The 57,671-nt window shown below is 71.8% G+C and carries 50 protein-coding genes and 2 pseudogenes (2 of these 52 running past the window's edge); 25 read left to right on the top strand and 27 right to left on the bottom strand.

Annotation, left to right across the window (positions count from 1 at the left end):
• Positions 1 to 1,113, bottom strand: partial view of a glycoside hydrolase family 6 protein gene (locus tag AB0B85_RS00840; protein ID WP_357402075.1) — the 5' portion only. Its footprint begins 240 nt before the window's first position; the window shows 1,113 of its 1,353 coding nt (coding positions 1-1,113); the start codon lies at positions 1,111 to 1,113; its stop codon lies off the left edge, out of view.
• A gap of 478 nt (positions 1,114 to 1,591) precedes the next feature.
• On the opposite strand from AB0B85_RS00840, the gene AB0B85_RS00845 reads away from it, so the two are divergent.
• The 7 genes from AB0B85_RS00845 to AB0B85_RS00875 all read left to right on the top strand — a co-directional run bounded on the left by AB0B85_RS00845 (position 1,592) and on the right by AB0B85_RS00875 (position 9,899).
• Complete coding sequence (locus AB0B85_RS00845) at positions 1,592 to 2,656, top strand: ABC transporter substrate-binding protein (protein WP_357402077.1); 1,065 nt, start codon at positions 1,592 to 1,594, stop codon at positions 2,654 to 2,656.
• On the top strand, positions 2,653 to 3,486 hold the full coding sequence (locus tag AB0B85_RS00850) for an ABC transporter permease (protein ID WP_357402079.1): 834 nt from the start codon (positions 2,653 to 2,655) through the stop codon (positions 3,484 to 3,486). The genes AB0B85_RS00845 and AB0B85_RS00850 overlap by 4 nt, the downstream gene beginning before the upstream one ends.
• Positions 3,462 to 4,199 carry an ABC transporter ATP-binding protein gene (locus AB0B85_RS00855; RefSeq protein WP_357402081.1) on the top strand — a complete coding sequence of 246 codons (738 nt, stop codon included), beginning with the start codon at positions 3,462 to 3,464 and terminating at the stop codon, positions 4,197 to 4,199. The genes AB0B85_RS00850 and AB0B85_RS00855 overlap by 25 nt, the downstream gene beginning before the upstream one ends.
• 2 nt (positions 4,200 to 4,201) lie before the next feature.
• The gene (locus AB0B85_RS00860; RefSeq protein WP_357402083.1) at positions 4,202 to 5,533 is read left to right on the top strand and encodes an LLM class flavin-dependent oxidoreductase; all 1,332 of its coding nucleotides are present in this window, start codon (positions 4,202 to 4,204) and stop codon (positions 5,531 to 5,533) included.
• A 20-nt stretch (positions 5,534 to 5,553) separates the two neighbouring features.
• Positions 5,554 to 6,618 carry an aldo/keto reductase gene (locus tag AB0B85_RS00865; protein ID WP_357402085.1) on the top strand — a complete coding sequence of 355 codons (1,065 nt, stop codon included), beginning with the start codon at positions 5,554 to 5,556 and terminating at the stop codon, positions 6,616 to 6,618.
• On the top strand, positions 6,615 to 7,805 hold the full coding sequence (locus tag AB0B85_RS00870; protein ID WP_357402087.1) for an LLM class flavin-dependent oxidoreductase: 1,191 nt from the start codon (positions 6,615 to 6,617) through the stop codon (positions 7,803 to 7,805). The genes AB0B85_RS00865 and AB0B85_RS00870 overlap by 4 nt, the downstream gene beginning before the upstream one ends.
• A gap of 72 nt (positions 7,806 to 7,877) precedes the next feature.
• The gene (locus AB0B85_RS00875; protein ID WP_357402089.1) at positions 7,878 to 9,899 is read left to right on the top strand and encodes a hypothetical protein; all 2,022 of its coding nucleotides are present in this window, start codon (positions 7,878 to 7,880) and stop codon (positions 9,897 to 9,899) included.
• Positions 9,900 to 10,074: 175 nt separating this feature from the next.
• Here the strand turns inward: AB0B85_RS00875 and AB0B85_RS00880 are convergent, their stop codons facing one another.
• Entirely contained in the window at positions 10,075 to 10,509 is a 435-nt protein-coding gene (locus AB0B85_RS00880) for a glutaredoxin domain-containing protein (protein ID WP_357402091.1), read from the bottom strand.
• A 124-nt stretch (positions 10,510 to 10,633) separates the two neighbouring features.
• Positions 10,634 to 11,929: a GAF domain-containing protein gene (locus tag AB0B85_RS00885; RefSeq protein ID WP_357402093.1), complete on the bottom strand. Its 1,296-nt coding sequence runs from the start codon at positions 11,927 to 11,929 to the stop codon at positions 10,634 to 10,636.
• A gap of 337 nt (positions 11,930 to 12,266) precedes the next feature.
• Between AB0B85_RS00885 and AB0B85_RS00890 the strand changes: the two genes are divergently transcribed.
• The 3 genes from AB0B85_RS00890 to AB0B85_RS00900 all read left to right on the top strand — a co-directional run bounded on the left by AB0B85_RS00890 (position 12,267) and on the right by AB0B85_RS00900 (position 14,995).
• Entirely contained in the window at positions 12,267 to 13,487 is a 1,221-nt protein-coding gene (locus AB0B85_RS00890; protein ID WP_357402095.1) for a hypothetical protein, read from the top strand.
• 200 nt (positions 13,488 to 13,687) lie between these two features.
• Positions 13,688 to 14,293, top strand: a complete 606-nt coding sequence (locus AB0B85_RS00895) for a response regulator transcription factor (RefSeq protein ID WP_357402097.1) — start codon at positions 13,688 to 13,690, stop codon at positions 14,291 to 14,293.
• Positions 14,294 to 14,395: 102 nt separating this feature from the next.
• Positions 14,396 to 14,995 carry a response regulator transcription factor gene (locus tag AB0B85_RS00900; protein WP_357402099.1) on the top strand — a complete coding sequence of 200 codons (600 nt, stop codon included), beginning with the start codon at positions 14,396 to 14,398 and terminating at the stop codon, positions 14,993 to 14,995.
• A 27-nt stretch (positions 14,996 to 15,022) separates the two neighbouring features.
• Here the strand turns inward: AB0B85_RS00900 and AB0B85_RS00905 are convergent, their stop codons facing one another.
• From AB0B85_RS00905 to lanKC, 4 genes are all read right to left on the bottom strand, one after another.
• Entirely contained in the window at positions 15,023 to 16,801 is a 1,779-nt protein-coding gene (locus AB0B85_RS00905; RefSeq protein ID WP_357402101.1) for an ABC transporter ATP-binding protein, read from the bottom strand.
• Positions 16,798 to 18,522 (bottom strand): ABC transporter ATP-binding protein, encoded by a 1,725-nt coding sequence (locus AB0B85_RS00910; RefSeq protein ID WP_357402103.1) that lies wholly within the window; start codon positions 18,520 to 18,522, stop codon positions 16,798 to 16,800. Before AB0B85_RS00910 ends, AB0B85_RS00905 begins: the two co-directional genes overlap by 4 nt.
• A 75-nt stretch (positions 18,523 to 18,597) precedes the next feature.
• On the bottom strand, positions 18,598 to 18,687 hold the full coding sequence (locus AB0B85_RS00915; RefSeq protein WP_247670285.1) for a SapB/AmfS family lanthipeptide: 90 nt from the start codon (positions 18,685 to 18,687) through the stop codon (positions 18,598 to 18,600).
• Entirely contained in the window at positions 18,656 to 21,322 is a 2,667-nt protein-coding gene (gene lanKC / locus AB0B85_RS00920; RefSeq protein ID WP_357402105.1) for a class III lanthionine synthetase LanKC, read from the bottom strand. Before lanKC ends, AB0B85_RS00915 begins: the two co-directional genes overlap by 32 nt.
• A 1,389-nt stretch (positions 21,323 to 22,711) precedes the next feature.
• On the opposite strand from lanKC, the pseudogene AB0B85_RS00925 reads away from it, so the two are divergent.
• Positions 22,712 to 22,996 (top strand): annotated as a pseudogene (locus AB0B85_RS00925) (cellulose-binding protein); the annotation flags it as partial.
• Between the two features lie 42 nt (positions 22,997 to 23,038).
• Positions 23,039 to 23,461, top strand: a pseudogene (locus AB0B85_RS00930) (RICIN domain-containing protein); the annotation flags it as partial.
• Positions 23,462 to 23,548: 87 nt separating this feature from the next.
• Here the strand turns inward: AB0B85_RS00930 and AB0B85_RS00935 are convergent.
• The 8 genes from AB0B85_RS00935 to AB0B85_RS00970 all read right to left on the bottom strand — a co-directional run bounded on the left by AB0B85_RS00935 (position 23,549) and on the right by AB0B85_RS00970 (position 33,620).
• Complete coding sequence (locus tag AB0B85_RS00935; RefSeq protein WP_357402107.1) at positions 23,549 to 25,003, bottom strand: alkaline phosphatase PhoX; 1,455 nt, start codon at positions 25,001 to 25,003, stop codon at positions 23,549 to 23,551.
• A 132-nt stretch (positions 25,004 to 25,135) separates the two neighbouring features.
• Complete coding sequence (locus AB0B85_RS00940) at positions 25,136 to 26,254, bottom strand: Gfo/Idh/MocA family oxidoreductase (RefSeq protein WP_357402109.1); 1,119 nt, start codon at positions 26,252 to 26,254, stop codon at positions 25,136 to 25,138.
• The gene (locus tag AB0B85_RS00945; protein WP_357402112.1) at positions 26,233 to 26,934 is read right to left on the bottom strand and encodes a ThuA domain-containing protein; all 702 of its coding nucleotides are present in this window, start codon (positions 26,932 to 26,934) and stop codon (positions 26,233 to 26,235) included. Before AB0B85_RS00945 ends, AB0B85_RS00940 begins: the two co-directional genes overlap by 22 nt.
• A 265-nt stretch (positions 26,935 to 27,199) precedes the next feature.
• Entirely contained in the window at positions 27,200 to 28,687 is a 1,488-nt protein-coding gene (locus AB0B85_RS00950) for an RICIN domain-containing protein (RefSeq protein WP_357402114.1), read from the bottom strand.
• Between the two features lie 53 nt (positions 28,688 to 28,740).
• Positions 28,741 to 30,180: a glycoside hydrolase family 43 protein gene (locus AB0B85_RS00955; protein ID WP_357402116.1), complete on the bottom strand. Its 1,440-nt coding sequence runs from the start codon at positions 30,178 to 30,180 to the stop codon at positions 28,741 to 28,743.
• A gap of 36 nt (positions 30,181 to 30,216) precedes the next feature.
• Positions 30,217 to 31,593, bottom strand: coding sequence for a family 43 glycosylhydrolase (locus tag AB0B85_RS00960; protein WP_357402118.1), 1,377 nt, complete (start codon positions 31,591 to 31,593; stop codon positions 30,217 to 30,219).
• A 389-nt stretch (positions 31,594 to 31,982) separates the two neighbouring features.
• The gene (locus AB0B85_RS00965; RefSeq protein ID WP_357402120.1) at positions 31,983 to 32,858 is read right to left on the bottom strand and encodes an endonuclease/exonuclease/phosphatase family protein; all 876 of its coding nucleotides are present in this window, start codon (positions 32,856 to 32,858) and stop codon (positions 31,983 to 31,985) included.
• A gap of 135 nt (positions 32,859 to 32,993) precedes the next feature.
• A complete protein-coding gene (locus AB0B85_RS00970) occupies positions 32,994 to 33,620 on the bottom strand; it encodes a disulfide bond formation protein DsbA (RefSeq protein WP_357402405.1) in 627 nt (208 codons plus the stop codon).
• Between the two features lie 39 nt (positions 33,621 to 33,659).
• On the opposite strand from AB0B85_RS00970, the gene AB0B85_RS00975 reads away from it, so the two are divergent.
• Positions 33,660 to 34,187, top strand: coding sequence for a MarR family winged helix-turn-helix transcriptional regulator (locus AB0B85_RS00975; RefSeq protein ID WP_357402122.1), 528 nt, complete (start codon positions 33,660 to 33,662; stop codon positions 34,185 to 34,187).
• Between the two features lie 44 nt (positions 34,188 to 34,231).
• Positions 34,232 to 34,762, top strand: a complete 531-nt coding sequence (locus tag AB0B85_RS00980) for a GNAT family N-acetyltransferase (RefSeq protein ID WP_357402124.1) — start codon at positions 34,232 to 34,234, stop codon at positions 34,760 to 34,762.
• 52 nt (positions 34,763 to 34,814) lie between these two features.
• Here the strand turns inward: AB0B85_RS00980 and AB0B85_RS00985 are convergent, their stop codons facing one another.
• Entirely contained in the window at positions 34,815 to 35,156 is a 342-nt protein-coding gene (locus AB0B85_RS00985) for a metalloregulator ArsR/SmtB family transcription factor (RefSeq protein ID WP_357402126.1), read from the bottom strand.
• A gap of 98 nt (positions 35,157 to 35,254) precedes the next feature.
• On the opposite strand from AB0B85_RS00985, the gene AB0B85_RS00990 reads away from it, so the two are divergent.
• Together AB0B85_RS00990 and AB0B85_RS00995 are read left to right on the top strand one after the other, a co-directional pair.
• Positions 35,255 to 36,292 (top strand): NADPH:quinone reductase, encoded by a 1,038-nt coding sequence (locus AB0B85_RS00990; RefSeq protein WP_357402128.1) that lies wholly within the window; start codon positions 35,255 to 35,257, stop codon positions 36,290 to 36,292.
• 83 nt (positions 36,293 to 36,375) lie between these two features.
• A complete protein-coding gene (locus AB0B85_RS00995; RefSeq protein ID WP_357402130.1) occupies positions 36,376 to 37,128 on the top strand; it encodes a hypothetical protein in 753 nt (250 codons plus the stop codon).
• A 9-nt stretch (positions 37,129 to 37,137) separates the two neighbouring features.
• Here the strand turns inward: AB0B85_RS00995 and AB0B85_RS01000 are convergent, their stop codons facing one another.
• The gene (locus AB0B85_RS01000) at positions 37,138 to 38,154 is read right to left on the bottom strand and encodes an ATP-binding protein (protein ID WP_357402132.1); all 1,017 of its coding nucleotides are present in this window, start codon (positions 38,152 to 38,154) and stop codon (positions 37,138 to 37,140) included.
• Positions 38,147 to 38,842, bottom strand: a complete 696-nt coding sequence (locus AB0B85_RS01005; RefSeq protein WP_357402134.1) for a response regulator transcription factor — start codon at positions 38,840 to 38,842, stop codon at positions 38,147 to 38,149. The genes AB0B85_RS01000 and AB0B85_RS01005 overlap by 8 nt, the downstream gene beginning before the upstream one ends.
• A 149-nt stretch (positions 38,843 to 38,991) precedes the next feature.
• Here AB0B85_RS01005 and AB0B85_RS01010 point away from each other — a divergent pair, with 149 nt between their 5' ends.
• Positions 38,992 to 40,071 carry an NAD-dependent epimerase/dehydratase family protein gene (locus AB0B85_RS01010; protein ID WP_357402136.1) on the top strand — a complete coding sequence of 360 codons (1,080 nt, stop codon included), beginning with the start codon at positions 38,992 to 38,994 and terminating at the stop codon, positions 40,069 to 40,071.
• Here the strand turns inward: AB0B85_RS01010 and AB0B85_RS01015 are convergent.
• The gene (locus tag AB0B85_RS01015; protein WP_357402138.1) at positions 40,043 to 41,389 is read right to left on the bottom strand and encodes a hypothetical protein; all 1,347 of its coding nucleotides are present in this window, start codon (positions 41,387 to 41,389) and stop codon (positions 40,043 to 40,045) included. The two genes, AB0B85_RS01010 and AB0B85_RS01015, sit on opposite strands and share 29 nt — an antisense overlap.
• 156 nt (positions 41,390 to 41,545) lie before the next feature.
• On the opposite strand from AB0B85_RS01015, the gene AB0B85_RS01020 reads away from it, so the two are divergent.
• From AB0B85_RS01020 to AB0B85_RS01045, 6 genes are read left to right on the top strand one after another with little or no spacing between them, the layout of a single operon-like run.
• A complete protein-coding gene (locus tag AB0B85_RS01020) occupies positions 41,546 to 42,223 on the top strand; it encodes a glycosyltransferase family 2 protein (protein ID WP_357402140.1) in 678 nt (225 codons plus the stop codon).
• Positions 42,220 to 42,900: a DUF2064 domain-containing protein gene (locus AB0B85_RS01025; protein ID WP_357402142.1), complete on the top strand. Its 681-nt coding sequence runs from the start codon at positions 42,220 to 42,222 to the stop codon at positions 42,898 to 42,900. Before AB0B85_RS01020 ends, AB0B85_RS01025 begins: the two co-directional genes overlap by 4 nt.
• Entirely contained in the window at positions 42,897 to 43,610 is a 714-nt protein-coding gene (locus AB0B85_RS01030; RefSeq protein ID WP_357402144.1) for a methyltransferase domain-containing protein, read from the top strand. Before AB0B85_RS01025 ends, AB0B85_RS01030 begins: the two co-directional genes overlap by 4 nt.
• Positions 43,607 to 44,755: a molybdopterin-dependent oxidoreductase gene (locus AB0B85_RS01035; protein ID WP_357402146.1), complete on the top strand. Its 1,149-nt coding sequence runs from the start codon at positions 43,607 to 43,609 to the stop codon at positions 44,753 to 44,755. Before AB0B85_RS01030 ends, AB0B85_RS01035 begins: the two co-directional genes overlap by 4 nt.
• Positions 44,752 to 45,201 carry a hypothetical protein gene (locus AB0B85_RS01040; RefSeq protein WP_357402148.1) on the top strand — a complete coding sequence of 150 codons (450 nt, stop codon included), beginning with the start codon at positions 44,752 to 44,754 and terminating at the stop codon, positions 45,199 to 45,201. The genes AB0B85_RS01035 and AB0B85_RS01040 overlap by 4 nt, the downstream gene beginning before the upstream one ends.
• Entirely contained in the window at positions 45,188 to 46,030 is an 843-nt protein-coding gene (locus AB0B85_RS01045) for an S-methyl-5'-thioadenosine phosphorylase (protein ID WP_357402150.1), read from the top strand. The genes AB0B85_RS01040 and AB0B85_RS01045 overlap by 14 nt, the downstream gene beginning before the upstream one ends.
• Positions 46,031 to 46,054: 24 nt before the next feature.
• On the opposite strand, the gene AB0B85_RS01050 is transcribed toward AB0B85_RS01045, so the two are convergent.
• Both AB0B85_RS01050 and AB0B85_RS01055 read right to left on the bottom strand, forming a co-directional pair.
• Positions 46,055 to 46,657 (bottom strand): histidine phosphatase family protein, encoded by a 603-nt coding sequence (locus AB0B85_RS01050; protein WP_357402152.1) that lies wholly within the window; start codon positions 46,655 to 46,657, stop codon positions 46,055 to 46,057.
• A gap of 9 nt (positions 46,658 to 46,666) precedes the next feature.
• Positions 46,667 to 47,311, bottom strand: a complete 645-nt coding sequence (locus AB0B85_RS01055; protein ID WP_357402154.1) for a transcriptional regulator — start codon at positions 47,309 to 47,311, stop codon at positions 46,667 to 46,669.
• 111 nt (positions 47,312 to 47,422) lie between these two features.
• Here AB0B85_RS01055 and AB0B85_RS01060 point away from each other — a divergent pair, with 111 nt between their 5' ends.
• Positions 47,423 to 48,574, top strand: coding sequence for a PEP/pyruvate-binding domain-containing protein (locus AB0B85_RS01060; protein WP_357402156.1), 1,152 nt, complete (start codon positions 47,423 to 47,425; stop codon positions 48,572 to 48,574).
• 44 nt (positions 48,575 to 48,618) lie between these two features.
• Here the strand turns inward: AB0B85_RS01060 and AB0B85_RS01065 are convergent, their stop codons facing one another.
• The 5 genes from AB0B85_RS01065 to AB0B85_RS01085 form a co-directional block, all read right to left on the bottom strand.
• Positions 48,619 to 50,739, bottom strand: coding sequence for a radical SAM protein (locus tag AB0B85_RS01065; protein WP_357402158.1), 2,121 nt, complete (start codon positions 50,737 to 50,739; stop codon positions 48,619 to 48,621).
• Positions 50,740 to 50,749: 10 nt separating this feature from the next.
• The gene (locus tag AB0B85_RS01070) at positions 50,750 to 52,147 is read right to left on the bottom strand and encodes a TfuA-like protein (protein ID WP_357402160.1); all 1,398 of its coding nucleotides are present in this window, start codon (positions 52,145 to 52,147) and stop codon (positions 50,750 to 50,752) included.
• The gene (locus tag AB0B85_RS01075; RefSeq protein ID WP_357402162.1) at positions 52,140 to 53,306 is read right to left on the bottom strand and encodes a YcaO-like family protein; all 1,167 of its coding nucleotides are present in this window, start codon (positions 53,304 to 53,306) and stop codon (positions 52,140 to 52,142) included. Before AB0B85_RS01075 ends, AB0B85_RS01070 begins: the two co-directional genes overlap by 8 nt.
• A 27-nt stretch (positions 53,307 to 53,333) precedes the next feature.
• Entirely contained in the window at positions 53,334 to 53,708 is a 375-nt protein-coding gene (locus AB0B85_RS01080) for a hypothetical protein (RefSeq protein WP_357402164.1), read from the bottom strand.
• Positions 53,709 to 53,857: 149 nt separating this feature from the next.
• On the bottom strand, positions 53,858 to 54,220 hold the full coding sequence (locus AB0B85_RS01085) for a hypothetical protein (protein WP_357402166.1): 363 nt from the start codon (positions 54,218 to 54,220) through the stop codon (positions 53,858 to 53,860).
• 357 nt (positions 54,221 to 54,577) lie between these two features.
• On the opposite strand from AB0B85_RS01085, the gene AB0B85_RS01090 reads away from it, so the two are divergent.
• Positions 54,578 to 55,324 carry a MerR family transcriptional regulator gene (locus AB0B85_RS01090; RefSeq protein WP_357402168.1) on the top strand — a complete coding sequence of 249 codons (747 nt, stop codon included), beginning with the start codon at positions 54,578 to 54,580 and terminating at the stop codon, positions 55,322 to 55,324.
• A gap of 8 nt (positions 55,325 to 55,332) precedes the next feature.
• On the opposite strand, the gene AB0B85_RS01095 is transcribed toward AB0B85_RS01090, so the two are convergent.
• Positions 55,333 to 57,671, bottom strand: the 3' portion of a protein-coding gene (locus tag AB0B85_RS01095) for an ATP-binding cassette domain-containing protein (RefSeq protein WP_357402170.1). It continues 694 nt past the right edge of the window; the window shows 2,339 of its 3,033 coding nt (coding positions 695-3,033); the start codon falls outside the window, past its right edge — the gene reads right to left on this strand; it ends in the stop codon at positions 55,333 to 55,335.

Here is a 57,671-nt window from a genome sequence, read left to right on the forward strand (position 1 = left end):
GGGCCGCGGGCCGAGGCCGGCACCGTCCTGGTTGCACCAGTTCCGGACGAAGGCCCGCCGGTCGATCCGGCTGCCGTCGACGTAACTGTTCACGTCGCTGGCGGCCGCCGGCCCGGTGGGTCGGCCCGGACCACCCCACCCGTTGCGCGAAGTGTCCACCACGACACCCGCCGCCGGGGCGAAGCCCACCCCGGTCAGCAGCGCACGCAGGTGTCGCACGTAGGGCAGCTCGTCGACGAAGGGGTTCCAGTCGACCCACCTCGACTGGTACACCGACTGGCCGTTAATGACATCGTCGGCGCTGAAGTATTCCTCGTGCAGGACCGAGTAGTTGGCGGTGTTGGCGACGAAGCCGTGCACGTTTGCCACAGTGCTGCCGGCGGCGGTCGCGGCCCGGTGTAGCAGCGCCGCCAGCGTCGCGGAGTCCTCCGGCCAGCCGACCTCGCCGTGGTGACTGATGTCCAGGTACGGGCAGGCGTTGGGTACGGTGCCGAGCCGGGCCAGGGCGTACCCGATCGCGTCCAGGTAGGTGCCGCGCGCCAGCACCTCGTCGCAGGCCGCTGTGGCGCCGGGCCAGTTGCCGGTGTTGGCGATGAGGTCGGGCAGGGAGTTCGGCTCGACGAAGACGACGATCCGCAGCCCGGCGTAGCGCGGAGCGGCGAGGATCTCGACGATCGGGTCGATGAACTCGGTCTGGTACCGGCCGATGTCCTCGATCGACAGCTCACCCTGTGGGGCCTGCCGCCCGCAGTCACGGGCGGGCAGGTTGTAGAGGGTCAACTGGACGAGGTCGGCCCGCTGTGCCAGGGCCGAATCCAGGTGCTCGCGCAGGCCCAACCTCCCGGCCGTGCCCTCGATCCGGGCGATCCGGTCCAGCCAGACCGCGGTCGGCTGGCCGGCGACCGCTGCGCCGCCGGGCTCGGCACCGGCGTGCGCGGCCCACTCGGGATCGACGTAGACCCGGGCTCCGGCGTACGGGTTGTCCACCCGCGGTGGCGGATCGGCGGCGCGGACCGGACCGGGGGTGGCGAGCACCCCCGCCGCGAGGAGGGTCACTGCGGCGAGGAGCGAGCGGACCGGGGCAGGCACGCGTCCTCGACGTGGCATGGTCATGGCACTGGCTCCCTCGGGTCCGGGCCGGCGTCGGCGCACCCCTCACACAAACATACACGCATGTCGATACTTTCTCGCCCGCGCACGTCCCAGCGCGTGAAATCCTAGTTGACACATAGGATATGTGGGTTAGCGTCGTATCCATGACCAGCCAGCACACCCTGCTTCGGGGCACCGCCATCGCGGTGTCGCGGGGATGCTGCCGCGGTTGGACCGCCGCCTGCGGCTGCTGCCGCTGAGCCCGCGCCACCCACCTCTGCCACCCGCGCGTTGCCGGCTCGACGACGACCGGCAGCCGCCCGCTCGCACCGATCAACAGATGCGCGCCGAGCCCACCGCCGGACCACCCGACGGGTGCCCGGCGGCCAGCACCCGATCTCGCTCGCCGAGCCGCTGATCCGCAGTCACGGCGACGGCACCGCCGCTCGACCCCTTGGGGCGCGGTCCCGTCATGCCACCAGCTACGAAGGAGTCGCACGTGACATCACCACCCCTCCTGGATCGCCGGGCCATCCTGTCCGCCACCCTCGGCGTCGTCACGCTGGGCCTGACCGCCTGCGCCGGCGACCAGACGCCCGCCGTCGCCCTGGCCGCCGGTGCGCCACTGCCGCAGGCCGTACCGAAGGGCACCACGCTCGTCATCGGAGACAAGGAGCACCAGAAGGCGATCGAGTTCTCCGGCGAGGCGGAGAAGCTGACCTTCGAGGTGCAGTGGGCGAACATCAGCGGCGGTCCACAGACCCTGGAAGCCTTCCGCGCGAAGGCACTGGACATCGGGGCGGTGGCCGACATCCCGCCGATCCACTCGCACTGGACCGGCATCCCCACGAAGATCGTCGCCGCGAAGTACCGCCAGGACCCCCTCAACCACGCCCTCTATCGACTCGGCGTCGCACCCGGTGCCCGGGTCGCCACCCTCGCCGACCTGCGGGGCAAGAAGATCGCGTACAGCCCGGGGCAGGCCCAGGGGGCGCTGGTGCTGCGGGTCCTCCAGCAGGCCGGGCTCGGCAAGAAGGACGTCAAGCTGATCGAGCTGCCCAGCACCGGCGACGTCTACGTGACAGCGCTCGCCAGCCGCCAGGTCGAGGTGGCGCCGATCGGCGGCGTGCAGATCAAACGCTACGAGAGCAGGTACGGCCGGGACGGCGCGACAGCTATCGCGCACGGACTGCGGGACGACCCCGGTCACCTGTACGCGCCGGTGTCCGTACTCGCCGACCCGGCCAAGGCGGCCGCGATCCGCGAGTACGTGCAGGCGTGGGCGCGGGCCTGGCGGTGGCGCGAGGCCAACCCCGACGAGTGGATCGAGCGGTACTACGTCAAGGACCAGGGGCTGACCCACGACGACGGCAGGTGGCTGGTCGAGAACGCCGGTATCGCCGACATCCCGGCCCGGTGGACCGAGGCCATCGGCCGGCACCAGGAAACCATCGACCTGCTGGCCAGGGAGACGGGCCGCAAGCCCCTCAAGGCCGAGAGCCTCTACGACCTGCGGTACGAATCCGTGGCCGCGCAGGCCCTGACTGTGGGAGGTGCCAAGTGACAGTCTCGACACTGATCCGGCCCCGGCCGGCCGGCAGCGTTGCCACCAGCCGCCGACGTCGGCTGAAGCCGGGTCGCGACATCCCGTTCGGGGCGGCGATCGGCCCGCTTCTGCTCCTGGCGGTGTGGACGGCCGGTTCGATCGCCGGCTGGATCGACCCCCGGACCCTGTCGGCGCCCTGGACCGTGGTGACGACGGCGGGTGACCTCATCGCTGACGGGCGGCTTCAGGACAACCTGGTCGTGTCGGCCCAGCGCGCCGGCCTGGGCCTCGCCATCGGCACCGTCGCCGGCACCGCGCTGGCGGTGCTCGCCGGCCTGAGCCGCTGGGGTGAGGCGGTTCTCGACGGTCCGATCCAGATCAAGCGGGCCATCCCGGCCCTCGCGTTGATCCCGCTGCTCGTGCTCTGGTTCGGCATCGGCGAGCAGATGAAGGTCATCACCATCACGCTCGGCGTGTTCGTCCCCGTCTACATCCACACCCACAACGGGCTGCGCACCATCGACAGCCGCTACGTCGAGCTCGGCGAGTCGCTGCGACTGCGGCGCAGCGCCTTCATCCGCCGCATCGTGCTCCCCGGGGCGCTGCCCGGCTTCCTGCTCGGCATGCGGTTCGCGGTCGTCGGGGCGTGGTTGTCCCTGGTGGTCGTCGAGCAGATCAACTCGACGAGCGGCATCGGCTACATGATGGACCTGGCCCGCGAGTACGGCCAGACCGACGTGATCATCGTCGGACTCGTGCTGTACGGACTGCTCGGGCTGCTGTCCGACGGTGCCGTCCGACTCGTGCAGAGGAGGGCCCTGTCGTGGCGACGCACCATGGCGGACTGACCGCCACCCGTACCGTCCGGGTCGAGGGGTTGCGACGTGGCTTCGGCAGTCGGGCCGTCCTGGACGGGTTCGACCTGGAGATCGGCGTTGGCGAGTTCGTCGCACTGCTGGGCCGCAGCGGCTCGGGCAAGAGCACCCTGCTGCGTGCGCTCGCCGGCCTGGACGGCGACGCCACCGGCTCGGGCCTGGTCGAGGTGCCGGAGAACTCCTCTGTCGTCTTCCAGGACGCCCGGCTCCTGCCGTGGCAACGGGTGCTGGACAACGTCGTTCTCGGCCTGCGCGGGCCGGACGCCTCCCCGCGCGGCCACGCGGCGCTCGCCGAGGTCGGCCTGGCGGGGCGGGAACGGGCCTGGCCGAACGAGCTGTCCGGTGGCGAGCAGCAACGGGTGGCGCTGGCCCGGGCGTTGGTGTCCGAGCCGGACCTGCTGCTCGCCGACGAGCCGTTCGGTGCGCTTGACGCGCTGACCCGGCTCCGGATGCACGGCCTGCTACGTGAACTGTGCGCCCGGCACCGGCCCACCGTCCTGCTCGTCACCCACGACGTCGACGAGGCGATCACCCTGGCCGACCGGGTGCTGCTGCTCGACGCCGGTCGGATCGCCGTCGACCTCACCATCGACCTGCCGGCGCCACGCTCGTACCGACAGCCCCGCTTCCTCGCGTACCGCGAAACCCTGCTCCGCGCACTCGGCGTCGACCCGACGGAAGGATGACCATGCTGCACCTCAACGCGTTCCTGATGGGCGTCGGCCACCACGAGGCAGCCTGGCGGCTGCCGGAGAGCGACCCCTTCGCGCAGACCGACGTCGGGCACTTCACCCGGCTGGCGCGGATCGCCGAGCGGGGCAAGCTCGACTCGCTCTTCCTCGCCGACAGCCCGGTGCTCTGGAACAGCATCGGCCGGCGGCCGGCCGGCACGCTCGAACCGACGGTGCTGCTCACCGCGCTGGCCGGCGCGACCCAGCACATCGGGCTGATCGCGACCGCCTCGACGACGTACAACGAGCCGTTCAACCTGGCCCGCCGGTTCGCGTCGCTGGACCACATCAGCGGCGGTCGGGCGGGGTGGAACATCGTCACCACCGCCGGCGTGGACGCGGCCCGCAACTTCAACCTGGACGAGCTGCCCGCCCACCGGGACCGGTACGAGCGAGCCGCCGAGTTCCTCGAGGTCTCGCTGAAGCTCTGGGACAGCTGGGACGACGCCGCGCCTCTCGGGGACAAGGACGCCGGCCGGTGGGGCGACGACGCCCTGCTCTACCCACCCCGCCACGTCGGGCGGCACTTCCGGGTGGCCGGCCCGCTCAACGTGCCCCGCTCACCGCAGGGCTACCCGCTGCTGGTGCAGGCCGGATCGTCCGAGGACGGCAAGGAGCTGGCCGCCCGCCACGCCGAGGCCGTCTTCACCGCACAGCAGACGCTCGCCGAGGCGCAGGCCTTCTACCGCGACCTCAAGCGGCGTGCCGCGCAGTTCGGCCGCGACCCGGACACCGTCAAGATCCTGCCCGGCATCGTGCCGGCGGTCGGCGCCACCGAGGCACAGGCCCACGCGCTTGCGGAGGAGCTGGATCGGCTGATCAAACCCGAGTACGCGAGGGCCCAGCTCGCCACCACGCTGCGGGTCGCGCCGGAAGACCTCGACCTGGACCGGGAACTGCCCGCCGACCTGCCCAGCGAGGACGAGATCGAGGGCGCCAAGAGCAGGTACACGCTGATCGTCACCCTGGCCCGGCGGGAACGCCTGACCGTCCGCCAACTCATCGGCCGGCTCGGCGGCGGACGCGGGCACCGCACCTTCGCCGGCACCCCGGAGCAGGTCGCCGACGCCATCGAGGAGTGGTACCGCAGCGGCGCGGCCGACGGCTTCAACATCATGCCGCCGGTGCTGCCGTCCGGGCTGGAAGCGTTCGTCGACCACGTGGTGCCGATCCTGCAGCGCCGGGGCCTGTTCCGCACCGAGTACACCGGGACCACCCTGCGCGACCACTACGGGTTGCCCCGCCCGGCCAACAGGTCCGCCCGGCGGCTCACCACCGCTGCCCACTGAGCACCTGGAGAGGACGAACCATGGTCGACCAACGGCCCTTCGGCCGCACCGGCGTACGCATCAGCTCGCTGACGCTCGGCGCGATGAACTTCGGTCAACGGGGCAATCCCGACCACGCGGACGGCATCCGGATCATCCACCGGGCGCTCGACGCGGGCATCAATGCCATCGACACCGCCGACGTCTACTCGCACGGCGAGTCGGAGGAGATCGTCGGCAAGGCCCTCACCGGTGGCCGTCGCGACGACATCTTTCTCGCCACCAAGTTTCACGGCCAGGTGGGCGACAACCCGCAGCACCGGGGCAACTCCCGCCGCTGGATCATCCGCGCCGTGGAGCACAGTCTGCGCCGGCTGGGCACCGACTGGATCGACCTGTACCAGGTGCACCGGCCGGAGCCGGAGACGGACTTCGACGAGACCCTGGGCGCGCTTACCGACCTGGTCCGCCAGGGCAAGATCCGCTATGTCGGCACCTCCACCTTCGAGCCGTCGGCCATCGTGGAGGGCCAGTGGCTCGCCCAGCGGCGCGGCCGGGAGCGGGTGGTGAGCGAGCAGCCGCCGTACTCCATCCTGGCCCGCGAGATCGAACGCGAGGTGCTGCCGGTGGCGCAGCGCTACGGGCTGGCGGTGATCCCGTGGAGCCCGCTGGCCGGCGGTTGGCTCTCCGGGCGCTACCACAGCGGGCTCGACGCCCCGATCTCCCGGCGGGCCGACCGGCTCCCGGCCCGGTTCGACCCGACCCGGCCGGCCAACGCCGCCAAGCTCGCCGCCGTCGACAAGCTGGCCACCCTCGCCGACGAGGCCGGCCTGTCGCTGATCCACCTGGCGATCGCGTTCGTCCTGGAGCATCCGGCCGTCACCTCGGCGATCATCGGCCCGCGCACGTTGACCCAGCTGGAGTCGCAGCTCGGCGCGGCCAAGGTGAGCCTCTCCAGCGACGTGCTGGACCGCATCGACGCCATCGTCGCGCCGGGCACCACGCTGAACCCGGCCGACGCCGGCTATCAGCCATCGTCGCTCAGCGACCCGGCGTACCGGCGGCGCGGCGCGCCGTCGCCGCACCGCGCCGAGGTGGCCCGGTGACCGGCCACCGACCACCGCCCGCCGACGCGGCGGCACCGGCTCCCCCGCCGAGCAGCCAGAAGGCACGACTGATGAGCCCGAAGTTCCTCTGGTACATCCCCAACCAGGTCGAACCCGGCCATCGCGGCGACGACGTCGTCGCGCACCACAACAGCCTCGACACCCTGACCGGGCACGCCCAGGCCATCGAGCGGCACGGCTGGTCCGGCGCACTCATCGGTACCGGCTGGAGCCGCCCCGACACCTTCACCGTCGCCACCGCCCTGGCCGCCCGCACCACGACGTTCCAACCACTTATCGCCATCCGGCCCGGCTACTGGCATCCGGCCAACCTCGCCGCCGCCGCAGCGACGTTGGACCACCTCACCCAGGGGCGGGTGCTCATCAACATCGTGTCGGGCAAGGACGATCTGGCCGCGTACGGCGACACCGACGGCGACCAGGCCACCCGGTACGCCCGGACCAGAGAGTTCATCCAGCTCGTACGCAGGTTGTGGACCGAGGACACCGTCACCTGTCGCGGCGAGCACTACCGCGTCACCGACTCCGCCCTGACCCCCCGACCGGTGGTCCGCGGGGAGCGCAGGCACCCACCGCTGTACTTCGGTGGCGCCTCGGCCGCCGCCGAGGAGGTGGCCGCCACCGAGGCCGACGTCCAGCTCTTCTGGGGCGAACCGCTCGACGGCGTGGCCGAGCGAATCGATCGGCTGAAGCGGCTCAGCGAGAAGCTTGGGCGCACGCACGCCCCGTTGGAGTTCGGACTGCGGATCACCACACTGGTCCGGGACACCACCGAGCAGGCGTGGGCCGACGCCGAGGCGAAGGTCGCCCACCTGGCGCAGCGCGCCGGTGGCGTCGACAGCCACCCGCGCTGGCGGGCCGCCGTCGGGCAGCGACGGCTGCTCGACCTCGCCGCACGCGGGGACGTGCTCGACGACAACCTCTACACCGCGCCCGGCCGCCACGGCGGTGGCGGGGCCGGCACTACGTGGTTGGTGGGCTCGGCCGAGGACGTGGCGAGGTCACTGCGCCGGTACGGAGAGCTCGGCGTCACGCACTTCGTGCTCTCCGACACGCCCTACCTGCCGGAGATCGAGCGCCAGGGTACGCGGCTGCTGCCGCTGCTGCGCGGTACGGCCGCCGCGCACCCGGGCCGTCATCCGGCAGTCGCGCCCCGGGTTCCGTAACCACCCTTGCTGAGATTCCTTCACGAGCGTAGGAAGAACACCATCGATCCACAGACGGCGGAGGAGCCCCGAGTGCGCACACCCAGTCGGCTCCGACTCGCCGTGTCCGTGCTGGTGACGGTGGGCACCCTCGCGCTCGGCACGCCCACCGCCGCCCCGGCGGCGGCCGGCGGACCAGCTGCCCGGCCCTGCGATCCCATCGACCCGGCCGCCTGCCTACTGCCGTTCCCGAACGACTACTTCACGGTGGCGGACCGGACCAGCCCCACCGGCAGGCGGGTACGGTTCGCGGCCTCGGCGATGCCCGCGAACGTGGCGGGAACCCCCATCGACCCGACGGAGTGGAACCGGCAGGACGGCTTCAGCCCCGGCTCGCCGATCCTGGTGCACGTACCCCGACTCGACGCCGCCGCGACCGGGATCGCCCCGGTCACCGACATCGGCCGATCGCTGGCGCCGGACGCGCCGATCGTGCTGCTCAACGCGCGCACCGGGCAGCGCACGCCGTACTGGGCCGAGTTGGACGCGCACGCCGACGACCAGCCCGAGCGGCAACTACTGATCATCCGACCGGCTGTGGCGTTGACCGAGAGCACCCGGTATGTCGTCGGGCTGCGCCGGATGCGCGACGGCAACGGGTCGCTGCTGCCGGCCCCGGCGGCGTTCACGGCGTACGTCGCCGGGATCGGCAAGCGGGACGCCCGCGGGCCGCAGCTGAGGCGCGCGGTGGCCGACCTGGCCCGGGCCGGCGTCCAACGGCAGAGCCTCTACCTCGCCTGGGACTTCACAGTCGCCAGCCGGCACGGCCTGACCGGGCGGATGCTGGCGATCCGGGACGACGCCTTCGCCACCCTGGGCCGGGCCGCTCCGACGTTCTCCGTGAACCAGGTGACCGACTTCCCCGCCGAGCAGGATCCGCTGATCGCCCGGCAGGTGGTCGGCACCGTCGCCGTACCGTCCTATCTGACCGGCGACGGCGGGCCCGGCTCCCGGCTGCACTACGGACCGGCCGGCGGTGGCGGAGCGCCACCCACACCTGACGCCCGGCCCACGCCATCCGGGGTGACGGTGGCCGCCGACTTCGTCTGCAACATCCCGCGCAGCGCCTCCGCCGCGCGGCCCGCTCACCTGTCGCTCTACGGCCACGGCCTGCTCGGCCGGCCGACCGAGATCAACGCCGGCAACGTCAAGACGATGTCGAACACGTACGACTTCACCTTCTGTGCGACCAGTTGGATCGGCATGGCAGCCGGCGACGTGCCCTATGTGGCAGGTGCGTTCGGCGAACTCAGTGCCTTCCCCGCGGTGGCCGACAGGTTGCAGCAGAGCTTCCTGAACTTCCTCTTCCTCGGGCGCTCGATGATCCACCCGGGTGGGTTCGCCGCGCACCCGGCGTTCCGGGACGCCGCCGGGCGACAGTTGCTCGACCTGGCCGGCGGTCTGCACTACGACGGCAACAGCCAGGGCGGCATCAACGGTGGTGCGCTCACCGCCGTCGCCCAGGACTGGACCCGGTCGGTGCTCGGCGTACCCGGGATGAACTACTCGACGCTGCTGCAACGCAGCGTCGACTTCGCCCCGTTCCAAACGATCATGGACGGCTACTACCCGGACAAGGTAGACCAGCAGCTCATCCTCGGGCTGCTCCAGATGGTGTGGGACCGCGCCGAGGCCAACGGGTACGCCCAGCACCTGACCGACCGGCCGTTGCCGGGCACCCCGGCGCACCGCGTGCTGATGCACGTGGCCTTCGGTGACCACCAGGTCTCGCCCGCCGCGGCGGAGGTGCAGGCCCGCACCATCGGCGCCCGCCTGCACACCCCGGCGCTGGCCGACGGCTTGTCGCTCGACGTGACGCCGTACTGGGGCATCAGGCCGATCCGCGGCTATCCCTACCCGGGCTCGGCCATCGTGATCTGGAACAGCGGTGCGGCACACGCACCACCGCCGACCAATCTCGCCCCGGTCGGGCCGCAGTACGGCGACGATCCGCACGAGTTCCCGCGCGCCCAGGCCGCCGCACAGCGACAGAAGGCGGCGTTCCTGCTCACCGGCAGGGTCATCGACGTCTGCGCGGGCGAGCCCTGCCCGTGACCCGGTGACCGGTCGCCCCCGGGCCGGGCTCAGGACCCGTCGACCGTGGCGGCGATCTTGGCTGGGGCGTGCAGTGGCGCGAGCTGTTCCTCGGTCAGCCCGTAGCGCTGGGCGAGGTACCCGGGGTCCTGCCAGGTGATCAGCGAGCCGGGCTGGCCGTCGGCCCGCGGCGCGCTCAGCCCGACCGGAGCTGCTCGCGCAGCCAGGCCCGGTCGGGGTTCACCACCGCCTGGCCGCCGAGCACGACGGTAGGCACCGTCTCGTTGCCACCGGCCACCGCCCGGACCGCGGCGGCACCCGCCGGGTCGCGCCAGATGTCCACCCAGTGCGCCCGCCGGGCGAGCCGGCCGAGCGAGAACCGCAGCTGCAGGCAGTAACGACAACCGGGACGCCAGTACACGACCGGTCGCCCATCCGCCGCGCTGGCCCGCTGCGCCTCGGCGGCGTCCACCGGGCGGGGGAACGCCCACGGCGACAGCACGAATGCCAGTGCCAGGAAGACCACCAACTCGACGCCGCCGACGGCGGGCAGACCGGCGGCCAGCTGCGCCACCAGGGCCAGCCCGCCGCACGCCACCATCACGATCGCCAGAATCCACCGCCGCAGCACGACGCGGACACTACCCCGCAGCCGGGTCGCCGACCGCGCCACCTGTGCGGCTCGCCGCCGCCGGGCACGGGTGGTCGCGCCGGGAGCGGTGGTCCCGGCGGCGCCACCGAACGGCTCGACCCGGCTAACGCCTGAGGTACGCGGCCAGACCGCCAAGCTCTTCGCTGGCGATGAAGACCGACCGTACGTTGAGGATGGCCTCCTCGACGTGCGCAGAGCAGCCCCACGCCGCGTCGCCCCACGAATCGGCGATCTTGATCTCGGCTGCGTCGGTGCAACCCAGGGCGCCGCCGAGTTCGCAGTGCTCCGGGTGTGGCATGGCAGCCTGAGCGGCCGCCGCGGCGCGCATCCGGGCGGCGAGTTCCGCGGCGACTGTCGCACGCTTCTCGGCCTCGGCGCGCAGTTCCCGTTCCACGCGTACCACCCTGGCCAGCTCGTCATGGGCTGACCTGGCACGATCCTCGGCGGCCCGGCGTGCCTGCTCGCTGTGGTGACACTCGATGGCCAGGGCGGCGGTGCCGGCGAAGACCCGGGCAAGGGCGAGGTCGGAGTCCTGCGGGGCGCGCGGGGTGCGGTGATACATGGCGAAGGTGCCGAGGAGGCCGCCGTCGCGGGCCAGGATCGGCGTGGACCAGCAGGCCGACAGGCCGGCCCGCTCGGCCAGGTGCCGGAAGTCGTCCCAGAACGGGTCGGTGCTGATGTCGGTGACGATCACCGGCTGCCGGCGGTGGGCGGCCGTGCCACAGGACCCGACGCCTTCCCCGGTGGCGATCCCGTCGATGGCCTCGTTGTAGAAGTCGGGGAGGCTAGGTGCGGCGCCGTGCCGCAGGTGCCGACCGTCGGGATCGGCGAGGAGGACGGAGACCAGCACCTGCTGCGGTGCGAGGTTCTCGATACAGCGGGCCATCCCGTCGAGCACCTCGGTCAGGGGTGCCTGACGGGCGATCTGCTCCACCAGGGCGCGGTGCTCGGCCATCAGCCGCTGGGCCTGCTTGACCTGGGTGGTCTCCACCCCGAGCACCCGGATCCCGCAGACCTGACCGGCGGCGTTCCGGCGCGGCTCGTAGGTGAAGTCGAAGAAGGCCTCCCGCGCCTGCGCTCCGGTGCCCAGCATGACCAGGACGTCGCTGCCGGTGTACGGCTGACCCGTGCGGTAGACCTGGTCCAGCAGCGTGACGAAGCCTTGACCGGCCAGCTCGGGCATCAGGTCCGCGAGTGCGACACCGGTTCGGGCCCGTTCTTCGCCGATGGTGGCGAAGAAGGCCGGGTTCGCCGTCTCCACCACATGCTCCGGTCCCGCCAGCGAGGCGAAGACGGCGGTGGACTGCCCGAACAACGCCCGCAGATCCTCGTCCGCCCCGCCCTGTCCGGCGTCCACCGGGACCGCGGCCGTGGGCAGTTGGTCGGGTACCGCCGTCACGTCGTGGTCCGCCTCTCGTCCGGTTGCGGCATTGCCTCGATGCTGCGTCGCTCGGTGACGGTGCTCGTCAGGTGTGCGGAGATTGTTGACGCCGCCGATGCAGCCTACCGGCGGGACGGACCGACGGCGAACGCACGCAGGTTCGGCACGTGCGGCGGCCGGCGGCGTCGACACAGCCACCTCGACCGAGACCGGGCGACGCGGCGTGGCGTCGTTCGACAACCTCATCGGACGTATCACCGGATGCAGATAGGTGATTGCATCGCTACCATGGGTCAGCAATCCAGAGGGAAGGGGTCGTGCCCGCGTGCGAAGTCCCGTCAACGGAACCGCGCCGATGTCCGCGCCGGGTCGATCCGCGCCACTCGTGGCCGACCGACTGCGCGGGCTCACCCGGCGGTTGGTGCTGTTCGCGGTCGCCGTCGGGGCCGGTTTCCTGCTGGCCGCCCTGTTCCAGGGGCCGGCCGCCGCCGACGGGATGCGCGGCGGCTCCGGTGCCGAGCCGCAGTTGGCGATCGGCGGTCTGGTCGAGCCGGTCGTGCGGCTCGCGGAGGCGGCCCGCCCCGACCTCGACCGCCAGCGGGCCGCAGGTGCCGACGACCGCGGTGGACGTGACTCGGACCCCTCGTCGACCGGTGCCATCGGTGGCGTCGGCACCCCCCGTGCCGCGACGCCCGCGCCGGTGTCTGACCGCTCGGTGGGCGTGTCGCCGGTGGCCGTGCCGCTGTCCCGGGTCGACACATCCGCAGCGGAGCACGAGAGACTTCGGCAGGTCTCCCCCGCTCGCGCGGTTCATCGTCCGGAGCGCCGCGGTCACCCGCCGCGCCCGCCCGCCGGTCCGGTACGACAGCCGGCCGTCGCCGCGCCCGACCTGCCCGCAACGCCCGGACCGACCGGGCCCCCAGCGGCCGACCTGCTCACCGCCCCACTGCCGCACGTCGTGGACATCGTGCGCGCCCCGGTGCCGCACGTCGTGGACGTCCTGCGCGCCCCGGTGCCGCACGTCGTGGACGTCCTGCGTGTGGTGCCGATCCGGCCTGTCCTCCTGAGGCTCTGTCAGGTCACAGGTGCCGTGCTGGCACCGGCGCTCGACGCGATCGTCGTCCCGGCGGCACCTCCGCCGCCCGCTCCCGCGGCGCGCGGGCCGGCCCTCGCGCCGACGACCGACCCGCCGCCCCCGCAGACCACGCCGACGCCACAAGCGCCACAAGCGCCAGCGGCGGAATCGACGGTCACGGCGATCACTGCGGTACGCGCCGCGGCGGTGCCACCCCCGGCCGGGCCACAGTGGATGTCCGTCGTCGGACCCGCGCCCCCGGGCCTCAGGGCCTCGACGGGGCACTTCGCCGCACGCCCGGATCCGGTCAGCGGCCTGCCGGGCCAACCCGTCGCGCCCGCCGACCAGGACGCCGCCGGCGCCGACGACGGGTCGCGGCCCGCACCGGGACTGGTCCGGCCGGCCGACCTGCAGTCGCCCGTCGGCGCCGGGCAGCCCGGCGACCTCGTGCCACTTCTCGTCGGGAGCCGGGCTCCAGCTCCGATCGCCCGCCCGGGCTGAGACGGCTCGACCGACCCGGGGAGATTGGCCCGCGCGGCCGTTCCACCCGCTGGTCTGGTCGACAGGCGCCCGGGCCCGTCCGCCGTGACGGTGCCACGGGCCGTGCCTATCCGTCCGTCGCGCACGACCGCCCTGACCAACCCGTGACTGTTCCGGGATCGGTGGCCGTTGTGACGCGTACCTGAGATCGGAGAAACGTGGTGATCCACGTTGTCGTCGCCGAGGACATGGGTTTGTTGCGCGGAGCGCTCTGCGCCGCGCTGTCAGGTGAGGAGGACATGAGAGTGGTCGCCGACGTCGATGGCGTCGGCGAGCTGTTGACTGTGGTCCGGCGGTGCCAGCCCCAGGTGGTGGTGCTGGCGCTGACGCCGGAGCTGCCCGATCCGGTGGCGGTGGTGGCGCAGATCAGCGCCGCTGTGCCGCACGCCGCCGTGCTGGCGATGAGCCCCCGGTGGAGCCCCACCCTGGTGGAGGCGGCGCTGGCGGCGGGCGCGCGTGGCCTGGTCGGAAAGGACAGTTCCCTGGCGGAGCTGGTACGGGCGATCCGGGCGCTGGCGGCCGGGGAACGGGCGATCGACCCGGCCGCGGCGGTGGCCGTGCTGAGCCCTCCGGAGATCCCATTGACAGCGCGGGAGATGGACGTGCTGCGGATGGCCGCCGAGGGTCTGCCGCTCAAGGAGATCGCGGCCCGCCTCTTCCTCGCTCACGGCACGGTACGCAACCACCTGTCGGTGATCCTGCGCAAGACGGGGGCGCGCAACCGGCTGGAGGCGGTGTGGCGGGCGCGGAGTAACGGCTGGTTGTAGCCGGCTGGGCGGGTCCGGCGCGGGTGGCCGGGCCCGTCCCTCGCCGTGCGGACCCGACGGCCGCGTGTTTGAATATTGACGTTGAGTGATCACCATCGGAGTGTGGGAAGGCTCATCGTGATCCGTACCCTGCTCGCCATGGACGGCGCCCTGGTGCTTGGCGCGCTGTCGTTCGTCCTCGCCGCCGAGAACGACATCCACGTCGTAGCGGAGGTCGATCGCGGCGACGGAGTTCCCGCGGCCGTCCGGGCCCAACGACCCGACGTGGTGGTGGCCGACCTCGACCTCGTCGAGGCGGCCGAGCCGAACCGCCTCGGGCGGTGCCCCGTCCTGATTCTGGCCCACCCACAGCGGGCCCGGCGGCTGCGCGGCATGTTCTGCCCGACCCGGACCGTGGGCATTCTGCCGAGCGACGCGGCCCCCCACCGGATCATCGACGGGATTCGGCGGCTGGCCCGCCGGGAGCCGGTGCTCGACGCCGATCTCGTCGTGGCGGCGCTGCGCTCGGACGGCCCGCTCACCGACCGCGAGACGGAGGTGTTGCGGCTGACGGCGGAGGGTGCGCCGGTCGCGGAGGTGGCGGCTTCGCTCGGGCTCACCCGTGGCACCGTCCGCAACCATCTCGGTCGGATCGCCCGCAAGGTGGGCGCACGCACCCGCGTGGAGGCCGTACGGATGGCCGGAGAGGCGGGCTGGATCTGACCGGCACCGCCGGGTCGGGCCGGTGGCTCAGCCCCGCCGCGCCGGTGCCGTCCGGGGCGGCAACACCGGATCGTCCCAGCAGCCGACGAGCGCACGGTAGGTGGCCGAGCGGGCCATCAACTGCCCGTGCGTCCCGAGCACGGGTTCGTCGCCGTCGAGGACCAGCACCCGATCGGCGCGCAGCGCCGAACTGATCCGGTGCGCGATCACCACGAGGCTGCCGGGCCGCCGGGCGAAGGCGCTCTCGACTGTCGCCTCCAGCGTTGGGTCCAGGTGACCTGTCGCCTCGTCGAGGATCACCAGCGGGGCGGGTGCCAGCCAGGCCCGGATCGCCGCGATGAGCTGCCGCTCCCCGGCGGAGAGCAGGGCCGGCGTGACCGGCGCACCGAGCCCACCCAGCCGGCTCGCCAGCGGGCCCGCACCGAGCGCGTCGAGGGTGGCGTCAAGCGTCTGATCGTCGACGTCCGGCCGCAGGTAGCGGAGATTGTCGGCGAGAGTGCCGGTGAAGACGTACGCCTCCTGCGGCACCAGCACCCGCATGCCGGCGAGCAACTCCGGCTCAGCGTCGGCAACCGGCGCACCGAGCAGGTGGACCGTACCGGCCTGCGGTGGCACCAGCCCCGCCAGTAGTGCGGCAAGTGTGGACTTACCCGCGCCGCTCGGTCCCACCACGGCGAGGTGCTCCCCGTCGGCCACGGTCAACGAGAAGTTCCGCAGCACGGGCCGGGCGCGCGGACCGTAGCCGAAGGTCAGCCCCCGGACGTCGACGGCCGGCGGGCGGCCGGCCGCGCCGGTCGCGGGGCGGCAGGGCGGTGTCCGGGTGGCGGGGTCGGGCTGGCGAGGGACGTCGGGCACCGCGCCGTTGCGCAGGATGTTCTCCAGGGTGACCGCGTACCGCAGCCCACCACCACCGAGGCCCTGCACCAGGGTGTGCAGGGCGGGTTGCAGCCCGGTGGAGACGTAGATCAACGCGCCCAGCACCGCGCCCGCTGTCATTCCACGCTGGACCAGCCACGGAGCCGCGGCGAGCAGCACCACGAGCGGCAACCAGCCGCCGATGCCGAGGCTGAGGCTGCGGACCGCCGCCATCCGGGCGAGAGTGCGTTCGGCGGCGGCCTGCGCCGACACCCGGCGTTCCACGTCGGATGTCGCGCGTGCCTGGGCACCACAGGCACGCACGTCGCGGTGGCCGGCCAGCGCCGCCGCGGCGGACTGGCCGAGCTGCTCGCCGGCCCGGACGTAGGCGCGCTGGTGGGCGGCCATCGCCGGCAACGCGGCGAGGAAGACGGCCAGACCGACGACCATCGGCGCGGCAGCCAGCACCGCCACCACCGGGGCCAGGGCGAGAAGGCCGAGCAGGGCGGCGCCGGCGGAGAAGAGGAAGCCGCGGGTCACCATCAGCAGACCGGCGAAGGTGTCGCGGACGATCTCCATCTGGTGGGTCAGTCGGGTCACCGCGGCGCTGTCCGGGCGACCACCCGCCCGGGTGGCGTCGCGCAACGATCCCCGGACCACCCGGGCAGCCACCTCGTCGCGGAACGGCTCGACCACGGCGCCGAGGCACCGGTACGTCCGGCCGGTCGCCGCGGCACCGACAAGCACGGCCACGGCGAGCGCCGCCATCCACGCCAGGCCGTCGAGGAGACGTCCGGCCAGGAAGCCCTCGTCGACGGCGCGGGCGATCAGGAGGCCGGAGAGCAGGGCGGGCAGCGACTCGACAAGTGACCAGCCGCCGAGCCGGGCGAGATCGCCCCGGCGGGCCCGCAGCGCCTGCCAGGTCACCCGCCGGACGCCGGGTCGGCTCATGAGCCACCGCCGGCCGGTTGGAAGACAGCCCGGTAGACCGGGTCGGCCCAGAGCTGCCGGTGCGGCGCCAGTCCGCGCAGCCGACCGCCGTCCAGCCAGGCGACGAGGTCGGCTGCGGCGGCCACCGCCGGCCGGTGGGTGACCACCAGTCGGGTACGCGAGCCGGCCCGCCCGAGCACCGCCGCTGTGATCCGGTGTTCGGTAGCGGTGTCCAGGCTGGACGTCGCGTCGTCCAGGATGAGCAGCCGCTCGGCGGCGAACGCCCGGGCCAGGCCGAGGCGTTGGGTCTCGCCGCCGGAGAGCGGGGTGTCCACCAGGGGGGTGCGGTAGCCGTCCGGCAGCCGGTCGATCACGTCGGCGACCGCCGCCAGACGGGCCGCCCGCAGGACCGCCGGGGTGGCCGGACTCCGGTCGGTCACCGGGTGCGATTCGGCAGGCAGCGCCAACCCGATCGCGTCGTGCACTGTCGCACCGACGAGCACCGGTCGGTCGAAGGCGTAGCCGACGGCCCGGCGCAACGCCGATTCGTCGAGGTCGCGCAGCGGCACCCCGTCGAGGCGTACCTCACCGTCGTCGGGGTCGTGCAGTCGTCCCGCCACGGCCGCCAGTGTCGACTTGCCGGCACCTGACGCCCCGACGACGGCCACCGTCGCGCCGGCCGGTACGTCCAGGTCGACGCCGTCCAGGATGGGTCGGCCGTCGTCGGCGTGGACGCGCACCCCGCGCAGTCGCAGGGCGCCACCGCCGGGCGGGAGCGGCCGGTCACCCACCGCTGTGACGGGCTGTTGCAGCAGCTCGGCGACCCGGTGTGCCCCGGCGCGGCTGCGGACCAGGTGGTTGAGGGTGGCGAGCACGCCACCGAGCCCGGCGCCCATGGCCGCGTACCGGACCGCGGCGACCAGTTGGCCCGGCGTGAGCCAGCCGGCGGTCAGGGCGTACCCGCCGACCGCGACGACGCTCAGGTGCAGCAGTGGTGCCACGGCCGAGGTGCGCGCGCTCGCCCGGGCGAGCAGGTCCCAGCTACGCCGGCCGTGCCGGTCCAGCTCCGGCAGGGCCGAGAGCACCCGGTCCTCTTCGCGCTGGACGGTGGCGGCGGCGGCGATGGTCCGGGCGCCGCTGAGCGACTCCAGCAGCCGACCGGCGATGGCGCCGAGCACCCGTTGGTAGCCGGCGGTGGCGGTCGAGGCGTCGGCCACGAAGGCGCGCATGAGGACGGCGAGCAGGCCGAGTCCGACGAGCAGGGTGATCCCGAGGACCGGTTCCATGATGGCGAGCGCGACGACGCTGCCGAGCGGCGGAAGCACCGCCACGACGGCCAGCACCGTGGCGTTGCCCGCCTGCCCCGCGTCGGCGGCCTGGCCGACCAACCGGCCGACGAGGTCGCCCACCGGATAGCGGCGGGTGGTGCGGACGTCGAACGCGAACACGTGCCGCAGCAGCTGCCGGCGCAACCCGGCGGTGGCGCGGGCCGCACCGAACCCGCTGGTCAGGTCCGTGAGGGTGTCGACGCCGATGAGGACGACGACCAGACCACCGGCGGCCACCGCCCACCAGCCGGAGCCCCCACCGAGGGCGGCGTCGACGGCGCGGCCGAGGGCCGCGGGTAGCAACAGTTCGGCGGCCGCGCCGAGCAGCGCGACCACCGCGAGTCCACCGGTCCAGCCGCCGCCGGCCCGGACCGTCCGCCGCAGCAGCCGATCCCCCGCGTCGAACGTCGGCATGGGTCCTCCCATTGCTACGCGGTCGCCCTGGGTGGGCACGTCTACCCGCCCAGGGCGACCGCGTTCTGCGATGGATCAGTTGCAGGTCGTGACGGAGAGCGAGCTGTCGCCGCAGAGCAGCAGGCTCGCCCGGCTACCGCCACCCGTGCGGTCGGCCGGAGCCATCTCCAGGCCCTGGAGGTCCAGAAGCGCCATGTCGTTCACCTCCCTTCCATCCATTCGTCGAATCTGTCGCCCCCGCTGTGGCGGGGGAGTCTCTGCGCGCTCCCGGCAGGGGCGCGAGGAAGGGCAGCACCGGCGGCTCGTCGTGCCGCGCGCAGGCCAGCGCGTAGAGCACGCCGGCGGTGCCGGTGCCGAAGTCCATGGAGAGTCGCAGCAACTGCTCGCCGGGGAACGCGATCCCGTCCCGGTACGGCAGCGCGTGCCAGCTCAGCCGCGCCAGCTGCGCGCCGAGTTCCCGGCGGTCGGCGTCGTCGGTCGAGGCGGCGAGGTAGGCGATGATGCCGGCCCGACCGGCGAAGAGCCCGGACTGCGCGTAGAACGGTGACCGGGCCGCGCGGCGAATGCCCGCACTCGCCTCGGCGAACTGTTCGTCGGCGCGGTGCCGCAGGTACTGGTCGAGGACCAGCCCGATGCCGACGCTGCCGTGTGCCAGGTACGGCATGGTCCGCCAGCCCTCGTTGACCTCCAGCGCACCGTCCGGGCGCAGCACGCACCGGCGCAGATCCTGGCGTAGCGCCGTGGCGGCGTGCTCCAGCAGCCCGTCGTCACCGCTGAGCTCGTAGAGCCGCACCAGCAGCAGAGCGGGTCCGGTCCGGCCGCGTAGCAGCCCGGCGTAGGGGTTGTGTCCGCCGCTGATGTCCGGCCCCGGGTCGTCGGTCAGATCTGCGATCACCTGTTCGGTGACCTGCCATGCGGCGTCGCGCAACGACACCTCGCCGGTACGCGCGGCCAGTTCGGCCAGGTTCAGGGCGATTCCGGCCCGGCCGCTCGCCAGGCTGTGGTCGAGCCCGTCCAGGGGTTGGCGTAGGCAGATCTCGACGACGTCCAGCGCGTCCTGCCGGCGTCCGAGGTGTTCGAGCGCGTGGGCGACGCCGTGCAGCCCGTCGTAGAAGCCGCACCGGGTGCCGGACGGCGGTGCTGTCGCCCGCCGCACCAGCCAGTCCTCGTGCTCGGGCCACCGGCCGGCACCGCTCTTGTCGAGTGCGTAGAGCACTCCCGCCGCTCCGTGGGCGAGGTTGAGGCCGCCGCTGCGGAACTGTTCGATGTCGCCGGGGAAGAGCCGGTCGTCGCGCTCGGGGGTGGCGCTGGCCCGGATCGCCGTGACCAGTTGGTCGCGCGTGGCGGGCCAGTCATCGGCGCGCTGGGCCCCGCTCGGTTCGGTCCGGGCCCGGGGGCCACCGGTGATCTCGGCGACCGCGGGGTCGAGGAAGGACCTCGGCACCGGGAAGTTCGCGGCGATGACGTCGGCCAGGTGGTTCACCTTCGCCGGTGCGAGCCGCACCAGCTGGGTCAGGGGCAGGAACAGCGCCAACCGCAGGCACGCCAGGGCGTACCGGTCGACGGCCGGGCCGCTGCGGTCGCGCGGGGCGGCGAAGCCCTGGTTGCGCAGCCCGGGGCGGCGGTGTCCGGCGATCGGGGCTGCCACCTCGAAGTCGACGAGGGCGACCCGGTCGTCCGGCCGGATCATGATGTTGAACAGGTGCAGGTCGCCGTAGACCAGGCCGCGCTCGTGGATCGCCGCGATGACGGCTTCGACCTGCTCGTGGATGTGCCGGGCCCAGTCGGCGTACGCCGCCCGGTCGTCGTCCGTCGCGTCGGCGTCGATGAGCGGGTACCTGTCGACGAGCACCTTGTTCAGTGGTCGGCCCTCGATGAACTCGAGCGCGAGGAACCGGTGCTCACCGAGCTCGAACTCGTCGTGCACCCGCGGCACCTGCGGCAGGTCGGCGAGCTGCCGTAGGGCTTCGGCCTCCCGGGCCAGCCGGGCGACGGCGTCCGTGCCGTCGGCGTCCAGGCCGGCGTGCGGTCGGGCCTCCTTCAACACCACCTCGGTGTCGGTACGCAGATCCCGGCCCACGTACAGCCCACCACCGTTGGAGAAGTGGATGACCTTCTCGATGCGGTACGGCACCTGGTTGGTGCTTGTGTCATTGCGGGCGGCCAGGTGCGGGCCGAGGAAGTCGGGCAGGGTGACCCAGGACGGTACGTGGAAGACGGGCTCGCGGCGGTCCGGCACCAGCGTGCCGGAGTCGTCCTCGATCGCCGGCACCACCTGGCCGTCGGGCGAGTGGCAGTAGCGGGCGGCGAAGCCGCCGTAGCGCACGTGCACCGGCCCGTTGCCGTAGCGGAGGTCACTGAGGATGTACGGCCCGGTCTCGCCGGTGAGCAGTTCGTCGAGCTCCTTGCAGGTCAGTTCCAGCTCCGCGTCGTCGCGGGGGTAGACAGTGACGAACTTGCCACTGGCGGCGCGGGCGGCGTACTTGGAGTTGCGCAGCAGCAGCGTACGGGGCCCGCGCAGGAACTTGAAGGACAGTCCGCGCGGGACGCAGTAGTCCCAGACGGTGTCCAGCACCCGCTCGGCGTTGGGCAGACCCGCCGAGATGTGGATCTTCCAGCCCTGCTGCGGCAGCGAACCGCCGTCCGGGGCGTAGATCAGCCAGTCGTCGAGCGGCTCGCTGCGCCATCCGGTCGGCAGCGGCCGTTCGGCGGCCGGGAAGACCGGCTGGGCGACGGCGCTGCCGAGCGAGTCGTAGAACAGCGGGTCCGCGGCGCAGTAGCTGTCGTAACGTTCGTCCACTGTCCCGCCCCTTCGACTCGGCCGGCTGGTGTTCCGGCGTTGAATCGAGTCTCGCCGACGGGACGTGGTGGACCCCAGTGCACATAGTCACGGCCTTCGATGCGGGGCGCACAGGCGACCATGACATTAGTCAGGAGCGGGCCGGGCGGATCGACCGACAAACAACCCGGTGACGCAGAGCGCTCCGCTCCTCACCGACCTGCTGGTTCTTGACCTGCGGCGTGATCCAAATTTAGACTTCCATCGTTGTTAGCGTTAACAGTTATGTCATTCGATCGACATCGAATGGTCATCGCCATCGGGATCCCGTCAACCGGCGGCGACGCGGCAGAGCAGTGCCGGAGCGGTCGAGGCGACCGCGAGCGCGCGTACCACCACCAGCCAGGAGGACGAGACATGACGCAGGATCAGTACGAGCCGATGCGCGGCGAGCGCAAACTGGTGAGTCGCAGGACCGTCCTGACAACCATGGGGGCGGTGCCGGTCGCGACTGTCGCTGCGGTCGCGGGTGCCACGGCCGCCTCAGCGGCGGCGGCGAACATCAATCTGTCGGCGTCACGGCAGACGATCCGGGGCTTCGGCGCGATGGCCCACGCAGCCTGGATCGGCGACCTGACCGCCAGCCAGCGGGAAACCGCCTTCGGCACCGGCGAGGGCCGGCTGGGGTTCTCGCTGCTGCGGATCCCCGTCGGCGAGAACCAGGCCGACTGGAGCGCCGACCTGGCCACGGCGCGGCGCGCGGCCGAGCTCGGAGTCACCGTCTTCGCGTCACCGTGGAATCCCCCGGCCAGCATGATCGAGACCTTCACCCGGGGCAGCCAGACCAACGCGAGACGCCTGCGATACAGCTCCTACGCCGCGTACGCCCAGCACCTGAACGACTTCACGACGCACCTACGGAACAACGGCGTGAACCTCTACGCCATCTCGGTGCAGAACGAGCCCGACTACGCGGCGGAGTGGACGTGGTGGACGTCCACCGAGATGCTCCGGTTCCTGAAGGAGAACGCCGGCTCGATCAGCACCAGGGTCATCGCCCCCGAGTCCTTCCAGTACGTGAAGTCCGTGTCGGACCCGATCCTCAACGACGCCACGGCGCTGGCGAACGTGGACATCATCGGGGCGCACCTCTACGGCACCTCGTACTCGAACTTCGCCTACCCCCTGTTCAAGCAGAAGGGCGCGGGCAAGGAACTCTGGATGACCGAGGTCTACTACCCCAACAGCAACACGAACTCCGGCGACGCCTGGCCCGAGGCGCTCGACGTGGGCGAGCACATCCACCGCGCCATGGTCGACGCCGAGTTCCAGGCGTACGTCTGGTGGTATCTGCGGCGCAGCTACGGCCCGATGCGCGAGGACGGCCAGATCAGCAAGCGCGGGGCGATGATGGCGCACTTCGCCAGGTTCGTCCGCCCCGGTTACGTGCGGATCGACGCGACGGCGAACCCGGCGTCGAACGTCTACGTCTCGGCGTACCGGGGTGGCGACACCGTGGTGATCGTCGCCGTCAACAAGAACACCTCGGCGGTGAGCCAGCAGTTCACCCTGTCGAACACCACAGCGTCCGGCAGTGTCTCGAACTGGCTGACCGACGGGAGCCGGACCGTCGCGCCCCAGGGCGCGCTCACCATGTCCAACGGCTCCCTCACCGTCACGCTCCCCGCCCGCAGCGTGATGACCTTCGTGACAAGCGTGAGCGGCGGCACCAGCACCGGGGACACCTACAAGCTGGTGAACGTCGACACCGGTCTGGTGCTCGGCGTGCAGAACATGTCCACCGCCGACGGCGGTCTGGCCGTGGTGTGGGGCGACAGCGGCACCGCCGACCACAACTGGGTCCGGATCGTCGACGGCAGCGCGGTCCGCTTCCGCAACGCCAACAGCGGCAAGGTCCTCGGTGTCGAGAACATGTCCACCGCCGACAACGCCCGCGTCCTTCAGTGGGCCGACAACGGCACCGCCGACCACCGTTGGACGCTGGTGGCCAACAGCGACGGCTCCTACCGGATCCGCAACGTCAACAGCGGCAAGGTCCTCGCCATCCTCAACGGTTCCAGCAGCTGGGGCGCCCAGGCCGTCCAGTACACCGACAACGGCAGCACCAGGAACAACTGGCGGCTGGTCCAGGTCGGCTGACGGTCCACCGCACGGCTCCGGGCCGACCGCACACTGTCGGCCCGGAGCCGTACCAGCGCTTGTCACGCGCGCCGCGGTCCGACCACGTCAGCCCAGGTACTTCTCCCACGGGCCGGTGATGGCCAGGGTGAGGCCCGGGTCCTGCATGTTGACGAAGAGCACCCGGCCGTCGGCGGTGAACGTCGGCCCGCAGAACTCCGAATCGTTCAGCTGGTTGCGGGCGATCGCGTAGGTCGGGCCGCCCGGAGTCGTACTGAGCACGTGCGAGGCCCCGCTGCCGTCCTCGGCGAGCACCAGACTGCCCCACGGGGTGACCGACACGTTGTCCGGGCCGTCGAAGGTGAGGTCGTTGTACTTGACCGGGGTGCCCTCCTCCGACGCCTTCTGGTGCGGGAAGTACGTCACCAGCTGGATGGTCTGGGTCCGGAAGTTGTAGAACCAGACCATGCCGTCGTGCGGTGCGGCGTCGGCCGGCAGGTCACCCTCGCCCCAGGCGTAGGAGTTGACCACGTACACACCCTCGTCGGTGCTCCACACCCCTTCGAACTTGCGGCCCCGGGTGACCTGACCGTCGGCGAACTGCTCACGCACCGACGTGTGCCGCGCGTCGCGGTCCGGCACCTCGATCCACCGGACGGGGAAGGGACGGCCCAACTGGGCGGAGGTCAGGTAGGCGACGTCCGGCAGCACCGAACCGTCGTCCATGATGATCTGCATCGCGCCGAGAACGCCCGCGTTCGGGGCGAGGCGGGTGAGCACGCCGGGACCGATCTTGACGCCGTGCGGCGCCGACCAGCGGTAGAAGAGGCCGTTGGGCCCGTCGGCGTCCTCGGAGAGGTAGATGTTGGTGCGGTCCTTGTCGATCGCCAGGGCCTCGTGCGAGTAGCGCCCCAGGCACTTGATCGGCCGCGGGTCCGCGCTGCCGTCGGCCCAGACCTCGAAGACGTAGCCGTGGTCCTTCTGGTAGGTGCCGGTCCGGCCGGCCTCTTCCCACTCGTCGCCGGCCCGGTCCTCGGTCTCCTCGCAGGTGAGCCAGGTGCCCCACGGGGTCGGTCCACCGGCACAGTTGGAGATGGTGCCGGAGAGGGCGACGAACTCACCGAGGTTCCGGCCCGCACGGTCCGTCTTGATCACCGTGCAGCCGCCGGCGTCGACGGCGCCCGCGTCGTACACGGTGCCCTTGACGTGCGGAACGCCGAACTCGGCACCCGGGTCGATCTCGTGGTTCTGGATCAGGGTGTAGCGGCCCTGGCCGGCGTCGTACACGGCCATGCCGTCGTGGTCGGCCGGGGTCATGCCCTGACCACTGTCGAGCCGGGTGACGCCGGTGCGGGTGACCACCGTGTAGCTGAAGCCCTTGGGCAGGGCCAGGATCCCCTTCGGGTCGTCCACGAGCGGTGGGAACGGCACGGGACCGCCCTTGACCGGCGGGTGCGGCCGGCCGGGGCTGGCCTGGGCGAGGGACGGCAGCCCACCGGCGACGGCAAGGCCCACGCCGGCGGCAGCGCCACCCGCGAGGAAGGTACGACGGGAGGAAGGCACTCGAATCAGCTCCTGGTCAGGGTACGTGCGACGGCTGACAGCCAACTCCTGCGCGCAGACACCGACACGTCGCCTGAGGGTTCGAGAGATGACATCGGAGTTAAGAATCACTGCCGCTCCCCCGCCGTGACGTCAGGTTCCGGAGGTCTGGTACCCCTGCCACTGCTCGACCCCGGTGAGCGGAACCGGTACCGGCCGCCGCACCACTGTCGTCAACTCGATCCGCTGGCCCTCGGCGGCCGACCGGAGCAGGGCGGTCATCGTCTCCAGCACGTGCAGCGCGACGTCGCCGCCGGCCCGCGCCGGACGCTGCCCGTCGGCGTTCACCAGGTCGATCAGGCCGATGCCGCGGGACGACTCGACGTAGCCGGCCCGCGGTTCGAGCACGCGCCACTCGGTGCCGCCGAGCGGGAAGAGGCGAACCTCGCCGTCGAAGTAGTTCGGGTCGGGTACGGCGAGCGTGCCACCCTCCCCCCGGACCTCGATCGGCGCGGCCGTCGTCGTGACCCCGTCGAAGCTCGTGGTGATTGTGGAGAGCGCGCCGTTGGTGTGTTCGAGCACGCCTGTCACGTGGGTCTCCACCTCGACCGGGATCCGTTCACCGGTACGCGGGCCCGAGCCGATGACCCGCTCGTCGCGCAGCCGGCTGGCGGCTCCGACCACCGCGCGCACCGGCCCGAGCAGGTGGATGAGCGCCGAGATGTAGTACGGCCCCATGTCCAGCAACGGGCCGCCGCCCGGGGCGTAGTAGAAGTCGGGGTTGGGGTGCCAGCGCTCGTGCCCGGCGGTGACCATGACTGCCGACGCGGACATCGGGCGTCCGATCAGGCCGTCGTCGATCGCGGCCCGCGCCGTCTGCGTACCAGTGCCCAGGACGGTGTCCGGCGCGCACCCGACGCGTACGCCGGCCGACGCGGCCCGGTCGATGATCGAGCCACCGTCCGGGAACGTCACGGCGAGCGGCTTCTCGACGTAGACGTTCTTGCCGGCGTCGATCGCGCCGAGCGAGATGTCGGCGTGCGCCGCGGGGATGGTCAGGTTGAGCACCGTCTGCACGTCCGGGCGGGCGAGCAGCCGTTCGACGCTCATCGCCTCGGCGCCGGGGATCGTGGCGGCGACGGCGGCCGACCGGGAGGCGTCCAGGTCGGCAAGTGCGGTGATCCGCACCGCGGGGTGGTTGGCGAGGGTGTCCAGGTAGGCGCGGGAGATGACCCCGAGACCTACGATGCCTACGCGGTGCGGGTCGCCCACACCATCCCCCTCTCGATGACGGTACGCACGCTCGCGTGCTCCAGCACGTCCACGCTGTGTCCCGGAGTCGTCACGACGATGCGCCCGGCACCCCAGCGCCGGGTCCAGATCGCCGGTGAGGTGACCGGCCGGTGCCACGGATGCCACGCCTGGGTGGGGTGGGTCGTGACGGCCAGTACGTCGATCAGGTCGTCGTGCAGCACCCAGTACTGTTCGGTGACCAGGTCGAAATCCTCGATACCAGCGGTGATCGGGTGCTCCCGGCCGAGGTCGGTGACGTGCACCGTGTGCGGCAGGAAGTTGTCCTCCGCGCCACCGTGGCGCTCGCACGGCTCCTTGCCCGGATGGGTAGCGAACTGGCCACCCACCAGATGCAGGTACTCCGAGGACGCGCGGAACGAGTCAACGATGCCGCCGTGCCAGCCGGTGAAACCCGTACCGGCACTGACCGCCGCGCTCAGGCCCGCCGCCTGGTCGGCGGTGATCTGCGACATCGTCATGCACTGCACGACGAGGTCGGTGTCGGCCATCGCGGCGGCGTCGGCGTAGACCTCCGTCGACTCCTCGACCCGGACGGCATAGCCGCTACGGTCGAGGAAGGGGATGAACAACTCGGTCGCCTCGACCGGTTGGTGCCCCTCCCATCCGCCCCGAACCACAAGTGCTCTGCGCTGTGTCACCCTCGCTCCCTCCCACGGCCCACCGCCACCGGGCCGGCCGCTGCCGACCCGGCCACGTACCGCCGACACCCGTGCTTGTCGGGCACCGAAACCGTACCCGTGGTCGGCGCGGAAGCCGACCTTGGAGGTGTCCGGATTCCACTGTGGTCCATCCCCACCGGTGCGGGGCGAGCCCGGTACGCGAGGTGGCGACGACATGGGTACGGCCCGCGCAGCCCGGTGCTCGGGATGTGCGGGCCGTACCGGTGGCCAGGCGAGATGACTGTCAGACGGTCGTGCGCGACCACTGCTGGTTGGGCCCGGTGTTGCACGTGTACTGCTTGAGGACCACGCCGTCCGCTGTCGACGAGGCCGGTACGTCCACGCACTTGTTGCTGTGCCGTGCCCGCAACTGGAAGTAGCTGCCGTTGGCGACCATCTGGAACTGCTGGTTCGTGCCGCTACCGCAGGTGTACTGGATGAGTTCCGCGCCGTCGGCGGTCGACGCGCCCACCACATCGAGGCACTTTCCGCTGTGCCGGCTGACGATGCGCCAGTAGCCGCTGCCCGCGTCCTGGAACTGCCACTGCTGCCACGCGCTGCCGCCGTAGGTGTACTGGCCGACGCGCGCACCGTTGTCGGTGTTCGGTTGCTGGACGTCCATGGCCTTACCGCTGTGCCGCACGGTGACCCGGTAGAAGGTTCCCGTCGACGGCGGTGGCGTCGTCGGGTCGCCGCCGCCGATGGTGTCGCCCCAGCCGTAGCGGATCCGGTCCGCGCCGGAGGTGTTGCGGACGGTCAGGTTGAGGTCGGTGCCGCTGCCGCTGATGGCGTACATCGAGTACCAGTCGTAGCCGATGGTGCCGGTCTTGCCGCCGAGCGCCGGCCAGTAGGTGCCGCCCATCTGGTTGTCGCGCATGACCTGGGCCATGGCCCGGATGTAGCGCACGAAGTTGTCGGTGCTGCCCGCGTCGGCGTAGTTGCGGCCGTCGTTCATCGGTGCGCCGAACTCGGTGGCGACCGCGCGCGAGGCGCAGTTGCCCAGCCGGACCTGGATGTGGCTGCGGAAGGCGTCGTAGGTCATCGCGCCGTAGAAGAAGGCGTAGTAGTGGAAGGACAGCAGTGTCGCGTTGAAGCGGCTGTCGGTGCAGATGTCACGCAGGTCCTGGCTGAAGCCGGTGCCACCGATCAGCACCCGGCCGGGCACCGCCGAGGGGTGGGAGCTGAGCCAGTTGGCCGCGACGTTGCGCCACTCCGTCGAGCTGTAGCCGTGCGGCTCGTTCATCGGCTCGAAGTAGACGTTGGGGTTCGAGCCGTAGTTGTTGATCACCGTCGACCACATCGCGTTCCACGCGCCGAGATTCGTGATGCGGCCACCGGAGGCGGCGCCGTCCTCCCAGTAGGCGAGGATGACCTTGAACCCGCGCTCGCTGGCGGCGTCGATGGCTCCCCGGTACGCCTCCCACCACGCCGTCCCCACCGTGTGCGTGTTGATCGGCAGCCGGACGGTGTTGACCCCCATGGTGGCGGCCATGTCGTCGTAGAGGGCGTTGGCCTTGGCCCGCACCGTGGCGTTGCTGTCCGACGAGCTCAGGCCCTGCACGACGAGCGGGGTGGTCTTGAAGTTGTCGCCCAACACGGCCCAGTTCATGCCGCGGAACTGGTTGGTGGCGGCGGTGGCCGGCGACGACGCGACGACGATGCCAACCGTCGCCGTCATCGCGGCCACCAGGGCGATCACTGTCCGGCGCATCGACCGGCTGATCCGTTCCATGGGCTGTCCAATCACTAGATCTCGTCTCTCCGGGTTCGACGGGTGCGGAGAGGTCAGCTGGTCACGCGGAAGGTGGCGTCGGCGCGGCTCTGCGCGTCGGTGACCGGGTCGAGCCGGAGCAGGTAGGCGTAGTGCCGCAGGTAGCGGTCCGGGTGGCTGTAGGACTGGAACGACGTCCACGACGAGTTGGCCAGACCGGCGACCCGCCGGAAGGTGGCGTCGGCGGCGAAGGTGGCGGTGCCGTCGTTGGCCTCCAACCGGAAGTCGAACCCGTAGTGGCGCAGGTAGTAGCCCGGGTAGTTGACCGACTGGATGGACACCGTGCCGGAGCCGGCCAGGCCGGGCACCAGTCGCCACTGGCCGTCCTGGGCCGGGCTGGGGTTCGGGTCGATGCGGACGTCGTAGTCGTAGTGCCGGACGTAGCGGTCCTGGAAGTTGTACGACTGGATCCGGTTGACCGCTGTGGTGGGCCAGCGGGCGAGCACCCGGTCCTGTTCGGCGGCGGTCAGGTTGAGGATCGTCCCGTGCCGTTTCTTGGTGCCACCCATTGCGTACGAGCCGGACGCCGGGAGTCGGTAGCTGCCCGGGCTCGACGGGTTGGTGGTCAGCACCGGCAGGTAGCCGCGCCCGGAGGCGTACTGGTCGAGGTAGAGCACCCACTCGTTGCGGGCGTTGAACTTCATCCACATCGGGCCTTCGACCTGGGCGCCGGTGAGCCCGATGCCGGACAGGTTCCCCAGGCTGGTCCAGGTGCCGAGGATCGAGTTGCTGCCCTCGATGGCGATCTGGCCGTCCCGGGAGGCCCGGACGTACCGGTAGCCGCCCACGCCGGCGGGCACCTCGACGATCTGGGTGTCGATGATCTCTTGGTTACCAGGCCGGTCGATGTAGACCTGCGGGGTGGTGATGCTGCGGAAGTTCGCCGTACGCGCGTAGTAGATGCGGTGCTTGGTCGCGCCGTTGAGCGGTACGTTCGTCGCCCAATAGAGGACGTAGTCACCGGTGTCCGGGTTCCAGATCGCCTCCGGCGCCCAGGCGTTGCGTCCGTCCGGGATCGCACCGGCGACGTTCAGCAACCACGGGGCGGACCAGTTGACCAGGTCGGTGGACTCCCACACGACGAGGTTGCGGCTGCCGTTGTTGATCGAGGTCGACCAGTCCTGGCCGCAGCCGATGCACAGGTCCGTGGCGATGATCCAGTACCGGTCGCCGTTCGGCGAGCGGACCAGTGCGGGGTCCCGGACGCCGCGGGTGCCGACAGTGGACCGCAGGACGAGACCCCCGTTGTTGAGGTCGGTCCAGCGCAGCCCGTCGGTGCTGTGGGCGAGGTAGATCTGTTGGTCGGTGGACGACTCGCCGGTGAAGTGCGCCATCAGGTAGCCGACGGTCGGGTCGAGCGCCGCCGCCTGCTTCGGTGTCGCCGCCGACCAGGTGGTGAAGAGCAGGCACGCGGCCACCGCGACAGCACCGAGCCGCGCGAGGACTCTCGACATGGGTCATTCTCCTTCGCGGAGGGGCATCCGGGTCAGCTAGAGCGTCGGTACGACGGGCCGGATGGTGCCGTCGCTGTTGAACTCCATCCGGTCGATGGCGGTCTCCCGGTTGGTGCCGTTGCCGGCTGGGACGGCGAACCGGTGGTAGGCGATGTACCAGGTGTCAGTGCCGGGTGCCCGGACCACGGAGTGGTGGCCGGTGCCCCTGATGCCGACCTCGAGGCGCTTCTGCAGCACCACCCCTCGCCGGGTCCACGGCCCCAGCGGCGACGGACCGGTGGCGTACGCGACCCGGTAGTCCTCACTGCGCGTGTCGTTCTCCGACCACATGAAGTAGTACTGGCCGTTGCGCTTGAACACGAACGGTGCCTCGTTGTAGCCCGACGGGGTGACGACCCGCACCTGCGCGGCGTCGAAGGAGACCAGGTCGGAGTTCAACCGCACGGCCCGCCCGACGCCCTGCCCCCAGTACAGGTACGACTGCCCGTCGTCGTCGGTGAACACCATCGGGTCGATCGCCTGCCCACCGGAGAACTGGTCGCTGCGCACGAGCGGCCGCCCGAGCGCGTCGCGGAACGGCCCGGTGGGGCTGTCGGCCACCGCCACGCCCAGGTGTTTGGCGGTGTTGCCGCTGGCCGCGCCGCCACTGAAGTACAGGTAGTAGCGACCGTTGGCGCTGGCCACCGCGGGTGCCCAGGCGGAGTTGTCCGCCCAGGACACGTCCGGGCCGTGGTCGAGGATCACCCCGTGGTCGGTCCAGTTGACCAGGTCGGTGGAGGAGAACGCCTTGTAGTAGGTGCCGGCCCAGCTCGCGTAGCCGTCGGTGGTCGGGTACAGGTAGTAGCGGCCGTTGAAGACGGCGAGGTGCGGATCGGCGAAGAGGCCGGGGATCGCCGGCCCTTTGGTGGTCTTGGGAGCCCAGGGCGTGACGAGGCGGAAGGAGCTGTCGGCTCGGAACGCGGCCGTGTCCTGGTAGGCGTCGAGCCAGAGCGCGTAGTCGCGGTGCCGGATCCGCCGGTTCGGGTAGTTGTACGAGGCCAGGGCCACCGATCCGGCGACCGATCCGTCGACCGCGCAGAACGTGGCGTCGGCCCGGAACCCCGCGTCACCGGCGTTGCTGTCAATCCGGAGGCGGTAGTCGCGGTGCCGCAGGAACATCCCATTCTTGGTTTGGAACGAGTAGCAGGCAGGCGACGCCAGGCCGTTGACCACGGTGAAGGTGGCATCGAGCTTGACCTGGTTGGCGCTGCTGGCGCTCACCGGATCGAGCTGCCCGAGATAGTCGATGTGCCGCACGTACCGTCCGGACTGGTTGACCGCCTCCAGCGAGACGGCGCCGGTCGGCAGCGTGGCGGCCCGCGCCGGACCGTCGGCGACCACCACGACGGCCACGGCGGCCACGGCGGAGAGCACGAGGAGGGACCGCAGTCGCTTGGCCGATGCTCCGGACAGCGACGCCGCTGTCGTACGCCGTGGAACCACGAGTCCGCGCCCCTCTCCGCAAGATCATCTATGTTAGCGTTAACAACAGTGGCCTGTCTTCGGGCCCTGGCCTTTGGCGCTCTGGGACGGGGTGACCTGGCCGAACGTGACGTCGTTGAGCCGTCACGCCGCTACCGACACAATGTGTTCGGCTCGTTAAGTTCGCGTTGCGGACAAGTGTTAGCGATCGCATCTGCCAGTGTCAAGGGATCAACGTTGACCACTCCCCCCGAGCGCCTCGCGCCCCTGCACGAACGCGAGGCGGAGCGACGCACAGCGGGCCGAGCGCTGAGGCTGTCAGCCGGCGAAGGCTGAAGAGGTCAGCTCTGGATGGAGAACGTGGCGACGACACCGTTGTGGTCGGACCTGGTGCCACCGACGATGTCGTAACCGGTCATCCACATCAGTTGGTGTGCGGGCAGCCGCTTCCAGAAGTAGACGTAGTCGATGTGCCGGTTGCCGTGTGTCCCGGTGCCCTTCTCGCCGTAGAGGTTGTAGTTGGAGCGCAGATTCGGCAGCTCGTTGGCCTCGAAGACCTGCCACGGGAACTTCCCGTACCCGTAGCTGCGGTCGGCGCTGAAGTCGATGTTCAGGTCACCGCTCACGATGACCTGGCCCTCGTCCTGCTTGTTGACCGCCAACTCCTTGAGGCCCTGGAACTGCGCCTCGGCGCACCTGGTGCGCGGCAGGTCCTCGGGCCGGCCGGCGGTCTCGATGCCTGCCACCGCGTGCGCGTTGATCTGGGTCACGTTGCGGCCGGTGGCTCTGTGCCGGTACTTGACCCAGTTGTTGTAGCGCGCGGGCGGCACCTCGCCCGGGCCATTGGTGTCACAGACGAAGATGGAGCCCTTGTCGAGCACGTCGAACTTGCTCTTCTTGGCGATCAATGCCTCGCCGGCCTGGTTGGTGCCGCCTGGCGCGTACAACCACCAGCCGTTGTCGGCGGCCCAGTTCGCCAGGAACTCCTTGCGGGTGCCGACCTCGTTGAGTCCGACGAGGTCGGCCTCGGACGCGATCAGGCTCAGGTCGTGCGCGAAGTCGGCCTGACTCAGCCCGTAGTAGATGTTCAGGGTGGCCGCCCTGAAGGTCACGCTCGCGGCGGCCGCCGGGGCCGCCGGCAGCAGGGCCGCCGCCAGCGCGACCGCGCCCACGAGGGCGCCCACGGCGCGGGTCGACCACTCAGTTGGTCTACGCATCGATGTCCTTCCGCACGAACCGCCGTCGGTGGCGGCCAACGCACCCTATCGATCGGAGTCGACGCGACGCCGAACGTCCGGTTACCAGACATCGACCGCCCGAGTCGGGGATACGTGACTCCCCCGGTGGTGGAGCTAGGCGAAGGTGAGGCCGTCGGACCGGGCGCGCTTGAGTTCGGAGAAGGCCCGGCAGCCGGCCAGCAGGCGGGCGCCGTCGAAGACCCGGACAGCCTCCTCGCCACGGGGGATCGCGTTCAGTACGGGACCGAAGAAGGCCACGTCGTCGACGACGACAGTCGGAGTGCCGAGGTCCTCACCCACCAGGTGCTGTGCGCGGGCGGTGCTGGCCCGCATCTGTGGGTCGAGGTCACTCCGATGGGCGGCGTCGGCCAGGTCGACGGGAAGGCCGGCCTCGGCCAGTGCCAGCGGGACGACTCTGTCGAAGTCCTTGTCGCCGGCGTCGTGGATCCGGCGGCCGAGCGCCGGATACAGCCGGGCGAGGGCGGCGGAGCCGTGTTGCGCGGCTGCCGCCACGCACACCCGGGCCGGCCCCCACGCCCGGTCGTTGAATTCGCGGTACCAGGGCTCCAGCTCGCGGTGCTCGTTGACCACCGCGAGGCTCATCACCTCGAACCGCAGAGCGAGCGGCCGCATCTTCGCGACCTCCATGAGCCAGCGGGAGGTGATCCAGGCGAACGGGCAGGACGGGTCCACGTACGCCGTGACCACCGGAGTTGACGTTTGAATCGAGTTGTCTTCCACGGAAGACAATTTATCTTCCTTGGAAGGTAAGATGCAACAGTGGATGACGACCGGATCAACGAGATCGTCGGCCAGTGGGGCCGAGAGCGACCAGACCTCGACCCCACTCCGTTGCTGATCATCGGCCGCATCCAACAGCTGGCCGCCGCACTCGACGTGGCCCTACGGCCGCCGTTCGCCGCGGCGGACCTCGGTAACGGCGACTTCGACGTGCTCGCGGCGCTGCGGCGCGAGGGCCAGCCCTACACCCTCACGGCGGGCCAGTTGAGCCACCGGATGCTCGTGACCACCGGCGCGGTGACCAAGCGGGTGGACCGACTTGTCGCCCGCGGCCTGGTGTCCCGCTCGGTCTCGGCTGCCGACGCGCGCGGCAGAGTGGTCGGGCTGACTCCGACCGGCGTGACGGTGACCGACCGGCTCATCGAGGAACATCTGGCCAACGAGGCGGCCATCCTTCGCGGCCTCACCGACAGCGACCGCAGGACCCTTGAGCGCCTGCTCGCGGCGATCAATCGGACCCTGGACTCCGGAGATTCCGAAGCTGGGGGTGGGGGTCCGACCGGATGAGGGCCTCGGTCGTGATCGGCCAGTTCGCCGAATACCATGCCGCCATGGACGACACCGCCGGCGGCGTACGCATCAGACGCGCCGGCCCGGCCGACGCGACTGCCGTACTGGACATGCTCGACTCCGCGGTGGTCTGGATGAACGACCGCGGCAACACCGAGCAGTGGGGAACGAGACCGTTCTCGGAAATACCCGCTCGGGCCGAACAGGTCGATCGGTATCTGACCGAACACCTCCCCTTCGTCACGGAAGTGGGCGGGACGCCGGCCGCGGCCCTGGTGTTGGGCTCCGGACCCGATCCGCGTGCACCGATCACGCCTGCGGAAGAACCTGAACTGTTCGTCCGCCTCCTGGTCACCAACCGACGATTCGCCGGTCGGAAACTGGGATCGGCCCTGTTGGCCCACGCCGTGGCGGAAACCCGACGAGCCGGCGTGCGGTTGCTACGGGTCGACTGCTGGGCGGGCGGCGGAGGCGAGTTGGTGGCGTACTACGAGCGCCACGGGTTCACCCCCACCGAGACGTTCCTGGCCGGAACCTGGCCCGGGCAGGTGCTGGCCCAACGGGTCGGTTGATCCGGGCTCCCGGGTCAGGCGTCCCGACGCCCCACAGCCATCGCACACGACGCTAGGAGCGCTCGGCGGCGGCACCGGCAGGAGCACGCTCGCGGAGCATGGTCAGCAGCCCCGGAAAACGTTGTTCCACGTCGTCGTAGCGGAGGGTGAACAGCCGGCGGATGCCGTCGACTCGCGTGCTGATCAGGCCGGCTTCGCGCAGCACCTTGACGTGGTGCGACACCGTCGACTTGCCAATGGTGACGCCGGCCTCCCTGAGGATGTCGCTGCCGCATGCCCAGTCCCCGGCGGCGGCGAGGGCGCGCACGAGCGTGAGCCGTACCGGGTCGGCGAGCGCGCTGAGCACGACGTCGATCGTCACGGTCTCGATTGGGGGTTCGATCACCTCGGTCACGAGACGAAGCCTAGCCAGATCTTGCGAACAGTACGACTCTCGTCGTACTGTTCGATCCTTCTCGAACAGTACGACGCAGATCGAACATAGGACGGATCATGAAGGCGATCATCTACCGCGACAACGGCGGCCCCGACGTGCTCCAGTTCGTCGAGCGTGACCGACCCACGCCCGCACCCGGTGAAGTCCGCGTCCGGGTCGTCGTGTCCGGGGTCAACCCGACCGACTGGCAGGTCCGCGCCGGCACCACCCACCGCAAACTGTTCCCCGAGGTCACCCCGCACCTCGACGGCGCCGGCGTGATCGACGCCGTCGGTGCCGGGGTCGACCCCGACCGGGTCGGTCAGCGCGTCTGGCTGTTCATGGCCGCCGCCGGGCGGCCCACCGGCACCGCCGCCGAGTTCACAGTCGTACCCGCCGACCAGGCCGTGCCGCTGCCGGACGAGGCCAATTTCGATGTCGGCGCCGCACTCGGTGTCCCCGCGCTCACCGCACACCGCGCACTCACCGTCGCCGAGGACGGGCCACGCCGCCTGCGCCCGGGCGTACTCGACGGCGCAGTCGTGCTCGCCGCCGGCGGGGCCGGCGCCGTCGGGCACGCGGTGATCCAGCTCGCCCGATGGGCCGGCGCCACCGTGATCGCCACCGTCAGCGGACCGGAGAAGGCGAAGCTGGCCGCCGCGGCCGGAGCCCACCACACCATCACCTATCGCGAGGGCGACCCAGCCGCCGCCATCCGTGCCATCGCCCCGGACGGCGTCGACATCGTCGCCGAGGTGGCGTTGGGCGCGAACCTGGCTCTGGACCTGGCCGTGCTGCGCACCCGTGGCACGATCGCCACGTACGCCAACGTGGGTGGACATCCGGTCGAGCTGAACGTGGGTCAGAACATGCGGCTGAACACGCGCCTGCAGTTCCTGGTGCTCTACACGGCCGGCCCGCAGGTTCGCGCCGCAGCCGTCGAGGACGTCGCCGCCGCGATCCGGGACGGTGCCCTACCGGTCGGCGAGGAACACGGCCTGCCACTGCTCCGCTTCCCCCTGCGCCGCACCGCCGACGCTCATCGAGCGGTGGAAGCCGGAGCGGTCGGCAAGGTGCTTGTGGACGTCGCGGACACGACCACAGGGGTTTGCTGACAGGCGACACCGATGGTCGGGTTCGTGCCGGTGTGGTCCGGCAAGGGCTGGCAGCGGCGAGAGCCGACGGCTACCGTGCTGCCGTGACGGTGTGGGAGCTCTGGCGGCAGGATGACAACGGCAACCAGGTCCGGATAGGTGCCTTCCCTGATCGGGTGGAGGCCTTGGCCAAAGCCCTGGCGCTGGAGTCCGGGGTGGCGCACAAGCAGACCTACTGGGTCGACGGGCCACCCGACCCGGTCTGCCGCACCAACCGCGACCTCTACCGACGCGTTGTGGGAGAGGGCGAGCGCATGAACGCCTCCGGTCGCAGTCTGGAGGAGTTCCTCCGTGCGTGGCGGCAGGTCGCCCGGCCGCTGTCGGGTCAGGTCCGGCTGGACCTGGACACGGTTGCCGCGATGGTCACGGCGGCGGGCATCGTCGAGCCGGCGCCGCCGCAGGCCTCCTGGCGATCCGCTTCGTTCCGCTACGTGGACGAGCCGACCACGTACGCCCACTGGGAAGCGATCGTCCTGTCGCAGATCGCGGACCTGGCCGACTTCGCCGACCAGGGACCGCTCAACGAGCACCCCTATCTCGGCATTGACGCACCCCGTGCGGCCGGACGTGTGCGGGCCACGGGCCGCCGCTGGTACAACTTCGACCCAAAGGCGTATCTGGAATGCGGGATGGCCGGAGCACTGGGCGGTTGGAGCGAGGACGACGGCCTGCGGATACCGGTTCCCGGCCCCGTCGTGGCGTTGGTGGACGAGCCGGAGCCGGGCGATCACGAACTCGATTTCCTCGGCTGGGGCGACCTGGCGGAGCTGGCCCGGTGTGGGCAGGAGTACGAGTAGCAGACCGCGTCAGGCGGTGGCCAACCGGACCATGAACTGGCAGCCGTCGGAGGTGTTGCGCACCTCGACCCGACCTCCGTGCGCCTCCACCAGGCCGTGGACGATGGCCAGGCCGAGCCCGCCGGACGCCCCATCGTCGCCGGGGCCGGGCGTGCGGGCCGGTTCGCCCCGGAACGCGACGTCGAACAGCCGGGGAAGGTCGGCCGGGGGGATGCCACCGCAGGTGTCGGCGACCGACAGCCAGGCGTGGTCCTCCTCTCGACCGGCTTCGATGCGTACGGTGCCGTCCTCGGGGGTGTAGCGCACGGCGTTGAGCAGCAGGTTGGCGACGACCCGAGCCAGCTCCGGTTCACTCGCGGCGACAGTCGGCCAGCCCGACTCGCTGGCGATCAGCTTGATCCGGCGGGCGTCGGCCAACGGGACGGTGCTGGCCAGGGCGTCCGACACCACCTCACCGAGCGGCACCGCCGTCAACGACAACCGCAGCGCTCCGGCGTTGATCCGGGACAGCTCGAACAGGTCGTCGACGAGTCGGGTCATCCGGTCGGTCTCCAGCCGGATCCGGCGGTGGTACTCGTCGACAGTGTCCGGATCACGCACCACCCGGTCCTCAAGCGCCTCCGCCATGGCCCGCAGCCCGGCGAGCGGGGTCCGCAGGTCGTGGGAGACCCAGGCGACCAGGTCACGTCGGCCCTTCTCCAGTTGCCGTTCCCGCTCCCGTGCCTGGTCGCGCCAGACCGCCGCGCGGGCCAGTCGCCGGCCGAAGTGCCCGCCGACGGCGAGGCTGACCACCGCCGCCGCCGACACGGTGATCAGCACCACCTCGAGGTCGTGGGCGGAGAGGAACATCGCCTCCGCTACCGCGAGCACCCCGACGGCGACCGCGACCACAGTGGTGGCGAGCAGCACGCTCAGATGCACGGTGATCGAGCTGCGCCGCAGCGCGCGCAGCAGCAGTGCGCCGGCGAGGCCGATGCCCAGTGCCGCACCGAGGGCGATCGCGAAGATCAGCAGCAGGTCACGCATCGGCGGGCTCGTACCGGTAGCCGACACCCCAGATTGTCACGATCCGCCGCGGGTCGGCCGGATTGTCCTCGATCTTCTCGCGCAGTCGGCGGACGTGCACCGTCACCGTGGAGTGGTCCCCGAAGTTCCAGCCCCAGACCTGCTCCAGGAGTTCGGCCCGGCTGAACACCCGGGACGGGTGCCGCATCAGGTGCGCGAGCAGGTCGAATTCACGCAGCGTCAGCGCCAGGTCGGCACCGGCGAGGCGGGCCGTCCGGGAGGTGGTGTCCACCGTCAGGCTGCCGTCGGTGAGCGCCTCCGGCCGCTCGGGCGGCGGCCCGCCGGCGGCGCGCCGGAGCACCGAACGGACCCGGAGCACCAACTCCCGGGGGGAGAAGGGCTTGGTCAGGTAGTCGTCCGCGCCGAGTTGCAGCCCGAGGATCCGATCGGACTCGTCACCCCGCGCCGTCAGCATGATGATCGGGATGCCGTCCGGCCGGGCCCGCAGCTCCCGGCACACCTGTAGGCCGTTGATCCGGGGCAGCATCAGGTCGAGCACGACCAGGTGTGGTGCCTCGCGCGCCACCGCCGCCAACGCCGCCGCCCCGTCCCCGGCGTGGCTGACCTGGAAGCCGTCGTGTTCGAGGTAGCGGCAGATGACGTCACTGACGGTCTGGTCGTCGTCGACCACCAGCACCCGTTGTGTCACGAACATCCCCCGTCACAACCCGTCGACTTGTGCATCCGCCAAGCGTAGCCAGGCGTCGGACGTCGACCGCACCGGCGAATCCTAACGAGGTTCTTACGGCTGCTCGGGCCAGCCGCTGTGGGCGTCCGCGAGGTCATACGGTGACCGGAATGCGGATACTCGTCACCGGTGCTGCCGGATTCATCGGCTCCCACGTCGCCGACCTGCTCGACGCGGACGGGCACGAGGTGGTGGCCGTCGACGCGCTCCTACCGGAGGCGCACGGCGCGACGCCGCCACCCTGGGCGCAGCGGCACGACCTCGTGGTCGGCGACGTGCGCGACGCGGAACTGCTGACCCGGCTGCTCGCCGGGGTCGACGCGGTCTGCCACCAGGCGGCCATGGTCGGGCACGGCGTCGACCCGGCCGACGCCCCCCGGTACGCCGCGCACAACGACCTCGGCACGGCCACCCTCCTCGCCGCGATGCACGACACCGGCGTACGCCACCTGGTGTTGGCCAGCTCGATGGTGGTCTACGGCGAGGGCCGGTACCACTGCCCGGCGCACGGAATCGTCCGGCCGGCCGGCCGCCGCGCCGCCGACCTGGCCGAGGGCCGGTACGAGCCGACCTGCCCCCGCTGCGACCACGCGCTCTCCCCCGGTCTCGTGCCCGAGGACGCGCCGCTGGAACCGCACAGCACGTACGCCGCCACCAAACTGGCCCAGGAACACCTCGCCGGCGCCTGGGCGCGGCAGACCGGCGGATCGGTCTGGGCGCTGCGGTACCACAACGTCTACGGGCCCCGGATGCCGCGCGACACCCCGTACGCCGGTGTGGCGTCGATCTTCCGGTCGGCCCTGGCCGCCGGGCAGCCGCCCCGGGTCCTGGAGGACGGCCGGCAGCGGCGCGACTTCGTGCACGTGAGTGACATCGCCGCCGCCAACCTGCTGGCGCTGACGACCCCGGCTCCGGAGCCCCTGGTGCCGGTGAACGTCTGCTCGGGTGAACCGCACACCGTCGGCGAGTTGGCCCACGAGCTGGCGTCGGCGATGGGCGGGCCGGTGCCGGTCACGGTCGGGGGTGGGCGGGTGGCGGACGTCCGGCACGTGGTGGCCGATCCGGCCCGCGCCGCCCGGCTGCTGGGTTTCACCGCCCGGGTCGGCTTCGCCGCTGGCATCGCCGACTTCACCACCGCGGTGATGCGGGAACCGGCCGCGGTCAGGAAACCGTCCACAGTAGGTGGTTGACGGCGAGGGCGGTGCCGGCCTGGGCCGCCAGCCACCACCGTCGGTGCCCGCTCGGCAGGTGCGCGGTGGCGACCAGCAGCCAGCCGGCGAAGGGTAGCCAGATCCGCTCCACCTCGGCCTTGCTGAGCCCGGACAGGTCCGCCGCGAGCACTGCCAACGCCGCCGCGACGGGCAACCACACAGTGGGTCCGGCGCCGGCGATCCGTTGTCGCAGGGCCGCCCGGGCCGGTGGTCGGATCGGCACCGCGGCCACCGCCCGCCGCAGCGCCGGCCCGACCACCGGCCCGGCCGACAGCAGCAGGGCGGCGAGATTCGCCCAGACCCAGTAGCCGTACGGGCGTTCCGCCGCCCAACCCTGGTAGTAGCGGCGGGCCACCAGGTGGTAGCCGTCCAACCACCAGAAGCCGGCGAGGCTGAACCCGGCGACAACTGCCGCGACCGCCGTCGCCGCGACCAGGAGCACGCCGAGGCGATCCCGGGCCCGCAGCAGCACCACTGCCACCGCGAGCACCCCGACCAGGACGAACCCGTACGACAGGTAGAGCGCGACACCGAGCAGCAGCCCACCGGGTACGGCCCCGGGCCGGCCACCCACCGCCAGCAGCGCCAGGCCGGCGGCGATCACCGCGGCGAACATGCCGTCCGCGGAGGCCCCCACCCAGACCGCCCCGGGGAAGAGGACCAGGAACGGCCACACCGCCCGAGCCGCGTCCTCGGTGCCGAGCGCCCGCACCGCCACCGGCACCGACACGCAGACCGTGGCGCCGAGCAGCACACACGCGAGCCCGGCGGCCGTCCCGCCGCCCAGGCCGATCCGTTCCAGCCCGACGAAGAGCAACAGCGCTGCCGGTGGATGACCTGCGGTGTGGGTGGACCACGAATCGGGCTGGAAGTCGAGGATCCGATCGGCGAAACCGGCAACCATGGCGCCGACATCCCGCACCCCCGGAACCTCGTGCAGGTACTCGGCCTGCACGGTGAGCCGCTCGGTCAACCCGGCGGACCAACCGTCCACGAGGGCCAGCGACAGCGTCCAGAGCACCGCTGTGAGGTAGCCGACGGCCAGCAGCAGCGGCCACCGCACTACGGTCGCCAGGCGCGTGCCCCGCCACAGGAACAGCGCCGCGACGAGCAGCGCGGCGGGTGTGCCGGGGCCCAGATGCGGCTGCCATTCGGCGTAGAGCGGGGCGGCGTCCGCATGCAGCCGTACACCCCGGTGGTTGAGCAGTGCGCCGACGGCGACGGCGGCGGCGAGCAGGGCCACCTCCACGCCGAGGACGGTCAGGTCGGCGGACCGGGGGCGTCCCGGCCGGGTCATCATGGTCATGGTGACGGCCCACGCTACGACCTCCGACCAGGGATCCGGCCGCGCATCGGGGGGACGTCAGGGACTCGTAAGATCCCCTGCCGCGTAAGCGATTCGTAAGGACGGACAGCGCTCCGGACGGCCCCGGGCGGGCCTAGCGTCGCCGGTATGCACACAACGATCGACGTGGTGCTGCCGTGCCTGGACGAGGCGGCCGCACTGCCTGCCGTACTGAGCGGGCTGCCACCCGGCTACCGGGCCATCGTGGTCGACAACGGCTCCACCGACGGCTCGCCGGCCGTCGCGGCCGAGTACGGGGCCCGGGTCGTCCACGAGCCGCGACGCGGGTACGGCGCGGCTGTGCACACCGGTCTGCTGGCGGCGGACGCGGAGTTGGTCTGTGTCCTCGACGCGGACGGCTCGTTCGATCCGGCTGAGTTGCCAAGGCTCGTCGCGGCGGTGCTCGACGGGCGGGCGGACCTCGCCGTCGGGCGGCGTCGGCCGGTCTCGGCGGAGGCCTGGCCGTGGCATGCCCGGATGGGAAACGCGCTGGTGGCCGCGCTGCTACGGCGTCGCGGTGTGCCGGTGTACGACATCAGCCCGATCCGGGTGGCCCGGCACGCGGCGCTGCTGGGACTCGGGGTGCAGGACCGCGCGTTCGGTTACCCGCTGGAGTTGCTGCTGCGCGCCACCGAGGCGGGCTGGCGGATCCTCGAGCTGGACGTCGCGTACGCATCCCGGGCCGCCGGCACCAGGTCGAAGGTCTCCGGGTCGGTGCGGGGCACGATGCGGGCGACCCGGGACTTCGCCGGAGTACTGCGCGCCGGTGTCGGCGGTGGACAGTGAACGTGCTGCTCGTGGTCGCCAAGGCACCGGTCGCCGGGCTGGCCAAGACCCGCCTCTGTCCGCCGGCGAGTCCGGCCCAGGCGGCCCGGGTCGCGGCGGCGGCGCTGTTGGACACCCTCGCGGCGGTACGCGCCACCCCGGCGACCATTCCCGTGCTGGCCCACACCGGTCGGTTCGCCGATGCCGAGTGCCGCGCGGAACTGGACACCGCGCTGGCGGGCTGGCACCTCGTTGCACAGCGTGGCGCCACGTTCGCCGACCGGCTCGCGAACGCGCACGCCGACACCGGTGCGGCCTTCCCCGGCCGGCCGGTGCTGCAGATCGGCATGGACACGCCGCAGGTCCGGCCGGCAGTGCTCACCACCGCCCTGGGGTTGCTCGCCGAGCACGGGGCGGTTCTCGGGCCGGCGCTCGACGGCGGCTGGTGGGCCCTGGGGTTGCGCGACCCGGCGTACGCGGGCGCGCTGCGCGACGTGCCGATGTCGACGGACGACACCTGTCGCCGTACCCTCGCCGCTCTGCGCGAGCACGGGTTGCACCCGGCGACACTGCCGGTGCACCGGGACGTCGACGACTGGCCCGGCGCGCTCGCGGTAGCGGCGGACCTGCCCGGCACCCGGTTCGCGGCTGCCGTCGAGTCGGTGGGTGACCACCTGGTGAGCGGACCCCGCCGATGACCTCGACGATAAGTCTCGACGGTTTCGCTGTGGTCCTGGGCGGGCTCGGCGGGTGGCCCGCCGACCAGGACGCCCGCGGTACGCAGTTCACCCAGGTGCCGCCGGCCCAGCCGCAGCACTGGCTGGTGCACACCGACGGGCGACGCGACCTGCTGCCGGTGCGCCGCTGGCACGGCGCACCGGAACCGGCGATCGAGTCCATCGCCGCCCGCTGCGAGGGGCCGACAATCGACCTCGGCTGCGGCCCCGGCCGACTGACCAGGGCACTCGCCCAGCGCGGCCTGGTCGCGCTGGGCGTGGACATCTCCGCCGAGGCGGTCCGGCTCACCCAGGGCCGGGGGGTGGTCGCCCTGCGACGCGACGTCTTCGACCCCCTCCCCGGCGAGGGAAGATGGGCGCACGCCCTGCTCGTCGACGGCAACATCGGCATCGGCGGTGACCCGGTCCGGCTGCTGCGCCGGTGCGCCGCCCTGCTCGCCGCCGACGGGACGCTGCTGGTCGAGGTGGAACCCCCGGGAGCCGGGCTGTGGCAGGGGCAGGCGTACGTGTTGTCCGGGGCGTCCGGGGACGGGGCATGCCAGGGGCCGGCGTTTCCCTGGGCACGGGTCGGGGCCGACGTGGTGGCCGGTACCGCCGCCGCCGCCGGTCTACGCGTCGCCAGCCAGCTCCGGTTCGGCAGGCGCTGGTTCGTCGAGTTGGTGCGCCAGTGATCCGCCGGCCCCGGGTCCCCGCCCCGGAGGACTTCACCGCGCCGTCGCACTCACCGCTGGTCGCCGCCCGGCTCGGCCTCTGGCTCGGGGTGGCGTTCGGGCTGTGCTTCGGCACCGGACTGCTCAGCCACTTGATCCAGCACCCGCCGGGTTGGTTCAGTTGGCCGACCCGACCGGTCAACCTCTACCGGATCAGCCAGGGTGTCCACGTGCTCTCCGGCATCGCGGCGATCCCGTTGCTGCTCGCCAAACTGTGGAGCGTCTACCCCCGGCTGTTCGTCCGTCCGCCGCTGCGCCAGCCGATCCGGTTGTCCGCCCACGCACTCGAACGGATCTCCGTCCTGGTCCTGGTCTGCGCCGCGTTCTTCGAGCTGGTCACCGGCCTGTTCAACGTCGCCCAGTCGTACCCGTGGGGGTTCTTCTTCCCGACCGCGCACTACGCCGTCGCCTGGCTGGTGGTGGGCGCGGTGCTGCTGCACGTCGCGGTGCAGCTCCCGGTCGCCCGCGCGGCGCTGGGCACGGCAGTGCGCCGGAGCGCCGGTGGGCAGGACGATCAGGCCTCGGCCGGACGGCGGGCGTTCCTGCGTACCGCCGCCGGTGCCGCCGGCATCGCCGTGCTGGCCACCGCCGGGGTCACCGTGCCGTGGTTGCGTCGGGTGTCCCCGCTGGCGTGGCGGTCCGCGTCCGGGCCGCAGGGTGTACCGATCAACCGGACGGCCGCCGCCGCGCGCATCGCCGTCCCGCCGGACTGGCAACTGGAGATCGTCTGGCCGGGTGGGCGGCACGCCCTGTCCCTGGCCGACCTGGCGGCCCTGCCGCAGCGCACCGCGGAGCTGCCGATCGCCTGCGTCGAGGGCTGGAGTGCCTCCGCGCACTGGACCGGGGTGCCCGTCGCCCAACTGCTGCGCCACGCCGGCGCACCCACCGGCAGAGCGGTTCGCGTCACCTCGCTGGAGACCGACGGCCTGTACGCCGCGAGCACCCTCCCCGCCGCCCATGCCAGCGACCCGCTGACCCTGCTCGCCCTGCGCATCAACGGCGAGGAGCTGTCGCCCGACCACGGCTACCCGTGCCGCCTCATCGCGCCGAGCCGGCCGGGTGTCCTGCAGACCAAGTGGGTGGCCCGGTTGGAGGTGCTGCGGTGAGAGCCGTTCGACTGCTGCTGCTCGGGCTCGGTGTCGTCGCGACGGCGTACGGCGGTTGGCTGCTCCGCCCCCAGCTCGGCACCGCCCTGCCGTGGCTGCTCGGCGGTCCGGTGCTGCACGACGTCCTGGTGGCACCGCTCGTCGGACTTGTCGGCCTGGCGCTGGGCCGGCTGGTGACCGACCGGCTCCGCCTGGCCTGGCTCAGCGCGGGCCTGCTGGCCAGCGCCACGTTGCTGCTGATCGCGGTGCCCCTGCTGTGGCGACCGCCGTCGGCACCGCCGAATCCCGGCCTACCGGACCGCGACTACCCGCTGGGGCTCACCGTCGGGCTGGCCGTCGTCTGGGCCGTCGTCGTGCTCGTGCTTGTCGTCACCACCATCGCCGGCCGGTGGCGCGCCCGGACCGGTCCGAAGCTTGCGAGGAGAAGTGCAGATGTCAGCAGGTAAGGCCGCCCCGCCGATCGGCGTGATCGGCGGATCCGGTTTCTACGAGTTCCTCGACGACGTCAGCGAGGTCACCGTCGACACCCCGTACGGACCGCCGAGCGACCCCCTGTCGGTCGGGAGCGTCGCCGGACGGCCTGTGGTGTTCCTGCCCCGCCACGGACGGCGGCACGCCCTTCCCCCGCACCGCATCAACTACCGGGCCAACCTGTGGGCGCTGCGTGCGGTCGGCGTCCGCCAGGTGCTCGCGCCGGGGGCCGTGGGCGGCCTGCGACCGGAGTTGGGCCCCGGCGTCCTCGTCGTGCCGGACCAGTTGGTCGACCGGACCTCCGGCCGCGAGCAGACCTACTACGACGGGCGGCGGCGCCCGGACGGGCAACTCCCCGGGGTCGTGCACGTGCCCTTCGCCGACCCCTACTGCCCGGTCGGGCGTGCCACGGTCCTCGACGCCGCCCGCGCCGCCGATTGGCGACCTGTCGACGGCGGCACCATGGTCGTCATCGAGGGGCCGCGCTTCTCCACCCGCGCCGAATCAGTGTGGTACGGCCAGCAGGGCTGGTCGGTCGTCGGCATGACCGGTCACCCCGAAGCGGTGCTGGCCCGCGAACTGGCAATGTGCTACACCGCGCTGTCGCTGGTGACCGACCTCGACTCCGGCGTGGAGGTCGGGCACGGCGTCACCCAGCAGGAGGTGTTCACCGTCTTCGCGCGCAACGTCGAGCGCCTGCGGGTCGTGCTCGGCGACGCGGTACGGGCGTTGCCACCAGGCCAGGACGGCTGCCCGTGCGGACAGGCGCTGGCCGGTACGCAGATCGGCATCACGCTGCCCTGACCAGCAGCTGAGCGGGCCGACACCTCAGGGGCGTGCGGCCGAACAGAACCCGGTCCAGCGCAGGTCACCCGAGAGGTGGCTCTGGTCGTTGAACATCACAAGCGTGGGCGACAGCCCGGCGCGGTATTCGATCACGGTGAGGCCGGTGTTCGCGCTGTCCAGGCCGAGCCACCGGGTGGGCGGGGCCGCCAGCGCGTGCCGCACCAGCCACGCGATCGGGTACGCGTGCGTGACAAGCACCTCGTGTGAGTCCGGCCCGGTGCGCGCCGGGGCCGTGGCGAACCGTGCCACGAGGCTTTCCGCGATGCGGGTGCCGGCCACCGCCTCGGCCTCGTCGTAGCCGTCGAAGAAGCCGGCCCAGGAGCGGGGCATCTCGTCGGCGGTCGGGACGTACGGCACGTGGTCGACGAGTTCGGCGGCCTCGGCGACCGGCACGTCCGGCAGGTGCTTCGCGATCTCGCGGGCGCTCCCGGCGGCACGCGGCAGCATCGAGTGCCACACCGCGTCGATCGGCAGGCCGGCGAGTCGTCGACCGAGCAAATCGGCCTGCTGGCGTCCCACGTCGGTGAGCTCGCCGAAGGCGTCCGCCGCGCCGTGTCGCGCCAGGTAGAGGTATCGGACAGCCATGACGGGACCCTAGCGGCTCTCCGGTCCGGTGCCCCTGGCGATTCCGAGTGTCGACAGGAGGTCCTCGTGCAACTCCATCCACACGGCGTGGCACGACGCGACTCCCACCCCGGCCACCCACTGCCCGTCGCCCGCGCGAGCCCGCGCGAGCGCCGCGTCGAACCGGTCGGCGTACCCGTCGAAGCGACCCAGCACGCTGACGAGGACGCCGATCAGCCGGGTCAACTCCGCGCCGATCGCTGTGAGTTCGTCGAGCACCCGGCCGTCCCATTGCGGGTCGCTGTGGTCGTTCGAGGCCAGCCGGTCACCCTCGACCGGCCGCAACTGCCAGTCGGTGCAGGCCCGGACCAGTAGCCCGTTGAGGGCCTCGAACTCCTTGTGGGCCTGTTCGACGGTGGCCCGCGCGCCAGTGCGGTCCAGCTCCTCGCCGAGCCGCCGGGCGTCCTGCTCACGGCCGCGCTCGGTGAGCGTCCACCCGCCGGTGCCGGCGAACTCGACGTGGGTCACCCACCCGTACGCCTCGAAGTCCCCCAGCAACTCGGCGGCTGCGTCCAGGTCGATGCCGGTGCGGCGGGAAACCGCCGCGTCGCTGGCCAACCCGGCCACCCGCACGGAGTGCAGAACCGACAGGTCCGGTGCTGAGGCATGCGTCATGGCAGTCAGCATTCAGATTCCGGCATCCGACGTCAACGGGGCCCGCTGCGTGTGGCTCGGAACCTCCTCCGCCCGGCCCGGGTAGGCTCCCCGGCAGCTGAAGGGGGCCCGGTGCTCATCGATCTGACCGACGCCGAACCGGTGACGTCCGGCGGCAAGGCCGCCGCCCTCGCCCGGTTGCTGCGCGCGGGCCTGCCGGTCCCACCCGGGTTCGTGGTGCCGACCACCGCTTTTGTGGGGACCACCGCCGATTTTTCGGGGACCACCGCTGACCTCCCCGTGGAGTTGATCGACGAGATCACTCGGGCGTTGCCGCGGATCGGCGCCGGCTACCTGGCCGTGCGGTCGTCGGCGACCAGCGAGGACACCGCCCACGCCACCGGGGCCGGGCAGCACGACACGTTCCTGGGCGTGCGCGGGCCCGATCAGGTGGCGGAGGCCGTCCGCAGGTGCTGGTTGTCGCTGTGGTCCGAGCGCGCGGTGGCATATCGGCGTCGGCAGGGCGACCCGCGGTCGCCGTCGATCGCCGTGCTTGTGCAACGCCTGGTGGACGCGGACGTCGCCGGGGTGTTGTTCACCGGCGACGATATCCGGATCGAGGCGTCCTGGGGGCTGGGGGCGAGCGTGGTCAGCGGCCACGTCACCCCGGACTCGTGGACGCTCTCCGGCGGCGACATCACCAGTCGGTCGCTCGGCACGAAACGGACCCGGGTCGACCGTACTGTCACCAGCGAGGTGGCACCGGCCGACCAGGAGCGGTTCTGTCTCACCGATGACGAGCTGACCCGGCTCGCGCAGCTCGGCCGGCGGGCGGCCGACCTGCTGGGCGGCCCGCAGGACGTCGAGTGGGCGATTGCCGGGTCCCGGATCTGGGTCCTCCAGTCGCGGCCGGTCACCAGCGCCCTCCCTCCCGCGCCCACTGCCGGCGGCGACGCAGGCGAGGCCCTCACCGGCACGCCGGGCAGCCCCGGTCGCGCCACCGGGCCGGCGCGCGTGGTGCGGGGCCCCGGCGACTTCGCCCGGGTCCGGCCCGGTGACGTCCTCGTCTGTCGCACCACCGATCCGGCGTGGACCCCGCTGTTCGGCGTGGTCGCCGCGGTCGTCACCGAGATCGGCGGTCTCCTCTCGCACGCCGCGATCGTCGCCCGCGAGCAGGGCCTCCCGGCCGTCCTGGCGGTCCCGGGCGCGACGACGGCCCTGACCGACGGCGCGTCGGTCGAGGTGGACGGGAGCACCGGCCGGGTCGTACCCCTGGCTCCCTGATCCGGCGACGACCTGGCGACCGTCGGCCGCGTGCCCGCCGGTTCCTATCGATCGGCCGGGAGCCGGTGCCGGCGGATCAACCGCTGGCCGATGAAGGTCCGCCAGACCCGGTCGGCGACGGTCGGCTCGACGATCCAGAGCTGGCGCTGCGCCTCGGCGAGGGTGGTCGGCGCGCTGAAGAGATCCAGGAACAGCCGGCTGCTGCGGTTGAGGGCGAACACCTGACCGTCGACCCGGCGGAACAGGTGCCGGTCCGCCGGCAGGTCGCCGGGGACGCCATCCTGCTCGTCGGAGCGGATCCGCCGGTACGCCTGCCAGACCTGCTCGTCGTCGCGGTCCACGAAGGAGCCGTTGGCGAGGAACTCGGTCTGCTCGTCGGTGTCGTGGCGGACCCGGTCGTGAGCGAGGACGCTCCGCACCTCGGTGCCGTACCGGTCGTGGTAGAAGAACGTGTGCGGGGTGTCGGTGGCACCCAGCCACGGGCGGTGGTAATGCCCGGGGTTCAGGCCGGCCTTGGCCCGGGCGACCTCGGCCTGCGCCGCCTCGGTGACCGGTTCGTCGTACTTCAGCATCCGCACGATGTCCGACCCCTCGACCGGCCGCACGTTCGTGATGCCGAACCGCTCCGGTTCCTTGGCGACGATGGCGCCCGGTGTGAGCATGAAGTCGCCGAGCCCGCCGAGGGTCCACAGGTCCGGGTTGTCACGCAGGAAGTTGACGCTGTCCAGCGCCTCCTCGCGGGTCTCGGTGGGGAAACCGGTGAAGCCCATCATCTGTACGCCGATGTTGGCCTTGGTCATCGCGGTCATCGTGCGCCGCGCCTGATCGGGCTTCGTGCCCTTGTCGATCAGGTCGAGGATGCGCTGGTTACCGGACTCGAAGCCGACCGAGATGGCCACGCAGCCGCTGCGCCGCAGCAGTTCGCAACGCTCGTCCGACCAGTACTTCTCCAGCCGGATCTCGGCACCCCAGCGGAAGTCCAGCCCGCGTTCGACGACCTTCTCGGCGAAGCGCAGGATGGTGGCCGGAGCGAGCACGTCGACCGAGAAGTAGATGAACTTGGCGAACTTCGACAGCTCGGTGACGTCCGCGACCATCGTATCCGCCGTGTCCTGCCGCCAGGGGCTGGTGGGGCCGTCGGTGTTCAGGCCGTAGTCGCAGAACGTGCACTTGTTCCAGTAGCAGCCTCGGGTCGGCGAGTAGTAGACGAACCGCTCCGGGCTGAGATAGAGGTCCCAGGGCAGGCCGGAGAAGTCCGGTACCGGCACCTGCGCCAGGCGTTCGTAGCGCAGGGGCAACTGCCGCAGGCGACCGTACTTCGGGTGCAGCCGGACGTTCGGGTGCCCGGCCGGCAGGGTGCCGGTCTGCACCGCGTCCAGGATGTCCGTGTACGCGCTCTCCCCCTCCCCGACCACTATCGCGTCGAAGTCGGCGAGCACCTGGAAGACGTACTCGGGTTTGCTCGCGCACTTCCAGACGTCGGAGATCTCGGTGCCACCCGTGATCAGGAAGACGTCCGGGCAGGCCCGCCGCACGAGTCGGGCGATCCAGAGCGCGAACGGGAGCTGCCACTGGTAGGTGACGCTGATGCCGATCACCTGGTGCCCGCCTGCGGCCAGCCGCGGGATCAGCACGTCCTCGTAGTACGGCAGGAAGGGGCGGTTGAGCCGGGCGAGCACCGCCTCGTCGGTGAGCGCGGCCACCGAGCCGATCGAGATCATCGGTGGCGGGTGGAGCCGGAAGCCGGCGTGGAACTGCCCGGGGAACCCGACAGTGCCGAGCGCGTCCATCCAGGAGATCACGCCCTCGACGGCGTCCTGGTAGTGCCGGTAGTCGTAGAACAGGGTCGGGTCCTGCAACACAGCGACGGACCGGCGCAGCCGCTCCGGATCGGGGTCCGGCAGGCCGAGCTGGTTCGCCCGGGCCATCAGCGCGTCGGGCTCGCTCAGGTCGTCGGTGGAGACCCGGGACAACTCCCGCCGCAACCAGTCGGACGCCGAGGGGGTATAGGAGTGGTGGAACGCCTCGATGTTGGCGTCGATGATCTCCGCCGGCAGGTGTCCCTGCGCCCGCGCGTACGAATCGAGATAGTTCAGAGAGTGGTATCCCGAGGTGGGATCGGTAAGCGGGGGATAGATCAGTGCCGCCTTCACCGTGCCGCTCATCGACTCCTCCTCAGCTGACCCCGGCCGTTGTGCCGGCCAGGGTGTCCTCCGACGCGAACGTGGCCACCGCCGGCAGTCGCGGGGCACCGAACGCCTTGACGTACGCAACGAGCGGTTCGGCGGCGTACCGGAACGCCGCCAGGTCCACGAAGCCCCGGTCCCACACCGCCGCTTCCAGGGCGTCGACGGCACAGCCCCACAGCCGCGCGAAGTACGCGTCGACGACCTCGGTGCGGAAGTGCAGCCGGCCACCCGGGCGGCGGTGCCCATTCGTACGCGGGACGAGCGTCTCGTTGAGCGACGCCGCGGTCGCCGCGACCTGCCGCGCCGCGGCGAGCATCGCGGGGGTACGCAGCGGCGCCGCGACCATCCACAGCGCCAGGCTGCGGTACGGCGTGGTGCCGAACGCCCGCACCAGCATCCGCAGCACCGCCTCCTGGTCGCCGAGATCCCGTTCCCGGACGGTCAGCCAGTCCCACCCGGTCGGCGGTCCAGCGGTCAGCCCTCGCTGGCGGGCCACCTCGCTGGCGCGCTGCTCGACAGTCGGGTCGGCGATGTCGACCTCGGCCAGCCCGGCCAGCACGCTGCGCCGGTGCCAGGCCGCCGACTCGGGATGCAGCAGCATCAGCACCGCTGCGGCGTCCCTGTCGCTCACCCAGTGCCCGCCGACCTCCTCGCCGGCGAAGCGCGAGCGCCAACTGTCCAGGAAGCGGGTGTGCAGGTTGTCGATCGGCTGGTCGCCGGCGTGCGCCGGGCACAGCTCGGGCGCGTCGTCCGCCGCCATCGACAGCAGCAGCCGGGCGTCGGCGCTCTTGGCATCAAAGGGGTGCCGTCGGTGCCAGGTCAGGAACCGGTCCACGACTGCCGCCGCCTCGGGCGGCGCGGTGCGTTCCAACGCCCGGTACGACCGCCGCCGAAAGGGCAGGTCCCGACCGATGGTCAGCAGCAGCTCGGCCTCGGCGTCGCTGAGCACGCCGGCCGTGACGGCCCGGCGCAGCGCGACCCGGATGTTCACAAGCGGCACGCTCAACGCGCGGTGGCCCTCCTCTGCCGGACCGTGCACGACGGCCACCTCGTCGTCACCGGTGACGACCCCGTCGCGGTAGAGCCGGAACACCTCGCCCACGCCCCGCATGCCGAACGGCCACAGCTCGGCGGCGCGCAGCGCGCCCATGCTGGCGGCGCCGGCCACCGTCACTCCCCGGTCGAGCAGGTACAGGATCTCCCGGTGGCGGACCGGCGGGTGTTGCAGGAAGAACCCGTCGATGATGAGGACCCGGTCGCCCGGGTCGACGTCCAGGCGGAGCAGGTCGCCGTGCGCCACTGGTGGCAGCACCACCGCGTCGGGCAGCAGTCGAGCGACCTCGTCGGCCGGCAGGCTCGGACCGATGAAGACGACGTCAGTCACGGGGCACCCCCGGTCGGACGCTGAGCGCCCGCTCGTCGAACATCCGCAGGCCGGGGGCGAACACCTTGCTCACCGGAATGCCGATGTCGTCGTGGGTCAGGTCGACGCTGAACGGCTCGACGCCGGTGACCCGCTGCACCCGCTGCGCCAGCTCGCGCAGCACCTGGGTCACGTCCCCCGCCGGTGGCGGATCCCGGCGGACCGGCCGGACCGGCCGGTCCACGGTGGGCGGTGGCACCGGCGGCGCGCCGACGTCGTGGTACGCGGTGGCGTCGATGTCGTCCCGCGCTCCGGAGACCATGACCAGCCGCGACTGCGCCGCCTCCGACATGGCCCGACCGACGGCGATCTCCGGGTCCAGGTGGCAGCCGAATCCGCCGAAGGTGACAGGCAGGTCCGGGGACCAGATCGAGGCGGCGTAGCAGGGTACGCCCACCGCGTTCGTGATGTCGCAGACCTCCACCCAGCAGTCCGCCCGCAGCAGCGCCTCGTACACGGTGCGGGTCATCGCGTTGGTGGCGGTACCCGGGTCGGCGTAGGTGCGCTCGGCCAACGGTGCGGTGCAGTACGGGGCGATGCAGTCGCGTTCGACGACTTCGAGCAGGGCGTGCAGGCTGGCCTCGGCGAAAGTGTTCCCGGTGGCCAGCCCGTTGCTGCTGGGGGTGAACAGGGCGCGATCCCAGCCGCGTCGGACGGTGAAGTCGAGTTCGATGGTGGCGCGGGGCACCAGGCAGTGCGCTCCGGTCACCAGCCCCCGGCCGGCCACCCAGTCGAGTTCGACGGCGGAGGTCAGGGGCGACCGTTCCGCCAGGTGCAGCCACCTGACGTCGTACGGCAGGTCGAGCGCCTCGGCCGGGGACCTGACGACGGTCCCCGGCCGGAGGTTCTCGGCATGCCAGGACTCGATGCTCTCCATGACCGCGCTGACCCGGGCCTGCGTCGCCGTGGCGCCGGTGCCGACGCTCACCGCCATGGTGGCTCCGACCGGCCGGTAGGCGACGTGCACCGGCAGGCCGATCTCGTCGAGCCGGGTGATGTCGGCGACCCGGGTGATCCGGAACCGGTCGAGCAGGCCGGCGATCCGGGTCCAGGTCTGCTCCACGGTGGCCGTCCGGTAGGTGCCGGATCGGAAGGCGATGGTCTCGGTCGTGTCAGTCATCGAGGCTCCCGGCGGGGGTGGGGAAACTCAGAGGATGAGGACGGCGATGATGTTGACGTTGTTGTCGGCGACCGGGGCGACGCCGCCGGCGACCGTCTCCAGCTCGGCCTCGGTCAGCTCGTTGAGGTCGACGAGAGGCACCTCGGGCACGTGCAGCACGTGCAGGCCGGGCGTGCCGGCCCAGTCGGCGACGATCTGGTCCTTGGTGTAGAGCGTGGCGGGCTGGGCGCGGTCGACCTCGACCCGGGAGCCGGAGGCGACCGGCAGGCCGGCAGCCGTCGCGTAGCCGGTCGGGTCGGCGAGCAGGCGCTGCAGTTCCTCGTCACTGCGCCACACCGCGGTGACCAGTTCCGAGTACTTGGTCACGAACCTCGCGCCATATTCCTGGTCGTCGTTGCTCATCGTTCGGTCCTTTCCTCGGGGGGTCGCTGCGAGACGGGGGTCGATCGCTGTGGCGAGAACGCTACGAAGATCGAGGTTCGACAATCAACGATTTCGGCTTACTGCCATCAGAATCTGCCGTGCCGACCGATGGGCGGCAGACATCGGTGTCAGGTGCAGCAGCACGGGCAGCAGCAGGCGCAGCTCGGATCCAGGCCGGCGACGACGCTGTCCAGTTCGTCCTCGGCCAGCTCCGCCTGGGCCACCGGCAGCAGCGACGGCACGAAGAGCACGAACCGGCCGGTTGTCGCCGCCTGCTCCCACGACTCGATCTGCACCTCCAGGTCCGGATCGGTGTCGGCAACGTCCCGGACCACCTGGACCTGCACATCCTCGGGCAGGTGCAGCCCGTAGCCGGCGAGGAACCCGCGCGGGTTCCGATCGAGGGCCTGCTCCTTGACCGGGTCGGCCCAGACGTCGGCGACCAGCCGGCTGTACGCGGCCACGAAGACCGCTCGATCGACAGGTGTCACACCCTGCTCCCTTCGGTTGTCGACCGCCGGCGGCGGCGACAGGCAGCGCGGGAGGTTCCGGGCCGCCGGTTTCGCTTCATCGTGGGCCACCTGTGGATCCGGTCCGCCCACCGCGCGGCGATTTCATCGAATGTGGCCGCGAAAGGGTCGCGCTGCGGCGAAAGCCGGGTAATTGAGAATCACCGGCTGGCGGCGGGCGAACAATTCTAATGAGAGGCACCACTGTGGACAAGTAGTAATTCCTCGCCTGTCATTCCCCGGGTGTGCGCACCTAGGCTGCGATCGGCGGACCGCCAAGGAGTGACAGCGGTTCGACGGGGAGCCGAGTTCCGTCACCGAGTGCTGCCGGAGGCCACCGTGACCATCGACGAGGTGACGACGACGCCCGGCGGCCCGGCCGGGTACAGCGTGGAGGAACTCGCCCGCAAGGTCGGGATGTCACCGCGCAACATCCGAGCCCACCAGGCCCGACGCCTGCTGCCCCCGCCGGTGCGGCGCGGGCGGGCCGCGCTCTACGACGACTCGCACGTCCGCCGGCTGGACGCGATCCTCGCCCTGCAACGGCAGGGCTTCAACCTGGTCTCCATCGAGGCGATGCTCGGGGTCCGGGCCAGCGACGACGCGCCCGACGGGCTGACCGCGATGCTGCAACGTCTGACCGCCGACCGTCCGGCGCTTGCCCACGCGCTGACCCGGCACGGGGTGATCGGCCGGACCACCGACGGCACCGTCCGCACGGTCCGACCACGCCCGCTGCGCGCCGCCCTCGACCTGCATCGGGTACGCGTGGGCACGGTGCCGGCTCTGCAGACCCTCAGTGAGGTGCTGGACAGCCTCCGGCCGGTGGCCGACGAACTGGTCGCCGCCATCACCGCCCGGCTGCTCACCCTCGCGCCGGAGCTGGTCCGCGGCAGCGCCCGGTCGTCCTGGGCCGATCTCGACCGGGAGACCCTGCTGCTCACCCAGGGCGTGGTGAACGTGCTCACCGAGGCGTTCCGGCTCGCCGTGGAGAACCAGTCCGAGGCGCACGTCGCCGAGCTGCTGGAGAACCACCTCGACGCGGACGTGTGCCTGGAGGACAGCACTGTCATCGACAACGGCTGATCGATCCCTCAGCCCGGCGCGGGCTGCCCGTCCGCCTGCCGGCTCTCCACCTCGGCGTCCGACCGGTCCGGTTCGGTGAGCAGCTGCCGCCGCGCCAACCTGTGGAACAGCCCGTCCGGGTCGTCCATCAACTCGTCGAAGGTGCCCCGCTGGACGATCCGCCCCGCTTCGAGGACCACTATGGTGTCCGCCGCCCGGACCGTGGACAACCGGTGGGCGATGACCACCCGGGTCGCCGCCAGGGCCGCTGTGCTCCGGCTGACCACCTCCTGGGTCCGGTTGTCGAGCGCGCTCGTCGCCTCGTCGAGGAAGATGATCCGGGGCAGGGGGGCCAGCGCGCGGGCGATCAGCACCCGCTGCCGCTGCCCGACGGAGAGCGTGCCGCCGCCGAACGGCACCATCGTGCTCATCCCCATCGGCAGCGCCTCCAGGTCGTCGGCGAGGCCGGCCATCCGGGCCGCCTCCCAGACCTGGTCCAGGGGGTAGCTGCCGGCGCCACAGATGTTGTCCCGTACCGAGCCGGCGAAGAGCTGGCCATCCTGCAGGACCACACCGCACTGCCGGCGGACCGCGTGGACGTCGAGTTCGGAGAGATCCTGGCCGTCGTAGAGCACCGCGCCCTGCTGCTGGCGTTCGAAGCCGAGCAGCAACCGCAGCAGGGTGGACTTGCCGCAGCCACTCGGTCCGACGATGGCGACGAACTCCCCCGGGCGCACGTGCAGGTCGATGTCGACGAGCACCGGCGGCTCGTCCGGCTGGTAGGCGAAGGTGAGCCGGTGCAGCGCGACCTCGCCGCGCAGCTCGCCCGGGTCCACCCGGTCCGGACGGGCCTCCGGTTCGGCACGCAGGATCTCCCGCAGGTTGCCCAGCCGGGGCACCGCCGCGATCACCTCGACCCCGGCCGACACCAGCACCAGCAGCGCGCCGAGCAGCATCGCGAAGCCGACGTTGAGAATGAAGAAGTCGGCCGGCGCGACCCGCCCGGCGAGCGGTCCCATCAGTACGGCGAACAGGACCAGTTGACCGGCGACCGGCAGCACTGTGCCGAAGGCGACAAGGCCCGCCTGACTCTGCCGGACCCGTTGCAGCGATGCGCGGGCCGCCGCGGCCACCTCCGACCAGCGCGCGTGCGCCCGGGTCTCGGCGGCAGCCAGTTTGATCTTCACGATGCCGCCGAGCAGTTGATTGGTCATCGCCGCCGCCCGGTGCTCGGCCGGCAGCGCGGACCGTTGCTGCCGGACGATCAGGACGGCGAACCCGCCGAAGGTCAGCATGGTGACGACGACGATCCCCGCGCCCCACAGACCGAGCACCGGCTCGACCACAAGCAGCATGCCGAGGGTCACCGCGACAGTGGCGGCGGCCGAGACGAGTTGTGGCAGCAGCGCGCTCAACGCCTCACCGACGAACGAGATACCCAACATCGAGTTGGCGATCTCACCGCTGCTGCGGCCGGTGAAGAACCGGGCCGGCAGCCGCATGAGCCGGTCCCAGATCGCCAACTGCGCGCCGGACTGCAATCGGCCGTCCAACCGCAGCAGCCGCAGGTTCTGCACCACGCCGACCAGACCCGCCACCACCGCCGCGCTGAGCATCAGCGCGACGAAGCCGACGAGGCCCGTCACCTCGCCCTGCCGGGCCAGCTGGCCGAGCACCTCGCCGGTGGCCAGCGGCACACCGAGGCCCAGCAGCGCCACGCAGGTGGCGGCGATCAGCAGACCCCGGACGTCCCGGGCCGCACCGACCAGCCCGGCCCGCAGCAGGTGGCGCATCCGCGCGGTCGGCGGCAGCGGCGCCTGCACCTCGGTCGCCTCGGCGGCGAACGTCGCGGCCACCGTCGCGTCGATCGGGGCGTACGCCCGGGTGTCCGGGTCGACGTGGTGGTAACGGCCCCGGCGGAACAGCAGCGGCACCGCGACCTGACGCTCCGGGTCGTCGCCCTCCCGCCACCCCACCAGCGGACCCAGGTCCTGCCGCCACCACCGGTCCGGCAACCGCACCGCACGGAGGAACAGGCTGGACGCCCGGGTCACCGCGTGCACCGCCGCCCGGTCGTCGAGCGGCGCGCGGCTGCGGTCGGCCGGCTCGTTGATCGGGGTGTCCATCCCGGCGGTGACCACCCGGAGCACCGAGGCCGCCCGCCCGTACCTGTCGAAGCCGGCCTCGGTGTCCGGGACCGGCACCGCGCCACCCGCGCCGATCACCCCGATGGACCGGCGGGCCGCCGCGGCGAGCACCGCCGCGTCGGTCTGTCGGCGCCGCCGCACGGCACTCAGCAGGGCCGCGTCGGCCTCCTCGATCCGGGTCTCCACCATCCGCAACAGCCGGGCCACGTGCTGGTCGACGG

This window comes from Micromonospora sp. NPDC049044 (genome assembly GCF_040649215.1).
Taxonomy (GTDB): Bacteria; Actinomycetota; Actinomycetes; order Mycobacteriales; family Micromonosporaceae; genus Micromonospora.

Coding starts and splice junctions, on each gene's coding strand:
- AB0B85_RS00890 (WP_357402095.1), top strand. CDS start 12,267: ATGTCCGCGCCGGGTCGATCCGCGCCACTCGTGGCCGACCGACTGCGC.
- AB0B85_RS00865 (WP_357402085.1), top strand. CDS start 5,554: ATGGTCGACCAACGGCCCTTCGGCCGCACCGGCGTACGCATCAGCTCG.
- AB0B85_RS00915 (WP_247670285.1), bottom strand. CDS start 18,687: ATGGCTCCGGCCGACCGCACGGGTGGCGGTAGCCGGGCGAGCCTGCTG.
- AB0B85_RS00910 (WP_357402103.1), bottom strand. CDS start 18,522: ATGCCGACGTTCGACGCGGGGGATCGGCTGCTGCGGCGGACGGTCCGG.
- AB0B85_RS00950 (WP_357402114.1), bottom strand. CDS start 28,687: ATGGAACGGATCAGCCGGTCGATGCGCCGGACAGTGATCGCCCTGGTG.
- AB0B85_RS01055 (WP_357402154.1), bottom strand. CDS start 47,311: ATGACGCATGCCTCAGCACCGGACCTGTCGGTTCTGCACTCCGTGCGG.
- AB0B85_RS01020 (WP_357402140.1), top strand. CDS start 41,546: ATGCACACAACGATCGACGTGGTGCTGCCGTGCCTGGACGAGGCGGCC.
- AB0B85_RS00980 (WP_357402124.1), top strand. CDS start 34,232: ATGGACGACACCGCCGGCGGCGTACGCATCAGACGCGCCGGCCCGGCC.
- AB0B85_RS00990 (WP_357402128.1), top strand. CDS start 35,255: ATGAAGGCGATCATCTACCGCGACAACGGCGGCCCCGACGTGCTCCAG.
- AB0B85_RS00860 (WP_357402083.1), top strand. CDS start 4,202: ATGCTGCACCTCAACGCGTTCCTGATGGGCGTCGGCCACCACGAGGCA.
- AB0B85_RS01010 (WP_357402136.1), top strand. CDS start 38,992: ATGCGGATACTCGTCACCGGTGCTGCCGGATTCATCGGCTCCCACGTC.
- AB0B85_RS01075 (WP_357402162.1), bottom strand. CDS start 53,306: ATGACTGACACGACCGAGACCATCGCCTTCCGATCCGGCACCTACCGG.
- AB0B85_RS00905 (WP_357402101.1), bottom strand. CDS start 16,801: ATGAGCCGACCCGGCGTCCGGCGGGTGACCTGGCAGGCGCTGCGGGCC.
- AB0B85_RS01000 (WP_357402132.1), bottom strand. CDS start 38,154: ATGCGTGACCTGCTGCTGATCTTCGCGATCGCCCTCGGTGCGGCACTG.
- AB0B85_RS01045 (WP_357402150.1), top strand. CDS start 45,188: ATGTCAGCAGGTAAGGCCGCCCCGCCGATCGGCGTGATCGGCGGATCC.
- AB0B85_RS01015 (WP_357402138.1), bottom strand. CDS start 41,389: ATGACCCGGCCGGGACGCCCCCGGTCCGCCGACCTGACCGTCCTCGGC.
- AB0B85_RS01065 (WP_357402158.1), bottom strand. CDS start 50,739: ATGAGCGGCACGGTGAAGGCGGCACTGATCTATCCCCCGCTTACCGAT.
- AB0B85_RS00955 (WP_357402116.1), bottom strand. CDS start 30,180: ATGTCGAGAGTCCTCGCGCGGCTCGGTGCTGTCGCGGTGGCCGCGTGC.
- AB0B85_RS01030 (WP_357402144.1), top strand. CDS start 42,897: ATGACCTCGACGATAAGTCTCGACGGTTTCGCTGTGGTCCTGGGCGGG.
- AB0B85_RS01050 (WP_357402152.1), bottom strand. CDS start 46,657: ATGGCTGTCCGATACCTCTACCTGGCGCGACACGGCGCGGCGGACGCC.
- AB0B85_RS01080 (WP_357402164.1), bottom strand. CDS start 53,708: ATGAGCAACGACGACCAGGAATATGGCGCGAGGTTCGTGACCAAGTAC.
- AB0B85_RS00965 (WP_357402120.1), bottom strand. CDS start 32,858: ATGCGTAGACCAACTGAGTGGTCGACCCGCGCCGTGGGCGCCCTCGTG.